This window comes from Sorangium sp. So ce448, assembly GCF_051520915.1.
Classification (GTDB): Bacteria; Myxococcota_A; Polyangia; order Polyangiales; family Polyangiaceae; genus Sorangium; species Sorangium cellulosum_B.
Window position 1 is genome coordinate 12117096 of record NZ_CP150343.1, and the last position, 57671, is coordinate 12174766.

Here is a 57671-nt window from a genome sequence, read left to right on the forward strand (position 1 = left end):
CATTGCAGGCGGTTGAGCAGGCCACGGTGGCTGTTGCCGGCGCCCTTGGGCCTGCCGGTCGAGCCCGAGGTGTAGATGGTGTAAGCGAGGTTGTCCGGCGAGACGGCCACGGCGGGATTGGTGGCCGGCTCCTTGTCGATCTTGGCGCGATCCGCGTCCAGGCACAGCACCTGAGCGCGGTGGGGCGGCAGGCGCGAGGCCACGGGCCACTGGCTCAGCAGGACCGGCGCGGCCGCGTCCTCGAGCATGTAGGCGATACGATCGGCCGGGTAATCGGGATCGATGGGCACATAAGCCCCGCCGGCCTTCAGGATGCCGAGCAGCCCGACGACCAGCTCGACGGAGCGCTCTGCCGCGATGGCGACGAGCACGTCCGGCCCCACGCCGCGCTTCCTGAGCGCGTGGGCGACCCGGTTGGCGCGCGCGTTGAGCTCTCGATAGCTGAGCCGCCGCTCACCGAAGATCACGGCGACCCCGTCGGGCGTCCGCGCCGCCTGCGCCTCGAAGAGCTCGTGGACGTGCCGCTCGCCCGGATACGCGCGCTCGGTCGCGTTCCATTCCGTCACGACGCGCCTCGACTCCAGCTCGCCGACGAGCGACAGCTCGCCGACCCGCGCCTCGGGGAGGCTGACGATCTGCCGGAGCGCCACCTCCACGAGGCCGAGGAGGCGCGAGGCGACCTCCTCGTCGAACCGCCGCCGATCGTAGGACAGGCGCAGCTGGAGCTGAGCCCCCGGCAGGGCGGCCAGGGTGAGCGGGTAGTTCGTCTGGTCCGCGAACGCGACGTCGCGGACCGCGAGCCCGGGCAACCCCTGCTGGGTCCGGGGATCGGTGGGATAGTTCTCGAAGACGACGAGGCTCTCGAAGAGCGGTTGTCCCGCCGGCACGGCGCTGAAGCTCCGCGCCTGGGCCAGCGGCGTGTGCTCGTGCGGGCCGAGATCGGTGGTCGTCCTCAGGAGATCGCGCAGCCAGTCGGCGACGGTCGCCGCCTGCGGCACCGCCACGCGCAGCGGCAGCGTGTTGATGAAGATCCCGACCATGGCGTCGATCCCGGCGAGCGGGGCCGACCGCCCTGCCACCGTGACGCCGAAGACAACGTCGTCGGTGCGGGCAGCTCGGCTGAGCAGGAGCGCCCAGGCGGCCTGGACCAGCGTGCTCAGCGTCACGCGGTGCTGCTGCGCGAAGCGCTGGAGGCGCGCCGTGACCGGCTCCGGCAGCGACACGATCGTCGCCCCGTGGCCGCTCGCCTCGTCGGCCTCCGGGACGCGCTCCAGGGGGAGCGGCGTCGCCGCGCTGAAGCCTGCGAGCGCGCCCCGCCAGAACCCCTCGTCGGCGCTCGCGTCCCGCTCGCGCAGCCAGCCGATGTACTCGCGGTAACGCGGGCGAGGCGACAGCGCGGCCGGCCGGCCGGCGCGCAGGGCCTCGTACGCGGCGAAGGCGTCCTGCAAGACGAGGGACGCCGCCCACCCGTCGAGGAGGAGGTGATGGTGGCTCCAGAGGAACTGGTAGGCCTCGTCGGCCACGCGCAGGAGCGCGACGCGCATCAGCGGGCCCCGGGCGAGATCGAAGCCCCTCGCGCGATCCGCTTCGATCCGGGCCTCCAGGCGCGCCCGCTGCGCCTCGGCTCCGACGTTACGCGCGTCGCGCCAGTCCTCGATCTCGACCGCCACCGCCGCCCCGCGCCGCACGACCTGGAGCGGCTCGTCGGCGCCTTCCCACGCGAAGGTCGTGCGCAGGACGCCGTGGTGCAGGGCCACGGCCTGCCAGGCCTCGCGGAACGCGCCGACGTCGAGCGCCCCCTCCAGCCTGCACGTCACCTGCTCGACGTAGACGCCGGAGCCGGGCTCCCACAGGCTATGGAACAGCAGCCCTTGCTGGAGCGGGCTCAGGGGATAGACGTCCTCGACGTCGTGGCCAGGCCCCAGCAGGCGGTCCAGCCTGGCCTGATCGAGCCGCGCGAGGGGGAAGTCCGAGGGGCTATAGGCGCCGGCGTCGGGGGCGGCGCCGCGCGCCACGAGGGCGCGCAGCCGCGCCGCGAAGTCCTCGAAGAGGCGCGCCACCGTCTCGGGCCGGTAGCGGGCGCCGCTGGTGCTCCACATCACCCGGAGGCGCCCGCCGACGATGGCCGCGTCGACCTCCAGCTCGTAGCCCCGCGGCGCCCGCGGATCCTGGCTGCGCCCCACGTCGCCTTCCGCGTGCGCGAACAGCGGGCTCGACGCGAAGAGATCGTCCCAGCGCCCGAGGTAGTTGAAGCGCACCTGCGCCGCGGCGCGCTCCCGGAGCGGCGCCGCCTGCGCGTCCTCGCTCAGGTACCGGAGCATCCCGTACGTGGCGCCGCCCTGCGGGGCCGCGCGGAGCTGCTCCTTCAGCGCCTTGAGCGCCTGCTCGGGCGCCGCGCCGGCCGGGATCTCCAGCCGGACGGGGAAGATGCTCGTGAACCACCCCACCGTGCGGGAGAGATCCAGGTCGTCGAGCGCGTCGCGCCCGTGCCCCTCCAGATCGAGGAGCACCGCCGGATCGCCCGTCCACTGCGCGAGCGCTCCCGCGAACGCCGCGAGCAGCACCTCGTCCACGCGGAGCCGGTACGCAGGCGCGGTCTGAAGCAGCGCGCGCGTCTCCTCGGCGTCGAGGAACCGGGTCAGCGAGACGGTGTCCGCTTCGAGGGACGCGCCGGCCGGATCGTCGGCGGGCAGCGCCCGCGCGGGGCGGCTCGCGGCGAGCCACGCCTCCGCCTGTCGGGTCACCTCCTCGGACTGGGCCTGCGTGAACAGGCGCCAGGCCCATTCACCGAACGAGACGATCTCCTCGGGGAGCCGGATCGCTTCGCCGCGCGCGTGCTGCTGGCAGGCGGTCTGGAGATCCTCGATCAGGATCCGCCAGGAGACCGCGTCGATCACGAGGTGATGGGCGACGAGGAGGAGCCGGCCGGGGCGCTCCGGGCCCAGATCGAACAGCACAGCGCAGAGGACCGGCCCGTCGGCCAGGTGGAGGCGCGCCTGGTGCTCCGCCGCGGCGCGGGCCAGCGCCGCGGGTTGCGCCTCGGCGGGCAGGTCCGAGAGATCGACGCGCGCGACCGCCGCGGGCGGCGAGTCCGCGAAGTACTGGCTCCACCCGCCCTCCTCGCGCGTGAACCGCAGCCGGAGCGCGCCGTGATGCTCGACCGCCGCCTCGATCGCGGCCGTGAGCGCCTCGACGGAGATCCGCTGCCGCAGCTCGAGCAGCACCGTCTGGTTCCAGTGGTGCGGGTTCGGCGCGCCGAGCTCTAAGAACCAGCGCTGGACGGGCGTGAGCGGCGCGTCGCCGGGGAGCGGCGTCGCGGGCCGCGCGTCCGCGGCCTGCCCCGAGCCCGACGCCGCGACGGCGGCCAGACCGGCGACTGTCTGGTGCTGGAAGACCTGCCGGGGCGTGAGCGAGAGGCCCGCGGCCCGCGCGCGCGAGACGACCTGGAGCGCGAGGATAGAGTCGCCGCCCAGCTCGAAGAAGTTCTCCTGGACCCCGACGGCCTGCTTTCCGAGGAGCTCCGCCCAGATCCCCGCGAGCGTCGCTTCGGCCTCCGTGCGCGGCGTCGTGGCCTGGCTGCTCGCCTCGATCGGCGCCGGCAGCGCGCGCCTGTCGATCTTGCCGCGCGGCGTGCGGGGCAGGTCCTTCAGCGCCACGAGCGCCGAGGGCGCCATGTAGTCCGGCAGCCGCTCCTTGAGCGCGCGCCGGAGCTCTTCCGGCGCCACGTCCGCGCCGGCCGTGACGTACGCCACGAGCCGCCGCTCCTCCGGCCGGTCCTGCCGCGCGATCACGACCGCCTCGCGCACCCCGGGCAGCTCGGCGAGGCGCGCCTCGACCTCCCCGGGGTCGATCCGGAAGCCGCGCAGGCTCACCTGGTGATCCATGCGGCCGGCGAGCTCGAGCTGCCCGTCGGCCCGCCACCGCGCCCGGTCCCCGGTCCGGTAGAGCCGCTCTCCCGGCTGATCCGCGAACGGATCGGGGGCGAAGCGCTCCGCTGTCAGCTCCGGGCGCTCCCAGTACCCGCGCGCGATCCCCTGGCCTCCGAGGTACAGCTCTCCGACGACGCCGGCCGGCACCGGCTGACCGGTGGGGTCGAGCACGTGGGCTCGCACGCCCGCGAGCGGCCGCCCGACGGCGACCGCCCACCCATCGCGCGGATCCGCGGCCGTCAGATCACACGCCGCCGCCGTCGCCGTGATCTCGGCCGCGCCGTACGCGTTCAGCAACCGGACCCGCGCGGCCCCCGGCGACGCGCGGAAAGCGCGCACGCGCGCGGGCAAGGCCGCCTCGCCGGTGATGACGACCTGCCGGAGGCCCGACGGGAGCGTCAGGCCCTCGTCGAGCCCCGCGACGACGCGGTGCCAGCACAGGGTCGGCAGCACCGCCACGGTCACGCCCGACGCGCCGCACGCCGCGAGGAGCCCGGCTGCGGACTCGAGCGCGGCCGCCGTGGGCAGCACGAGCGTCGCGCCCCGCGCGAGGCACGCGAAGATCTCCACAGCGCCGGCGTCGAGGCTCGGCGACGCGAGCTCCAGCACCCGGTCGTCCTGCGAGATCTCGTAGGCCGCCCCCGCGGCATCGGCGAAGCCCGCGATCGCCCGGTGCGGCACCACGACCGCCGCGCCGGAGGTCGCGCGCACGCACGCCGCCTGCTCGGGCGCCGGCTCGCCGGCCGGCGGCGTGGAGGGCTCGTGGAGCACGCACGTCCAGGCCGCGTCGAGGCGGACCACGTCGACGCCGGGGGGCGGCTCGACCGCCGCGTCGCCCTGCGCGATCACCACGCGGATCCCGGCGCCGCCGATCGCCTCGGCGATCCGCTCCCGGGGGAGCTCGGGGTCGAGCTGAACGAAGGCGCCGCCCGCCTTCAGCGCGCCGAGCACGGCGGCGATCCTCCCGATCGAGCGCGGCAGGCAGATGCCCACGCGGACCTCCGGCCCCACCCCGCGCCGCCGGAGGAGCTGCGCCAGCTGGTTGGCCCTCCGATCGAGCTCGCCGTACGTGATCTGCTGCGCCTCGTGGACGACGGCCGTCGCCCCGGGCGCCCGCGCGGCCTGCTCCTCGAATCTCCGATGCGCAGCGTGTGCAGCCTGCGCGCCGCGCGGCGCCCGCGAGGTCTCGCCGAGCGCCCCCGCCGTGCCCCACTCGAGCACCTGCCGTCGCTCTTCGGTCGCGAGCAGCGGCAGCTCCGACAGGCGCGTCGCGGAGCTCGCCGCCGCGCCTGCGAGCAGGCGCAGCAGCTCATCGGCCATCCGCGTGATCGTGTCCGCGTCGAACAGGTCCGTGTCGTATTCGAGGGCGCCTGCCAGCCCGTCCTCGTCGGGCGCGAGGTTGAGCGAGAGATCGAACTGGGCGCCGCCCACATCGAGATCGAGCAGGCGCACCTCGAGGCCCGGTATCGCGAGGGGCTGCCGCAGCGCTGGCTGCAGCGCGAACATCACCTGGCAGAGCGGCGCGTGGCTCAGGTCCCGGACCGGGCTCACGGCCTCCACCACCTGATCGAACGGCACCTCCTGGTGCGCCTGCGCCTCGCGCACGGCCCCCGTGACCCGGGCGAGCAGCGCCGCGAACGGCGGATCCCCGGAGAGGTCGGCGCGGACGACGGCGGTGTTGGCGAAGCAGCCGACAAGCCCTTCCAGCTCGGCCCGGCTCCGGTTCGTCACCGGCGTTCCCACGCTGATATCGAATGTCCCCGCGCGGCGGGCGAGGAGGGCCTGGAACCCCGCCATCAGCACCGCGAACAGGGTCGTCTCCTCGCGCCGCGCGAGGGCGCCGAGCGCCGCGGTGAGCGCGCCCGGCACGCGGAAGAAGCGCCGCGCCCCCCGGAAGCGCTGGATCGCGGGCCGCGGCCGATCCGCGGGCAGCTCCAGCAGCCCGGGCTGCCCTTCAAGCTGCTTTCTCCAATAGGCCACCTGGGCCTCGAGCAGCCCGCCTTCCACGCGCTCGCGCTGCCAGTGCGCGAAGTCCGCGTACTGCAGCGGCAGGTCGCCGAGCGGGGCGGGCCGGCCCGCGGAGAACGCCGTGTACAGCGCGGCGAACTCCGCGAGGACGAGGCTCGTGGACCACCCGTCGAAGACGAGGTGGTGCACGACCCAGAGGAGGATGTGTTCTTCCGATCCGAGCCGCAGGAGCGTGAGCCGGAGGAGCGGGCCGCTCGCCGTGTCGAACGGCCGCCGCGCCTCGCGCTCGATCAGGCGCCGGACCTCGGCGTCCCGCTGCGCCGCGGGCAGGGCGCCGAGGTCGATCCGCTCGATCCGCGGCGCCCCGTCGGCATGGACGATCTGCGAGGGCTGGCCGTCGACGACGTCGAACGTCGTGCGCAGGACCTCGTGCCGGCGCACGATCTCGGAGACGCACCGCTCCACCAGGGAGACGTCGAGCGACCCGGCGAGCCGCACGGCGGTGGCCAGGTTGTAAGAGGCGCTCTCCGGCTCGAGCTGGGCGAGAAACCACAGCCGCTCCTGGACGAAGCTCATCGGAAAAACGAAGACATCCTCACGCATGAAAGAACCTCAGGAGGCTTTGGCCCGGTACGGCTCGGCCATGGCTACAAGGACCTTGCGCGGGCCGCGGAAGGGCGCGCGCCCGTGGGCGACCAGCATGTTGTCCGCGAGGAGCACGTCCCCCTCTTGCCAGGCGAACTCCACGGCGAGCTGCCTGTACACCTCGCGGATCTCGTCGAGCGCGGCGCCCTCGATGGGCGATCCGTCTCCGTACATGGCGTTGCGGGGCAGGTCTTCCTCGGCGAAGATCGAGAGGAGCGCCTCCCGCGCGGCCGGGTCCAGGTTGGAGACGTGGAACAGGTGAGCCTGGTTGAACCACACCTGTTCTCCGGTGCGCGGGTGGGTGGCCACGGCCTGGCACACCTGGCGTGTGCGCAGCTCGCCGTCGGCCTTCCACTCGCACTCGATGCGCGCTGCCCGGCAGAAGCGCTCGACCTCGGCCCGGTCGTCCGTGCCGAAGACCTTCTGCCACGGCAGGTCCAGGCCATTGCCGTAGTTGCGGACGTACATCACCTTCTTCGCCGCGAACCGCTCCCGTATCCGGGGAGGGATGCGCCGGAAGACCTCGCGGCTGTCCGCGATCGGGGTGCTCCCCCCCTCGGGCGCGGCCTGCGCGCAGTGAAACCAGATCTTGAGCGGCCAATCGAGCGTGTACGACTGCTCGTTGTGAAGGGGGATGTGCTGGTGAGCGGGGTACTCCGTCGACGTGTAGATCCGGTCCTGCACGTGGGAGCGCGGCGTCGACCCGAACGTGTAATCGAGGAGCTCCGGCGTCACGAGCCGGACGAAGGCGTGGAAGTCGGCGATCGACTGGATCGGGAAGCCGCGGAACAGCACCGCTCCGTGCCGGGTCAGCTCCTCTTCCGCGCACGCCCGGATGGCCGCGCCGAGCGCGGGCGCGCCCGCCGCGTCGCCGCGGCCGAGCGGGCCCACGACGAGCGGCAGGGCGTTGCCCGGGAAGGACGATCGCGACAGGCCTGCCGCCTCGCTCCGCGCCGCGCCCTCGGGCGCCTCGCGCTGTGGCAGAGCGCTCGAGGCGGTCACGACGGCCGGCCCTCCTCCATCTGCTTGCGCAGGCTGAGCGGCCGCATGTCGGTCCAGACCTCCTTGATGTGCTCGAGGCACTCGGCCTTCGTGCCTGTCTTGCCCGCGTCGCGCCAGCCGAGGGGGTTATCGCGGTACTCGGGCCATATCGAGTACTGCTCCTCGTGGTTCACGACGACTTTGTAAATTGTGTTGTCTTCGCGTTCATCGTTGGCCATGGACTCCTCCGTTTCGAGATGCGGTGATGACGTCAGCGGCGCTCGGGAACGAGCGTGATCGTGTGTTCGGCCGGCCCCGCCAAGAGCGGCAGCGGGCGCCCGTCGACCCAGGCGCGCTGCTGATCGCGGTAGTGGGGCGACAGCGGGTCTCCTGACTGGCCTGCTGGCATGTGCAGGATGCCGTCCTGCTCGTGGCCCGGCGAGACGACGAGCCGCTCGCTCGCGGCGACCGTGTGGCTCGAGAGGCGCACGCAGACGCTGCACCCCGGGAGCGGCTCGTCGGGCATGTTGAGGAGCGCGGCGAGCTCCGGGCTCGCGCCGAGCGGGTGTGCGATCCGCACCCGGCTCACCGCGCCCCACTCGAGCTGGTCGAGGGGCCGCCCGCCGCTCTCCTGCTTCACCGCGGCCATGGCCTTCTCCAGCGCCGCGAGGACGAACACGTCCCAGCCGCCCGCCGGCGCCGGCACCAGATCCGCTGAACGCGCCTCGAGGGCGCGCTGGAGGGGCGTGTCGATGTCGGGCAGCGCGAGCGTGAGGTCCGGCTCCCCGTCGCGCTTCGCGCCGAACCACGCGGCGAACACGTCGTCGGTCAGGACGCGCCGGAGCTGCACAAGGAGCGGCAGCCCGACGCCGGACACGTCCGCCCGGCCGTCCCACGCGGCCGCCGCGCGCCGCGCCTCGGCGAGCGCCGGCCGCCTCGACACGGCCTCTTCGGTGAGCACGCGCAGCGCGAGGTCGCGGTAGAAGCCGAAGAACTCGGCCCGCGTATCGAGCTGCAGCTGGAACAGGTCCGCCTCGGTGGCGGGGCGCGCCTCGCGCAGGCGCTCGGTGATGCGGTAGGCGCGGTAGCCGTTCGCGTGGTCGTGAGCGAGCACCGGCGCGCCCTGGGCGAGCGGCATGCGGTGGTTGGCGTTGACGACGAACCCCGACGGCGGATCGACGATGCGCGGCAGCGCGGCGGGGGCCAGGTAGCCGTCCCAGCCGGCGCGCCCGTCCGCCCAGGAGACGCTGACCGAACCGTCGAACCCGCGGCGCCGGGGCATGCGCCCTGTCACCGTCCACGCCACGCGGCCGCCTCGATCGGCCAGGAGGACGTTGCACCCGGGCCCGCCGGCGGCGCTCATCACGGCGACGGCCTCGTCGACGCTCCGGACCCGATCCATCTCGAGGATCCCGAGGTCGACGCCCTCGGGATCGAGCGCCGTCCAGCGGATCGCGACCGGCGCTCCGAGGAGCGGCCGCGCCGCGACAGGCCCCCAGATCGTCCTGCGGACGGTGACGCTCGCGTCGGGCTCGCCGCGGACCTTGATCGTCTCCTGCGCGACCTCGAACCGCTTCCACCCGGAGGGCGTCCGGTACTCGCCCGGGCGCTCGGGCAGGGTCTCGAGCCGGACGAGGTCCATCACGTCGCCGAGGAGGCTGGTCAGCCCCCAGGCGACATGGCGGTTCGTCCCCACGATGACCACGGGCACGCCGGGCAGCACGACGCCCGCGACCTCGCGCTCGCCGTAACGCAGCTCGGCGCGGTACCAGATGTTGGGGACGCCGAGCTCGAGGTGCATGTCGTTGGCGAGGATGGCGCGGCCGTCCCGCGTCCTCTGGCCGGCCACCGCCCAGCCGTTCGAGCCGACAGGCGCCTCGCCGGCGTCCTCGCCGAGCACGCGCCGGCTCGGCGGGCGCGCCTTCCGGCTCTGCGCCACAAGCGCTCGCAGCTCCTCGGCCGGCAGCGGCGGAGGCGCGGTGTCCTGCGCGCCGAGCAGCGCCCTCGTGTACGGATCGACGCTCTCGAGCAGGAAGGACATCACCCCTCTGGGGAGGCTCTGTGTCAGGACCGTTTGTGTCCGCTCGCTGTCCTCGCTCTCGCTGAGGGCGTTGAACATCCCCAGCACGACGAGGATGCTGTCCTCGGGGCGCCACGGCTCGGGCCGATAGCCCAGCTTCTGGAACTCGATCGGCAGCGCCTCCGCGCTCCGGAGGTACGCGTTGACGCCCTCGGCGTACGCGTCGAGCGCGGCGCGCTGGCTCTCCGGAAGGCGCGCGAGGATCGCTGTCGCGGCCTGCGGGACGCCGAGCTCGCGCTGCCGGGTATCGGCCTCCAGCAGGCCGCGCCCGAGGATCTCCGCGAGCCGTCCTCCGTTGCTGCGGCGGAGCAGGTCCAGCTGGAACATCCTGTCACGCGCCGTGATCAGGCCGAGGGCGCGGAGGGCGTCCTGCCGCGAGGCGGCGCTGATCGTCGGGATCCCCAGCCGATCGGACGTGACCGTCACGGGGCCCTCCAGGCCGGGCAACGTCGTCGCGTTGCCGGCGCGCGGCGCCGGGGCTCGGGTCCCGCCCTGGGCTCCCTCTGCGCAGCCGGCGGCCGTCAGCGCGACGAGCGCCGAGAGGAGGAGTGACCGGATGTCCTGCTTCATACCTCTTGCTCCGTTGCTCTGAGGGCCTCGTGGCCGTGGGCGCCGGGCTCCAGCGCGGCCTGCCGCTCGACGGCGAGGCGATGGACCTCCGCCGATCGAGCCCGACTGCCCTCATCGACACGGGCGCTCGCGCCGTTCTCTTCCGGCGCAGATCGCGGCTCGGCGGCGGTGGCGGGCAGCTGCGACAGGCGGCCGAAGTCGAGCCGCAGGCAGCGATCCGCGAGCGCGAAGTACTGGTCGTCGTGCGTGATGACGAGGGCGGTCTTGCCTCTCGCCCGGAGCTCGGGGAGCAGCTCCGTGTAGAAGAACCTCCGGAACTGCGGGTCCTGATCGGACGCCCACTCGTCGAACACGTAGAACGGCCGGTCCTCGAGGTAGGCGGTGATGAGGGCGAGGCGCTTGCGCTGCCCCTGCGACAGACCGGTCACGTGGAGGGTGCCCTGCTCGACGCGCACCCGGTGATCGAGCTGCAGCCGCTCGAGGTAGCGCCGGGCGCGCTCGTCGAGGTCGGGGCCGTGCAGGCCGAGCAGGTGCTCGAAGAGGTGGAAGTCCGCGAAGACGACCGAGAAGAGCTGCCGGTACCGCTCGCGGCTCGCGTCGTCGACGGCCGCGCCGTCGAGCCGGATCTCGCCCGACTCCGGCGCGTAGAGCCCGAGCAGCAGGAGGGACAGCGTCGTCTTGCCGCTGCCGTTGCCGCCGACGAGGTACACGATCTCGCCGGGCCGGAACGTCAGATCGATGGGCCCGAGCTGGAAGCTGCCCTCTTCCTTCTCGCGGTAATAGCGGTGCGTGACGCCGGCCAGCTCGATGCGCTCCCACGTCGCGCGCGCGCCCTCCGCGCCGGCTCCGCGCTGCGGCGCCTCGGCCTCGGGCGCCAGCGAGAGGCCGAGCTGGTTTGCCTTGTCGAGCGCGATGCTGGCTCGCCCGACGGACGGCATCAGCTCGACGAGCTGCGCGAACGGCGTCATCAGGAACAGCATCGCCAGCACCACGCCGGACCGCGCCGGCGTCGTCAGGCCCGCCCAGACGGGGAGGGCGAACAGCGCGATCCCGAGGACGGCGTAGAAGAGCAGCGTCCCCCAGCCCATCGCGATGGCGTACTCGGTCGTGCCCGCCACGAACGCCCGCCGGTACGTCGCGACGCTGCCGCCGAGGACATCGGACACGAACGCCCGCCCGCGCCCGCTGTGCATCTTGAGCTCCTTGATCCCGCCCGTGAGCCCGCGGAAGTGCTTGAACAGGGCGTCGCTCGTCTCGCGGGCGCGCGTGAACGCGCGCATCGCGCGCCGCTGGTGCGCCCGGAAGAGCAGGGCGCCGAGCGCCATCGCGCCCAGCACGATCGCCAGGGCCGACCACGCGATCCGCCCGATATAGGCCAGGCAACCGAGGACGGTGGCCAGGTTCACGCACAGGAGGGGCAAGTGGATGTAGGCCTCGGAGATGACGGCCGGATCGTCGTTGAGCGTCGCGAGCAACCGGTGGGCGCCGAGCTGCTCGATGTGGCGCAGCGGCGCTTCGAGGATGCGCTGGCTGAGCTGCACGCGGAGCTCGGCGATCAACGCCTGTCCAAGCCGCGTCAGGAGCACCTGGGAGACGGCCCTGCTCAGCACGCCGACGACGGCGAGCCCCGCGAAGGCCCACGCGATCTGCGCCGCGGGGCGGCCCTCCTCGGAGAGCGCCTCATGGACGAGCGCGATGACGCCGGCGGCCGTGAGGCCGCTGATCACGCCGGCGGCGATGGCGAGCAGGAGGGACCGGCGCGACCGGCGCACGAGGAAGCCGAGCACGCTCATTTTCGTTCCTTCGCCTTCGAGCCGTCCGGCTCGCCGTCCGGGCGCGCAGGCGTCTTCGGGCCTCCGGCGCCGGGGAGCCGCCGCGCGGTCCGCGGCAGCGCGACCAGGGCCGGCTCGGGGCTCGGGCCCGCGGGCGCCTGGCCGCGCGCCTCGTGGATGCGCTCCGCGAGCGCGGCCACGGTCGGCCGCTCGAAGAACTCGCGGAGCGGCACCTCCACCTGGAACGCCTCGCGGACGCGGTTGAGGATCTGCAGGGCGAGGAGCGACTCGCCGCCGAGGGCGAAGAAGTCCTTCCTGGGATCGATGGGATCGATGCCGAACGCCCGCGCCCAGATCGCGGTCACCTGCGCTGTGATCGCCTCGGGCGACAGGCCCTCGGCTGCGCTGGCGGCCGCTGCCTCGGCGCGCCGGGGCGGCTCGTGGCTGCGGCCTGCCGCGGCGGCGCCGCCGGCGCCGAGCCGCCGCGCCAGGGCGGCGCCCTCGTCGTCGCTGGGCAGGCCGTGGAGCGGGCGTAACGAGACGATCACCTGTGGCAGCGCCGCCTGGCTCAGGACGCGGTGGAAGACCTGCAGGCCTTCTTCCGGGCTCATCCCGTCGCGGATCACGTCGTCGATCCCGAGGGCGAGGAGGCGCGCCTCGGCGCGGGCCGCCATGCCGACGTTGCGCCACCGATCGAGGTTGACGGAGACCGTGTACGGCCCGGCCCTGCGCGCGCAGGCCTGCGCGTACGCGTCGAGGAACGCGTTGGCGGCCGCGTAGCCTGCGTGGGCGAGGCCGCCGCTCAGCGCGGTGATCGAGGAGCAGAGCAGGACGAAATCCGGCTTCAGGTCGCGGGCGATCTCGTCGATCGCGAGCGCGCCGAGCGCCTTGGGGCTGAGCTCCGCGTCCAGCGTGTCCGCGGTGAGCCGGTCGATGAGCCCGCCGGCGGCGACCCCGGCCGCGTGGATCACGCCGTGCAGGGCGCCGAACCGGTCGATCGCCTCGCGCGCGGCGGCGCGCATCTGCGAGGCGTCGGCGGCGTCGGCGCGCAGCGCGACCACCTCGGCGCCGGCCTGCTTTAGCGCGAGGAGCCGCGCGTGTTGCTCGTCGGTCGGGGCCGAGCGACCCGTGAGGATGAGCCGCGCGCGCGCCGTGCGGGCGAGGTGGTCCGCGAGCCGGAGGCCGATGCCTCCCAGGCCGCCGGTGATGAGGTAGACGCCGCGCTCTCGCAGCAAGGGGGGCGCCGTCTGGGCTGGCCTCAGCGCGACCGGCTCGACGGCGGGTGCCCAGCGGTGGTGGCCGCGGTAGGCGACGACGGTGTCGGCGGCGTCGGAGCGCGCCTCCGCGAGGATCCGCTCGACGACGCGATCGGCCTCGGAGGCGTCCGGGACGGGGGCCTCGAGGTCGAGCACGCGGCAGCGCACGTGCGGGTACTCCAGCGGGACGCTCCTGCAGGCGCCGAGGAGCGGGGCGTGCTCGGGGCGCAGGGATTCCCGGCCGGTCAGGTCGTGCAGGCCGCTGGCGAGCGCGACGAGGTGGGCGCCGCCGGGCTGCTGGCCCAGCGCGCGTGCCAGCCAGAGCAGGCTGGCGCAGCCGCGGCGCTGCGCTTCGCGGAACGCGTCCGGGTTGAGCTGCGTCTCTCGTGGGGCGTCGTGGGGGTCGCGCGGATCGCCGAGGCTGAAGGCGTGCACGACGCGCGTGGGCGGCCCCGCGCTGGCGCCGAGGTCGCGGATGAGCGCGGCGTAGTCCTCGGGCTGGTCCAGGCGGAGCGTGAAGGAGCGCTCCGCGGCGCGCTCGAAGCGCTCGCCGCTCCGGACACGGGTGACCCGCCGGCCGGCGCGCTCGAGCCGCTCCACGAGCCGGTGGCCGATCGCCTCCTCGTCCGTGAAGACGAGCCAGCGCGCCTCGTCGGCGTCCGCCGCGGGTGCGAGCGGTTCCAGGGGGGAGCGCTTCCACGATGGGACGTAGAAAATTCCATCCAGATCGGATGGTGCCCGCACCGAGGTTGAGGTCCCGACCGAGGTTGAGGTCGGACCGACCGAGGTTGAGGTCGAACCGACCGAGGTTGAGGTCGAACCGACCGAGGTTGAGGTCGGACCGACCGAGGTTGAGGTCGAACCGACCGAGGTTGAGGTCGGACCGACCGAGGTTGAGGTCGAACCGACCGAGGTTGAGGTCGAACCGACCGAGGTTGAGGTCGAACCGACCGAGGTTGAGGTCGAACCGACCGAGGTTGAGGTCCCGACCGAGGTTGAGGTCGGACCGACCGAGGTTGAGGTTGAACCGACCCCCCTCGCGTCGGGCCGCTCCAGCCAGTACCGCTTTCGCTCGAACGGGGTCGCCGGCAGCGCGACGCGCCGCCGCTGTCGCCCCGCCTGCAGGCCTGCCCAGTCCACCGCCACGCCGGCCGCCCAGACCTGCCCGACCGCGTCGAGCAGCGCCGCCGCCCCCGCCGCGCCCTGGTTTCCAGGCTCGCGCCCCATGGGCATCGACGCGAGCGCCAGCGACTCCCCCGCGAGCTGCCGGCTCAGCGCCGTGAGCGTCTGCCCCGGCCCGACCTCCACAAAGATCCGCTCCGACTGCTCCCGCAGGGCCCGCACGCCCTCGGCGAAGCGGACCGTGCTTCGGAGGTGCCGGACCCAGTACGCGGGGTCCTGCGCCTCGGCCGCGGTGATCCAGTCCCCGGTGACGTTCGAGATCCACGGGATGCGCGGCGTCCGCAGCGTGACCTTCCCCACCGCCTCACGAAACGCCGCGAGGGCCCCGTCCATCAGGTGCGAGTGGAAGGCGCGCCCCGTGCGCAGCCGGCGCGCCTCGATCCCCCGGCCCGCGAGCTCCTGCTCGACCCGCTGGATCGCCGCCGCCCTTCCGGACAGCACGCACTGCCGCGGCCCGTTGACGGCGGCCAGCGCGACCTCGTCGCCGAGCCAGCCCGCGACCTCCCCCTCGGCCGCGGACACCGCGAGCATCGCCCCGTCCGGCGTCGCCTCCATCAGCCGCCCCCGCGCTGCCACCAGCGCCACGGCGTCCTCGAGCGACAGGCACCCCGCGAGGCAGGCGGCCACGTACTCGCCCACGCTGTGCCCGAGCATCGCGTCGGGCGTCACGCCCCACGCCATCCACAGCTTGGCGAGCGCGTACTCCACGACGAACAGCGCCGGCTGCGTCATCGACGTCCGGTCGAGCCGCCTCGCCGCGTCCTCGACGTCCGCGGGCGCCGGGAACAGCAGCGCCCGCAGGTCCGTGCCCAGGTGCCGCTGCAGCAGCGCAGCGCAGGCGTCGACCTCGGCCCGGAACACGGGCTCGGTCTCGTGGAGATCGCGTCCCATGTTGGGCCGCTGGGTGCCCTGCCCCGGGAACAGGAACGCGACCGGCCGCGGTCCCGTCACCGTTCCGCCGGTCCGCACCGCGTCGCTGCGATCGCGCAGCGCGCGCGCCGCCTCCTCCCGCGAGCGGCACACCACCGCGCGGCGGTACCCGAACGCCCGGCGCCCGAGCTGCTGCGTGAACGCCACGTCGCCGAGCTCGAGATCGCCGCGGGTCTCCAGGTGCTCCGCGAGCGCGTCGGTCAGGCGCTCGAGCGACGCGCTCGACCGTGCCGACAGCACGAGCAGCTCGCACGGCCTGGGCGGGTCCGCCTCCGGCGGGGGCGGCGCCTCTTCGAGGACGACGTGCGCGTTCGTGCCGCCGATGCCGAAGGAGCTCACGCCCGCGCGGCGCGGCGCGCCGGGGGTCGACCACGCCGTGAGCTCACCGGCCACGCGGAAGGGGCTGTTCTCGAGGTCGAGCGCCGGGTTCGGCGCGCGGAAGTGCAGGCTCGGCGGGATGTGCCCGTGGGCCACGGCGAGCGCCGCCTTGATCAGCCCGGTGACCCCTGCGGCCGCGTCCAGGTGCCCGACGTTGGTCTTCACCGAGCCGATCGCGCAGAAGCCCTTCCGGTCGGTCGTCGCGCGGAAGACCTGGGTGAGCGCGGCGATCTCGATCGGATCGCCGAGCGGCGTCCCGGTGCCGTGCGCCTCCACGTACGTGATGGAGTCCGCGTCCACGCCCGCGGCCGCGTGCGCCGCGCGGATCGCGCGCGCCTGGCCGTCGACGCGCGGCGCGGTGTACCCGACCTTGGCCCGGCCGTCGTTGTTGATGGCCGAGCCCTTGATGACCGCGATGATCGCGTCCCGATCCGCGATGGCGTCGTCGAGCCGCTTCAGGAGGACCACGCCGACGCCGCTGCCGCCGACGGTGCCGCGGGCGCCTGCGTCGAACGCGCGGCAGTGCCCGTCGGGCGACGCGATCGCGCCTTCCTGGTAGAGGTACCCGCTCTTCTGCGGGACGCTCACGGAGGCGCCGCCTGCAAGCGCCAGATCGCACTCGCCGGTGAGCAGCCCCTGGCAGGCCAGGTGCACGGCGACGAGCGACGTGGAGCACGCCGTCTGCACGGCGATGCTCGGCCCTTCCAGGTTCAGCTTGTACGACACGCGGGTCGTGAGGAAGTCCTTGTCGAGCGCGAGGAGCGCCGCGACGTCCGCCGCCGATTGCAGGCGCGGCCCCTCGGGGAAGAGGTGGGCCAGGTACCCGCTCAGGCTCGATCCGGCGTACACGCCGACCGGGCCGCCCGCGCGCTCGGGGTCGATCCCGGCGCTCTCGAACGCCTCCCACGCGCACTCCAGGAAGAGCCGGTGCTGCGGATCCAGCGCCGCGGCCTCGCGCGGCGTGAACCCGAAGAGCTCCGCGTCGAACATCTCGATGTCGGCGAGCACCGCGCGCGCCCGCACGTACTCGGGCCGCGCGATCAGCGCCGGGTCCACGCCCGCGCCGAGGAGCTCCTCCTCGGTGAGGATCGCGACGGACTCGACGCCCGCGCAGAGGTTTCGCCAGAACGCCGCCACGTCCGGCGCGCCAGGGAAGCGCCCGGCCATGCCGATGATCGCGATGTCCAGGCCCGGGCGCGGCTCGCCGTTTGCCGGCGTGGTCATTTCTTGGTCTCCAGTCCGCCGCGCCGCCGCGCGAAGATCTCTCCGCGCCGCTGCTGCGCGGCCCTCGCCCGCTCGCCCTCCGGCGCTCCGCCCTGCGGCGCCGTCTCGGCGCTTGGATCCCGGCTCAGCGCCGCCGCGAGCGAGGCGATGGTGGGGTGCTGGAACAGGACAAGCAGCCGCAGATCGCGGTCCACCGTGTCGCGCAGCCGGCTGTGGACCTTGGCCAGCGAGAGCGAGTGTCCGCCCAGATCGAAGAAGTTGTCGTGAATGCCGACCTGCGGGACCGACAGCACCTCTCGCCAGAGCGTCGCGATGGTGCGCTCGAGGTCGGTTCGCGGCGGCGTCACGGCCCTGGCGGGCGCGTCGAGCTGCTCGGGCGCGGGCAGGGCGCGGCGGTCGACCTTGCCGTTGGGCGACAGCGGCAGCCGCTCGAGCACGACGATGGGCGCTGGCACCATGTAGCCCGGCAGCGCCTCGACGAGCCAGGCGCGCAGCGCTCCAGGCTCCAGCGCCGCGCCGTCGCGGCCGGCGACGTAGGCGACGAGGCGCTTTCCGCCGTGGGCCTCGTCGCGGGCGAGGACGACGGCCTCGCCGACGCCGGGGTGCTGGAGCAGGCGCGCCTCGATCTCGCCGAGCTCGACGCGCAGGCCGCGGATCTTGACCTGGTGGTCGAGGCGGCCGAGGAACTCGATGGCTCCGTCGGGGCGATGGCGCGCCAGATCGCCAGTCCTGTACAGGCGCCCTCCCGGAGCGGCGCCGAACGGATCGGGCACGAAGCGCTCCGCGGTCAGGTCGGGCCGCCGGTGATAGCCGCGGGCGAGGCCGACGCCGCCGATGTGGAGCTCGCCGGCGACGCCGGCGGGCACGGGCTGGCCGTGGCGGTCGAGCAGGTAGATCTGCGTGTTGGCGATGGGGTATCCGATGGGCACCGAGGCGGAGGTGTCCCCTCGCTGGCAGGCCCAGTGAGTCACATCGATGGAGGCCTCGGTCGGACCATAGAGGTTGTGCAGCTCTGCCTGCTCGATCCGCTCGAAGCACCGCCGCGCGAGCTCCGCCGGCAGCGCCTCGCCGCTGCAGATGATCCTGCGCAGCGACCGGCACGAGGCCGCGCCCGGCGTCTCCAGGAAGGCCTGAAGCATGGGCGGGACGAAGTGCAACGTGGTGACGCCGCTGCGCGTGATCAGCTCGACGAGCCGCTCGCCGTCGCGGTGATCGCCGGGCTTCGCGACGACGAGGCCGGCGCCGGTGATCAAGGGCCAGAAGAACTCCCAGACCGAGACATCGAAGCTGAAGGGCGTCTTCTGCAACACCCGGTCATCCGGGGTGAGGCCGTAACGCTCCTGCATCCACTCTAGCCGGTTGAGCAGGCCCCGGTGGCTGTTGCCGGCGCCCTTGGGCCTGCCTGTCGAGCCCGAGGTGTAGATGGTGTAAGCGAGGTTGTCCGGCGACAGCGGGGTCGCGAGGTTGCCACTCGGCTCCCTGTCGATCTCGGCCCGATCCACGTCCAGGCACAGCACCTGGGCGCCGTGCGCCGGCAGGCGCGACGCCACGGGCCGCTGGCTCAGCAGGACCGGCGCTCCCGCGTCCTCGAGCATGTAGGCGATACGATCCGCGGGATACTCCGGGTCGATGGGCACGTAGGCGCCGCCGGCCTTCAGGATGCCGAGCAGCCCGACGACGAGCTCGACGGAGCGCTCTGCCGCGATGGCCACGAGCACGTCCGGCCCCACGCCGCGCTTCCTGAGCGCGTGCGCCACCTGGTTGGCGCGCCCGTTGAGCTCTCGATAGCTCAGCCGCTCCTCATCGAAGATCACCGCCACGGCGTCCGGCGCCCGCTCCGCCTGCGCCTCGAAGAGCTCGTGGACGCGCCGCTCGTCCGGGGTTGCGCGCTCGGTCGCGTTCCAGCCGACGAGGACCTGCCTTCGTTCGGCCGCATCCATCATCGGCAGATCGGCCAGCCGGATCTCCGGAGCGGCGACGAAGCCCTCGAGGAGGGCGAGGAGGTGCCGTGTCATCCGCGCGACCGTCGCGCCGTCGAAGAGATCGGTGTTGTATTCCCAGGCGCCGCGCGCCCCCTGGCCGTCGGGGACCAGGTTGAGCGCCAGATCGAACTGGGCCGTGCCCGTATCGACCCGCTGCGCGCCGATCGAGAGGCCTGGGATCTCCGGCGCCTGCTCGGGCGCGGGATCCATCGTGATCATCACGTTGAACAGGGGCGTGTGGCTGAGGTTCCGCTCGAGGGAGAGCGCCTCGAGGACGCGCTCGAACGGCACCTCCTGGTGCGCCTGCCCCTCGAGGATCGCCGCGCGGACGCGGGCGAGGAGCTCGGTGACGCCGGGATTCCCCGAGAGGTCGACGCGCAGCGCCAGCGTGTTGAGCAGGCACCCGACGACGCCCTCCAGCGCCGCCCGCGGCCGCGCTGTCACCGGCGTCCCGATGCACACATCGCTCTGGCCCGTGTACCTGTGCAGCAGCGAGAAGAGCCCCGCCGCCACGATCGTGAACAGCGTGGCGCCGGTCCGCCGCCCGAGCGCGCTCAGCCGCGCCACGAGCTCCGGCGGCAGCGCGAGCTCCTCGCGCGCGCCTGCATAGGTCTGGACCGCGGGCCGCGGCCGATCCGTCGGGAGCTCGAGGGGAGGCACGGGCCCCTTCAGCCGGTCGCGCCAGTACGAGAGCTCCCGTTCGCGCGCCGCCGCCTGTTCGTTCCGGCGCTGCCACAGCGCGTGATCCGCCTGCTGCAGCGCGAGCGGCGCGAGCGCCGGGGGCCGCCCCGCGGCGAAGGCGCCGTAGAGCAGCGAGAGCTCCCGCAGGAGCACGTTCATCGACCAGCCGTCCGCGATGAGGTGATGGCAAGTGATCGAGAGCACGTGCTCTCGCTCGCTCGTGCGGAGGAGCGTCCAGCGCACGGGCGGCGCCTCGGCGAGGTCGAACGCGCGCCGCGCCTCCTCGCGCAGGCGCGCTTGCAGGGCGGACTCCCGCGCTTCCTCTGCAAGAGCGCTCATGTCCTCCAGCGGCAGCGCGACCGGCGCGGGCGGCGTGATCCTCTGGACGGGCCTCCCTTCGACGGAGGGAAAGCTGGTGCGAAGGGCCTCGTGGCGGGCCGCGAGCTCTGTCACCGCCTTCTCGAGCGCCCCCGCGTCGAGGGCCCCGGCGAGCCGCACGGCCGCCGCGATGTGATAGACCGGCGCCCCCGCGACCAGCTGCTCCAGGAACCAGAGGCGCTCCTGCACGAGGGACAGCGGCAGCCGCTCCGGCCGCGCCACCGGTGTCAGCGGCGCGACCCCGCCCGCCGCGCCGCCCGCGGGTGCGCCGGCCTGCCTCGCCTCGATCCAGGCCGCGAGCGCCGCGACCGTCGTCGACTCGAAGAGCTGCGCCGGCCCCACGTCGATGCCGAGCGCCTCGCTCACCCGGCCGCTCACCTGCATGGCCCGCAGCGAATCGCCGCCGAGGCTCAGGAACTCCTCGCTGCGGCCGACCCGCGCGCGCCCCAGCACCTCGGCCCAGATGCCTGCGAGTGTGCTCTCCAGCGCCGTCTGCGGCGGCTCCGCGCTCTCGGCCTCGACGCGCGCCCCGACCGCCGACTGCCACACGGCGTCCAGCGACCCGTCCAGGAACCGGGCGCGGCATGCCCTCCGCTGCACCTTGCCGCTCGTGGTCCGCGGCAGGCTCCCTGGCTTGATGAGCACGACCGCGTGGACCGCGACCTCGTGCCGGTCGGCCACGGCGCGCTCGATCGCCGCCCCGAGCTCCGCCGGCTCCGACGCGGGCGCGCGCCGCCCGAGCTCCTGGACGATGACGATCCGCTCCTCGCCGTCGACGTCCACCGAGAACGCCGCGCCGCCGCCGGCGCGGAGGCCCGGGTGGCTCTCCTCCGCGGTGAGCTCGATGTCCTGCGGGTAGAGGTTGCGCCCGCGGACGATGATCAGGTCCTTGAGCCGCCCCGTCACATACAGCTCGCCGCGCGAGGAGAACCCGAGATCGCCGGTCCGCAGGAACGGCCCTTCTCCCGTGGAGAGCCGGGCCTCGAACGTCAGCGCCGTCTCCTCCGGCCGCTCCCAGTAGCCCTGGGCCACGCTCGCTCCGGCGACCCAGATCTCCCCGACGCGCTCGTCCTTGCAGGGCCTCATCGTCTCTGGATCGACGATCCTCACCTCGTCGCCTGCGGGTGATCCCCCGCAGCCCACGAGGGAGACGCCGTCCTCTGGCCTGCGCGGCTCGAACACCGCGTCTCCCTGGGCCAGACCCGCGCGCTCGACGGCGCGCACGACGGGCGGCGCGTCGGCCGCTCCGCCGGTCACGAGCAGCGTCGCCTCGGCCAGCCCGTAGCAGGGATAGAACGCGTCGCGCCGGAACCCCGCGGGCGCGAACGCCTCGGCGAAGCGATCGAGCGTCGCCGCCCGGATCGGCTCGGCGCCGTTGAACGCCACCTTCCATGAGCCGAGATCGAGCCCTTCCCGCTGCTCCGGCGGGATCTTCCGGAGGCACAGCTCGTAGGCGAAGTTCGGCCCGCCGCTCGTCGTGGCCCGGTAGCGCGATATCGCCTCCAGCCATCGCCGCGGCCTCATCAAAAAGTGCTCTGGCGCGAGCTGGATGCACGGCACGCCCACGTAGAGCGGCTGGAGGATGTTGCCGATGAGCCCCATGTCGTGGTGCGGCGGCAGCCACCCGACGATCACGCTCTCCTCGGTGTGCGCGAACGCGCGCTGGATCATGAGCTCGTTGCGCAGCAGGTTGCCGTGCGTGAGCACCACGCCCTTGGGCGTCCCGGTCGAGCCCGAGGTGTACTGGAGGAACGCCACGGTCTCGGCGGTCACGCGCGGCGCTCGCCATGCGTCTTCCTGGCCGTCCCGGATCGTGTCGACGGCCATGCAGCGCAGGTGGCTCAGCTCGGCGAAGCTCGGATCGTCGCGGAGCATCGTCACCGCGCCGAGGAACGCCTCGGTGGTGAGCACGACGCTCGGCCGGCAGTCGCGCACGATGGCCAGCACGCGCATCAGCCCGCTCTTGCGCTGCGGCAGAGGGACGGGCACCGCGACGAGCCCCGCGTAGAGGCAGCCGAAGAAGGCGGCGATGAAGTCGAGCCCCGGCGGCACCAGGAGCAGCGCGCGGTCACCCGCCTGCGCGCCGGCCTGGAGCTCCGCCGCGAGCGCGCGCGCCCGCCGATCGAGCTCGCCGTACGTCATCGCGCGGGCGTCCGCCTCCCCGTCGAGCAGGAAGGTGGTTGCGTGCCCTGACGGGCGCTGCTCCGCGCGACGCCGGAGCAGCTCGACCAGCGTCGCAGGCTCGTTCGTGCCGCCGCCGCGCTCGCTGATCGCACGCCCAGGGGATCGGTTCGACTCCATCACCACCTCAGCTCCGGACGAAGAAAGCCCGACAAAAAGAGGTCCCGCTCACCAGGTACTGGGCTCCGAGCCTGATGACGCAAAGCGTTGTGAAAGCGAATCGCCGGAAAGCTCCTCCGGCGAGCGCGTCACACGCCCGTCGATGCAATGTTGAAATTGAAAATGATGATCAACTTCTGGTCGGCGGTTCTATGGAATACAGATCCAAGTGCTGTCAAGGCAAAAACCGACACTGGTCCGCGAGGATGCGCGACGAGGGCGAGCGGGGCGGCGGGATGGGGGAGCGGTCCGGTCAGCGAGGTGCTGCTCCCGGTCCGCTCTCGGAGGGACCAGGCCATGGTTCAGGGGCGCGCGGACAATCCATCACAGCTGGAATCTTGGGTTCTGGACGATGCGACCCATCGACGAATGAAATTGAATTCTGTTTTCATCTTGGCTACCGGAAGTTCCGGACATGTTTGTCAGCTCGGTTCCCCAGCCGCCGCGTCCCGAGCCGCGGGCCGGGTTCAAGGTGGACGCGGAGGCGCGAGGTGCTCTCGCGCTTCGAGGCCCGCTTGCAGGCGTGGTGACCTTCCTGCTGCTTGGCCTGCCGGCGCCGGCGCACGCTCAGGACGGCGGTATGCCCGAGCGCGCCGCGGGGGACCGAGAGCCGACCGTGGGCGCGCCTGTCGCAGGCTCGCCCGGCCTCGATCGCTCCCCGCCCGGCGCAGGGGGCGCCCGCATCGAGCCGCCGCAGCTCCTCGAGCTCGCCGAGGCCGAGTACCCACCGGAGGCCCGAGCGGCACGACGGGAGGGCACGGTCGTGCTGAAGCTCCTGATCGACGCGGCGGGGCGCGTGACCGAGGCCGAGGTCACGGGTCCAATCGGTGGCGGCTTCGACGAGGCCGCCCGCGCCGCGGTGCTCCGGTCCCGCTTCACGCCGGCGCGCCGGGACGGCACGCCGATCGCTGCACGTATTCTCTACAGCTACGAGTTCGGGCTCCCCGAGGCGCCCCCGGCCGAGTCCACCTCCCCGGCGACGGGTGGAAGCGCGGCCACGGGCAAGGCGGCGACCACGCCCCCGCCGGCCAAGGGGTCTGACCCGGCCAACAACGCAGCTCGTCCGCCGGCCAAGGGGTCTGACCCGGCCAACAACGCAGCTCGTCTGCCGGCCAAGGGGTCTGACCCGGCCAACAACGCTGCTCCCGCCGAGGTGACCGTGCGCGGCGCCGCGATGTCCGAGCGCCTCCGGCAATCCGCGCAGGCGATCACGGTCATCGAGACCGAGGAGGCGCAGCGGAGGACGGCCGACATGGGCGAGGTCCTCGCCCGCACCCAGGGCGTCGGCGTGCGGCGGAGCGGGGGGCTCGGGTCGTGGGCGCGGTTCTCGCTGAACGGCCTGACGGACGATCAGATCCGCTTCTTCCTCGACGGCGTGCCGCTCGATCTCGCGGGGTACCCGTTCGGCGTCTCGAACGTGCCCGTGAACCTGGCCGAGCGCGTCGAGATCTACCGCGGCGTGGTCCCGGTGCGCTTCGGCGCCGACGCGCTGGGCGGCGCCGTCAACCTGGTCACCGATCGCGATGTCCGCGGCACCCACGGCGCGGTGTCCTACGAGGTCGGCTCCTACGACACCCACCGGCTCACGCTCGCGGGGCGGCACCTGCACGAGCCGAGCGGCTTCTTCACCCGCGTGAGCGGCTTCTTCGATTACGCGCGCAACGACTACCCGGTGGATGACGTCCTCGTGCCGAACGAGACCACCGGGCGCGAGCAGCTCGTCCACCGCGTCTATCGCTTCCACGACGCCTATCGAGCGGCGGGCGGGAGCGTCGAGCTCGGCTTCGTGAACCGGCCCTGGGCGCGGCGGCTGCTCCTGCGGGCCTTCCTTACCGACCACGACAAGGAGCATCAGCACAAGCTCAACGTCATGAAGGTTCCCTATGGAGAGGTCACGAGCGGCGAGACCTCGCCGGGCGCGACGCTCCAGTACGAACAAGGGCTCGGCCGCGGCGTCGCCCTCGACGCGCTCCTCGGGTACACCTACGGCCGCGCCGCCTTCCTCGACGTCAGCGAGTGCATCTACGACTGGTTCGGCCGCTGCGTCCGAAAGCGCACCAAGCCAGGCGAGGAGCTCTCGGCGTCAGGTAGGTCGGACCCCAACGATCAGGTGTTCTGGGAGCACAGCGGCTTTGGCCGTCTGAACCTCCGCTACCGGCCCCACCCGGAGCACGCGCTGCAGCTCTCCGTGTCTCCGACCTACATCACGCGCACGGGGGAAGAGCGCAGGCTGGACAACCTCGACGCCCGCGCGGCGCTCAGCGGCGAGCGGAGCCTGTTCACCTGGGTGCAGGGCGTCGAGCACCAGCTCAACCTGTTCGACGATCGCCTGGAGAACAGCCTCTTCGTGAAAGACTACGTGCAGCTCCTCCGCGTGAAGGAGCGGCTGCTGGGGCTCGACAGCCCCTTCGTCCGCCGGGAGCGCGCCACGCACCGCCTCGGTGTCGGCGACGGCCTCCGATATCGCCTCTCCGAGCGGCTCTACGCCAAGGCGTCGTACGAGTGGGCGACGCGGCTCCCGCGGCCCATCGAGGTGTTCGGCGACGGGACGATGATCCTCCCCAACCTCACGCTCCCGCCCGAGACGAGCCACAATGGAAACCTCGGTGTCACGGTCGACGCGCGCGACACCGCGTCAGGCGCGTGGCGGCTCGATCTGAACGGCTTTCTCCGCGCGATCGACCAGCTCATCGTGCTGGACAGCCGCGCGCTGGCGGCGAGGTACGTCAAGGTCACGGGGGCCCGGTCGCTGGGCATCGAGACCGCCGCCGGCTGGACGTCGCCGGGAGAGCACGTGGCCCTCGACGCCAACGTCACCTACGATGATTTTCGCAAGACGTCCGGCGACGGGAACTTCGCTGGCTCCGAGGGCCAGCGGATGCCGAACCGGCCGTGGCTCTTCGCCAACGGCTCGGCGCGATTTCAGCTCCCGGAGGTCGTCGCGCCGCGCGACGTGCTCTCGCTCACCTGGGACACGCGCTACGTGCACGAGTTTTACCGGGGCTTCGAGAACTGGGGCCATCCCGACACCAAGGCCAAGGTCCCCTCGCAGCTGGTGCACTCGCTCGCGCTCACCTACGTCGCGCGCAACGGGCCGCGAACGGTGAGCTTCACCGTCGAGGCCCACAACCTCACCGACGAGCCGGCCTTCGATTTTTACGGTGTCCAGCGGCCCGGGCGGACGCTCTTCTCCAAGGCGACGCTGGAGATGTGACGACGAGACCCACCAGGCGAGCTCTCTGGCTCGCGCGACAGGAGGAAAGACGGATGCGTGCGATTCAGCGACAGCAGCGGCCATCGAGAGGCGCGGGCGCGACGACCGGCGTGCTCCTGCTGCTGGCCGGCGCGCTCGGCAGCGGCGGCTGCGCCGACGCCGGCGAGGAGCAGCCGGCCCCCGCCGGGCAGGTCGGCGAGGAGGCCTTCGTGGTCGCCACGCGCGTCTGGGACGACATGGCGACCAACTCTTACTTTCATGTGGTGCCGTCGCTCGATGCAGGCACGACGGTCGACCCTTCGCAGGCGCTGGAGGTCCCGGAGTCGGCCAGGCTGTTCGCGTTCGAGGACGAGGGCTGGTTCGGCATCGGTGACGGCCAATCGCCGACGATCTCGCGTTACACGCTCGACGCGCGCGACGCCCTCGTCAAGGGCGACGCGATCAGCCTCCAGCCGTTCGGCGTGGAGAGCCTCTGGCCCACGAACTACCTCATCTCTCCGACGAAGGCGTATCACCCGGATCGCGCCGGCGAGCAGATCATCATCTGGAATCCCACGACGATGGAAGTGCAGGGGACGATCCCGTTGCCGGACACCGCCCGCGAGGGCTACCTGGCGCTGTACGGATATGGGTCGATCCAGCGCGGCAAGACGCTCCTCTTCTCGGTGGGATGGTTCGACTGGGCGACGAGCGACGCCGTCCTCCCGGAGACCGGGCTCGTGGCGATCGACACCGAGACGGACACCGTCGTGCGGTTCGACGTCGACGACCGGTGCGGCGGTATCACGCAGCCCGTCGAGACGGCCTCGGGCGACGCCTACTTCGTGAGCTCGGCCCTCGCGGCGGCGGCTTATCACGTCGATCGGCTGGAGACCGCGCCCTGCGCGCTGCGTATCCTGAAGGACGCGGACGCCTTCGACCCGGACTTCGCCTTGCGCCTGAGCGAGCTGACGGACGGCGCGATCGCGGGCGATCCCATCCCCGCGGGCGGCGACAGCCTCTTTCTCCGGGTGTTCGAGCAGGGCCTCGCCACCATCGGCGAGGAGACCAAGACCTTTGAGATCACGAGCCAGCCGGCGTGGCACTGGTGGCGGTGGGACACCGCGGCGAACGAGGCGGCGCCGGTCGGGGAGCTGGCCCCCTCGCCCGCGAACGTCTCCTTCTTCGAGGTCGACGGCCGGGTCTTCACGATCGATGAGAAGGACGACTCCACCGCGAGCACGCTGATCGAGCTCACGGCCGAGGGGGGCCCGAAGCTCGGCCTGACGACGCCGGGGTACCTGCACGGCGTGGCGAAGGTGAGATAGATTCGCGCGGCGCGCGGCGCTCCGCGCGAGGGAACAGGGTGACTCGCGATGGCCAAGAAGCTCTCCCGCCATGCCTTCACGACCTTCTGGAGCGTGCACGCATGGGCAGGCGTGATAGGCGGGCTCTTGCTCTATGTGATGTTCCTGTCGGGGGGGATCACGCTCTTCCGCAGGCAGCTCGCGGTGTGGGAGGAGCCTTTGACCCAGCAGCGCTCCTCCGTCGAGCAGGCAGGGCTCCAGGCCACGCTCGATGAGGGGCTCGCCGCCGCGGGGACGACGCCGGAGGAGCTCTGGTTCGACGTGCCGGAAGGCGGGCTGGGCGCCGCGCGGCTGCTCTACTACGCGCAGGGCGAGGCGGTCACGTCGTGGGTCCACGAGGGGCTCGTGCCCGAGCGAGAGCGGCTGTCCGACTTCCTCTACGACCTGCACTACCTCTGGCACCGAGCGACCGGAGTGTGGCTGTTTTATGTGGCCGGTCTCCTGTGCGTCGCGCTCCTGCTCGCGCTGGCGACCGGCGTGCTCATCCACCTGAAGGACATCGTCCGGCAGTTTCATCAGTTCCGGCCGGACAAGACGCGCCGTGTCCTGTGGTCGGATATGCACAAGGTGCTTGGCGTGATAGGCCTTCCGTTTCAGCTCCTGTACGCGTACTCCGGCGCGTTCATCGTGTTCCTGGGGGTGCTCGTCGGGGTGTTCGCTGGCCCCGTGTTCGGCGGCGACGCCGCCCGGGCGGACCTCTCGGCCTGGGGGGCGTCCTTCGCGGACGAGCCGGCGCGGGGGACGCCCGCTCGCGGCCTGACGCTGGACGAGCTCATGGCCCGCGCGCGCGCCGCGGAGCCCCGGCTCGTGCCCGAGAGATTGCGTATCTCGCACCTCGGCCTCGACAGCGGGACCGTCGATATCCGCGGCTCGCTCGAGGGCGTCCCGTTCACCCGTGGCAGCGTGCGGATGCGGCTGCGCGCGATCGACGGAGCGGTCCTCTCGCTCGACGCGCCGGGCGCCGACGGCGCGCGCAGCGACGTGTTTCGCTGGATCTACGGCCTCCATTACGCCGATTTCGGCGGCATTGCGCTTCGCATCCTGTTCTTCGTGCTCGCCCTGGCGACGTGCGCGACGATCCTCACCGGCAACTGGATCTGGCTCGCTCGGCGGGAGGCGCGGCAAGAGCGCCTCGGCAACCGCCTCCTCGCGCGGCTCACCGTGGGCTTCGGCGCGGGGACCGTCGTCGCGATCGCGGCGCTGTTCCTTGTGAGCCGGGCGTTCCCGCTCGACTGGGGCGCGCGCGCGGCGGCCGAGGAAGTGACGTTCCTGGGGGTGCTCGTGCTCTGCATCGCCTGGGCGCTCGCCGCGCGTGACGGCGGGCGCCTCTGGTCGCGGCAGCTCGGGCTCGCGGGGCTCTTGCTGCTGCCGGTCCCCGCGCTCGCGGCGCGCTGGTCGGGGGCGGGGCTCTTCGGCGCGGGGCCGAAGCTCGGAGCCGTCGTCGCCGTCGATGTCGCGCTCCTGCTGGCGGCCGCGGCGCTCTGCGCGTCTGCGTGGGCGCTTCGCCGGGCGACGTCGCGACCCGAGGCGCGGCTCCTGGTGACGCGCCACGCGCCGCAGCCTTCGCTGGCTCACGGCGGGGCAGGGCTCGTGGCCAGGCGGCAGACGGCGTCCCATGGTTGAGACCGCATCGGTCCTCTCGGCCTATCTCGCCTTCGCGTTGCTCCACGGGGCGCGGCCCGAGCGCCTGCCGTTCGGCGTCGCGGCGCGGCTGCGCGCGAGGCGCGAATGGCGCGCCTCGGCCCGGGTCCTGGCCGCCGCCTTCTTCTCGCTCTCGGTGTGGCTGTGGAGCCGAGCCGAGGCCGGCGTGGCGGCGCTCCTCGTCCCCTTCGCGGCGCTCCTCTGCGCCGCGAGCGCGTTCGTCCTGCTCGCGCCGGTCTGGCCGCGCGCCGTCTGGGGCCTCGCCCTCCTGTGTCCGCCGGCCATCGCCGCGCTCTCGCTCCTCGGAGCGCGCCATGGCTAGCACTACTGCGGGAAGTCGGAGGGGGAAGCGAACCGCCATGGCGCCAAGGGCGCCAAGAAACCAGGGACATGAGAGGGAAAAATGCCGGGACGGCACTCCTTCTTCGCCCTTGGCGACCTTGGCGCCATGGCGGTTTTTCTGCCGATCCGGGGCAACTTTCCGCAGTAGTGCTAGCCGCCTCGCCCGCCTCGACGCCGCGCTGCGCGTGCTCGCGGCGCTGATCGGGACTCTCCCGCTCGCCGTCCTGGCGAGCGTGTGTCTCGCGCGATTCGCGCCGCTCGCCGAGGAGACGCGGTCCGCGCTCGGCTTTTCGCTCGTGGTTCCCCTCTGGCTCGCGGCGATGTGCTTCGCCTTCCTGGCCCGCAGCGCGGCCCGCGCGTGGGGGGTCTGCGCGGCGCTCGGCGCCGTGTTGCTCGCCCTGGCCTATGGGGTGCCGCAATGACGGGCGCGCACCCCTGACGACCGGCGCTGGCTCGGCGCTTCCAGCGCCCCTCGTCCGTTCGACGGTGATCGGCCGATCCGAGCGCCAGAGGACGAGCCTGGCGGCCCGCTTCCCGGGCCGTCCGTCCCGCCCCCTCGGAATCCGTCGCTACCGGCATCCCCCTGCACGATCTTTTGTGCACGGCGACAACCTCTTTGGTATGTTGCCGCTCCCTCGCCGCCGCGCCGCGCGTCGGACGAGCCAGCGTTCTTTCTATCTTCATGTATCGAGGTCCGCGCTGCTCCTGCGCTGAGCACGGGGCGGGTGGACCATCCTGGGTACCAGGAGAGGTGGCCGAGTGGCTGAAGGCACACGCTTGCTAAGCGTGCGATCGGGAAACTGATCCGCGGGTTCGAATCCCGCCCTCTCCGCCGCGAGAACGCTCAGCGCTACGCCCGTCGTGCGGCGGCCTGAGCACCGCGAACACAACGCGAACGCGCGTACACAAACAGACGACCCGCGGGCGACGCGGGCCGCGCTCGGGCGCGCCGCTGCGGCGAGCTGCGCGCGGGGGATCATCGCGTCGTCGCGGCCTCACGCGGGGCCGCGTGGCCCTCGCGGCCGCGCCGCTCAGGCCGCCCTGGTCCTCAGCACCCGCGACTGGAGGAACTGGTAGATCGTCTTGATCGCGTCGAACGAGCCAACCGCGCTCTCCTTGATCACCTCGTTCACCGTGCGCGAGCCGTTGACCGCGCCGAGCACGAGCTGCTCGATGCGCGTCAGCTTGCCGGAGCCCACGCTGTCGAGCGCGACCTGGTCGACGACCACCACCTGGTCGAAGTTGATCGTCCCCTCCATGAGCCGCCACTCGTCGACGCGCCGGAACCCCTCGAGGACCAGCGCGGACACCGGGAGGCCGAGGTGCGCCTGCTCGACCTCGGGGCGGAACGGCTCGCGCGTGAACGAGAAGCGCCCGTAGGGCCAGCGCAGCACCTCGTAGATGAGCTCGCTCGACTGCCGTTCCAGCACGGCGATGAGGTCGTCGTTCGTCGCGACGCCGGCCTCCACGAGCACCTGGCCGAGCAGGGCGTGCGGCCGCTTCGCGCGGAGCAGCGCCTCGAGCCGCTCCCGCGTCAGGAGCCCGCGCTCGATGAAGTAGCGCCCCAGCTTGAACTCGTCCGACGAGTTGCGCGCCTGGACCAGATCGATGAGCCCCTGGCGGAGCGAGATCGTGACCGACGCGCGGTTCGTGGTCACCCGCATCACGCCCGTCTGCCGCTGCATCTGGAGCAGCTGGAGGATCTCGGCGAGCGGGATCGCGGAGACGTCGCCGCTCATCACCTCCTTCGCGTCCGCGGGCGTATCGTCGAGGTCGCGGAGCGTCAGGGTCAGCCTGGAGACGATCTCGCTCGTCATCACGCGGGCGACCGCCTGCATCACCGCGGCCTCGTTGGTCCGCGCCTCGGGCGAGAGGCTCATGATCGCCGGCGTCATCACCGTCGACAGCTGCTGCGCGAACTCGGCGCCGGCGCGCTGGCGCATGTTCCTGGCGAGGAGGCTCGGCCGCACGCTCTCGGCGATCGTGTCCTCGTCGGGCATCTTCGCGCCCTCGGGCACGGGCCGCGCGCGCCCCTCCGCCGCCTTCGAGAGCGCGCCCTCGATCACCGCGACCAGCGCGCGCGCGTCGAACGGCTTGGTGATCGCGTCGACGGCGCCGGTCTGCTGGACGAACTGCCCCCTGAGCTTGTCGCCCTTGGCGCTCATCAGGACCACGGGCACGTTGCGGTGCGACGGGTTCGAGCGGAGCTCCCGGCAGAAGGCGTAGCCGTTCATCCTCGGCATCACGAAATCGAGGAGGACGAGGTCGTATTTCGGCCCCTTCTTGACCAGCTCGATCCCCGCGAGCCCGTCGCGCGCCACGGTCGGGTCGAACCCATTGCGAGCGAGGATGGCGCTGACGACCTTCAGGATGGTCGGGCTGTCATCGACAACGAGGACTCGCGCCGGGGAGGCCATGGCGAAGGATACAGGCCCTACCCTACCAGAAGTGCGCGGCCTGCAAACATAAAGGCCAACACCGACGGCCACGCGCGGCGAGGCAGAGCACAGCGAGCGCGCCGCCCTCCCGCGCGGCGCGCGCGACCGGCGAGAGGCCCGCCGCGCCGCCGCCGCCGCCGGAGGTGCATCATCCCATCCCGCGCGCGCCGCCGGCCTGGCATCAGGCGCCGGCGCTGCCGGTGCCCGTCGCGCCTTGCCGGGTGTCCGCCCGGGTGTCCGCCCGGGTGTCCGCCGCCGCGACCGCCGTCTTCACGTGAAGCTCGGCGAGCTGCGCGGCGTCGACGAGCACGGGCGCGCCCGTCATCTGATCCGTGCCCTGGTTGGTCTTCGGGAACGGGATGACATCCCTGAGCGTCGGCGCGCCGCTGAGCAGCATCGCGAGCCGGTCCATGCCGAGCGCGATGCCGCCGTGCGGGGGCGCCCCGCTGCGGAGCGCGTCCAGCAGGAACCCGAACTTGTCGCGCGCGTCGTTCTCGTCGATGCCCAGCGTCTTGAAGACGCGCGCCTGCACCTCGGGATCGTGCAGCCGGATCGAGCCGCCGCCGATCTCGAACCCGTTCAGCACGAGATCGTAGCGGTAACACTCGACGCGCGCCGGATCGCTCTCGAGCAGCGGGACGTGCTCGTCGATCGGTCGCGTGAACGCGTGGTGCGCGGCGGCCCAGCGCCCCGTGTCCTCGTCGAACTCGAACAGAGGTGGGTTGGTCACCCAGAGGAACCTCCACTGGTCACCATGCCCGTACTCCGGGATGAGCCCCATCTTCTTGGCGACGTCGATGCGGAGCTTCGCCATCACGGTGTGCACGACGGCTTCCTTGCCGAACTGGAAGCAGAGGACGTCGCCCGGCTTGGCGCCGAGCGCCTCGTTCAGCTTCTGCCGGAGCTCCGGCGTGATCGACTTCGTGAGCGGCGACTGCGTCCAGGAGCCGTCCTCGGCGAGCTTGGCGCGCGCGAGGCCGCGGAAGCCCTTCACGTCGCGGAGCCCGCGCTCGAGATCCTCGGTCTGCTGGCGGGACAGGTTGGCGCTCGCCGGGATCACGAGCCCCTTCACGATCTCGGCGGGCAGGTCGCGCCGCAGCTTGCCGGACTTGAACTTCTCGGCGAGCTCGACCCAGAACGGCACCCCGCCGCCGTTGTGCTCGATGATGAGGTCCGTGAGGTCGGTGTGCTCGATCCCGAAGCGGAGGTCGGGCTTGTCGTTGCCGAAGCGGCGCATCGACTCGGCGTACGGCATGCGCGGGAAGCGGCCGGTCGGGTAGAGCTCGGTGAGGTCCTTGCCGAGGGCGGCCTTGAACACCGCGAAGACGAGCCCCTCCATCAGCCCGAAGACGTCGTCCTGGTTCACGAACGACAGCTCGACGTCGATCTGGGTGAACTCCGGCTGCCGATCGATGCGCAGGTCCTCGTCCCGGAAGCACTTCACGATCTGGAAGTAGCGGTCGAAGCCCGCGACCATGAAGAGCTGCTTGTAGAGCTGCGGGCTCTCGGCGAGCGCGTAGAACTTGCCGGCCGAGATCCTCGAGGGGACGAGGAAGTTGCGCGCCCCGCCCGGCGTGTACTTCACGAGGAAGGGCGTCTCGAGCTCGAGGCAGCCCTTGTCCGACAGGTAATTGCGCGTCGCCCGGTTGATCTCGTGGCGCATGCGCAGCGCCCGCTGGAGCGGGGCGCGGCGCAGGTCGAGGTACCGGTGCTGCAGGCGGATCTCCTCGCGCGTCTCGATCTCGTCCGCGATCTCGAACGGCGGCGTCTCCGCCCTGTTGAAGATCGTCGCCTCGGCGACCCAGACCTCGATGGCCCCCGTGTCGATCTTGTCGTTCACGTTGCCTTCTCGGCTGACCACGACGCCCCGGACGCCGATGACCCACTCGGACCGGGCCTTCTCGGCGGATGCGTGCGCGTCGACGAGGTCTTTCTCCTCCGCCTTCAGGCCGTGCTTCCTGATCGCCTCGAGGTAGCTGCGATCGAAGACGATCTGCGTCACGCCGGTGCGGTCGCGGAGGTCGATGAAGATGCAGCCGCCGTGATCGCGGCGCCGCGCGATCCAGCCGAACAGCACGACCTCCTTGCCAATGTCTGCCTGGCGCAGATCGCCGCAGCGGTGCGTCCTCTTGAGCTCATCGATGAAACGGGACACGAGCCGACCTCCGATTTTCCGTGGGAGGGGCGACTCTAGCCCAGGTCGCCGCTCACCGCCTCTCCGTATCCTCCGCGCCCTGCGCGGTTCGGCGGCGGATCGGCGCCGCGCGCGCCGCGCCGCCGCCGAACCGCGCGCGGCGCCGGGGTGCGCCGGAACTTGGCCCGGCCGCGGCCGATCTGGCATGGCCGCTCGGTGGGCTCCGGAGAGAAACGCTGCTGGCTCGATCGGTCGCTCGCCTTGCTGTCGGCCGCGCTGCCCTTCGGGCTGTCGCTGGCCCGCGCCGCCTCTTCCGGGCAATGGCGGGAAGACCTCACGGCCGTCCGGGATCTCGGCCTCGTCGCGGTCGGCGTGGGCGGCGGCCTGTCGACGGCGCTCTCGCAGGCGCTGAGCCTGCTCCCGCTGGGCTCCCGCACCTTCCGCACCGCCCTCGGATCGGCGCTCGCGCTCGCGCTCGCGTCGCGCCTGCTCTACGGGATGGTCCGCCGCCTCCTCCTGGAGTCCGCGCGGCCTGCGCCCCTCCCGGGGCTCTCGCTCTGGCGCAAGCTCCGCGGCGGCGCGGCCGAGCCGACCCCCGCCGGCGCGCCATCCACGCCATCCACGCCCGCCGCGCCGGACGCGCTCGGCGGCGCCGTGAGCCCGCGGCTCGCCTCCGTGCTCTCCGCGATCGCCGTCCTCACGGCGGCCCTGTCGCCGACCTGGCAGCGCGAGGCGACGGTCGGCGGCGGCGCCATGATCGCCACCTGCTGCGCGCTCGTGACGCTCGCGCTCGCGTCGACCTGCGCCGAGCAGGCGCGGCACGCCGGGCGCGCGTGGATCGCGCTCGGCGCGCTCCTCGGGGCCACGTTCGCCGAGAGCCCCCCCGCCGGCCTCGCCGCTCTTGCGGCGTCGTACGCGATGTTCCTCGCGCGCGGCGGCGCCCAGCGCGCGGGCGCGGCCGAGGCCTCGGCCGGCGGCCCGCCCCGGCGCATGCTGGGCGCCGCCGCGGGCGCGGGGGCGCTCACGGCCGCGCTCCTGCTCGCGCCGCTCGTGCTCAGGCCGCTCGCGCCGCGCGCCTGGGCCGACATCGGCCGCGCGCTCACGGCCGGCAGCCTCGCCGCCCTCGACGTCGCGAGCGCCCGCACCACGGCGCTCGCCGCGTGGAGCCGCGAGATCGGCGTCGTCTCCCTGCTCGTCGCCGCGGCCGGGCTCTCGCTCTCGCTCCTGCGCCCGCGCGCGCGGTGGCTCGTCGCGCCCTTCCTCGTCCTGCTCGCGCTCGACACCCTCCTGCCCGCGCGGGCCGCCGGCGTGCTCTCCGCGGATCCGCTCACCCCCCTGCGCTCGCTCGCGGTCGCCGCGATCGCCGTCGGCTCGGCCCTCGGGGCGCACGCCGCGGTGCGGGCGCTGCTCCACACGCGCGTGCCGTTCTCGCGGAGCGGCGCCGCGCTGCTCGTCGTCTTCCAGCTGACGCTCGTCGCGCTGACGAGCGAGGAGGCAGGCTTCGCCGCCGATCGGAGCGAGCAGACGGCCGCCGAGGTCTGGACGGACGAGGCGTACGGCAGCCTCGATCCCGGGTCCGCGATCCTCGTGCGATCCCCGGCGATCACGTGGCGGGTGTGGGCGGCGCGGATCACGCGCGGCGAGCGGCCGGATGTCCTCGTGGTCCCGATCCCGCTGCTCGATCGCGGCCACGTCGCCGCGAGCCTGCTCGCCGACGAGCGCAAGCTCGCGCCGCTCCTGCGCGACTTCGCGCTCGCGGGCGAGCCCGGCGAGTTCGCCCTCTCCACGCTGGCCGACGTCCGGCCGCTCCAGGTGGAGCTCGATCCGCGCTGGTCGAAGAAGCTGCTCGGCCACCTGAACGTCGCCGGCATCTGGCTCGAGTACGCCCCGCAGCCGCTCGGCGCCTCGGATCGCAAGCTGGCGACGGCGCAGTCGATCGTGCCGCTCCGGCGCGTGCTGGAGTCGCTCTCGATCGCCGCGGTGCCGGACACGTCGACCGCGGCCGTCCTCGCGTCCACGATGCGAAGCCAGTCGGACGTCGTGAGCCTGCTCGGCGAGCGCGTCGTGGCGCAGTCGTTCGTCGACCGGCTGGGCGAGCTCGCGCCCCAGGATCCGTTCATCTCCGGCGGCCCGAGCCGCCGCGCCGTCGCCGGCATCCGGCAGGCGTTCATCGCGAAGCGACCTTTGCGCCGCCGTTGATGCCGCGATCAGGTCGACGCGGCGAGCCCGCTCTCGCCCGCGGCGCGCGCTCGCCGTTCTGTGGAGCGCAGCGCCTTGACCCGCCGCTCGAAGTCGCGGCTGTCGTCCTCCGAGAGCGTCGCCCCGCCGAAGCGGGCGCGCAGGTAGACCTGCGTGAGCGTCAGGATCTCGCGCGCCAGCGGGTGCTCCGCGAGCTCCAGCGCCTCGGCGTGGCGCAGCGGCGGCAGGCTGGGCGGGCGCGGCACGCCCTGGACGAGCATGGCGGCCTCCAGGCTCTCGTAGAGCGCCGTCGCCAGGATCGCGCTCGGGGTGCGCCCGGCGTCCGCGCGGCGCTCCTCGCGCCCGCGGCGCGTGCGGCGGAGGCGCCAGTAGAGCACGCCGCCGCCCAGCGCGAGCGCGACGGCGGCGACGGCGAGGATCCGCGGGCGCGACAGCGAAAGATCGCTGCTCGATCCGGACCTCCGGTAGCGCGACGTCAGCGTCTGGAGCAGGCCCACCTGCTGGTTCAGGTCGTAGCCGACGACGTGCCTGTCCCAGCGCTGGCTCGTCGCCTCGATGAAATCGCGGAGGTACGCCCAGGCCCCGACCAGCTCGCTCTTCGGCGCCGCGTCGGCCGGCGGCGTCGGGTCGAACGTCATCCACCCCTCGCCGTCGAGGTACACCTCGACCCACGAGTGGGCGTCGCCCTGGCGCACCGCATAGAACCGGCCGAAGCGGTTGTAGGTGCCGCCGACGAAGCCGGTCACGTTGCGCGTCGGGACGTCCACCGCGCGCAGCAGGATGGCCATCGCGGTCGAGTAGAACTCGCAGTGCCCGCGCTTCGACTCGAACAGGAAGTGATCGAGCGGCTGCGGGTCCGCGCCCGACGGCGACGCAAGGTCGTACCGGTACTCCGTGCGCAGGTGCTCCTGGATCGCCCGCGCCCGATCGGCCGGACGATCCACGCCCAGCGTCCACTGTTGCGCGAGATCGACGACGCGCGACGGCAGATCCCTCGGGAGCTCCAGGTAGCGCCTCCGCTCGGCGCCCGGGAGGCGCTGGAAGGTCGGCGCCCGCTTCCGCGACAGGAAGACGTCGTAGACCAGCCCGCGATCGTCCGTGGGCTGGTACCTGAGCTCCCCCTCCGGCCCGCGGTAGGCCATCGTGCTCGGGTCGAGCCCGAGCTGCCCGCGGTGCTTGAGCCGGAGCCCCGTCGCGTTCGGCGGGAGGAAGATCACGGGCGGATCGATCGGCTCGAGATCGACGCGCATCACCGGGTCGAGCGCCGGGTCCGGGTACCGCTCGATCGGCACGAGCCCCCCGTCGCTCTCCGTGGGGCGCTTGAACGTGTCGCTCTGGGTCCAGGTGCGGCCGTCGTACGCGTCGAGCGCGGTGCCGCGCAGGTGCATGGTCAGGCGCGGGGGCGGCGGCTCCGGCAGCTCGGGGATCTCGACCCGCATCGCCAGCTTCGGGTCGCTGCGCAGCACGCCGACCGCGCCGAGGTCGACCTTGCCCGAGAAGCCGATCATCCGCCCTGTGTGGCCGCGGTTGAGCAGGAGCAGCGAGAGGCCGACGCGCGGGAAGATCACGAACAGGAGCGCGGTGAAGGCGAAGATCGGGACCGAGAGCAGGCAGGTGACGGCCAGGAACGAGCGCCCGACGACCCGCCTCGAGCGCAGGATGCGCGGCACGTCCACGGGCAGCCCCGTCCGGTCGCGCGCCCCCTGCCGGTAGTTGCCCTCGACCTCGCGCCGCAGGTGGCTGAGCACGAGCGCGCCCGGGGCGACGACGAGCACCCCCAGGAAGCACAGCCCGTAGCCGATGCCGCCGCCGAGGACGGTCCCGGCGATGAGGTGCAGCAGCGCGAGCACGATGACCTGCTGGTCGTGCGCCGCCCCTTTGCGCGTCGCGAGCCGGATGATCTGCAGCGCGGCGGCGAACTCCACGAGCACGTCGAGCACGCTCGCGTCGGTGGCGACGATGCGGACCACCTGGACGGCGATGACGGTCAGCAGGATGCCCGTGTCGAGGTGGCGGAGCGCCGGGTGCCGCTGCCACGACTCGCGCACGACGAGCGCGAGCCCGAGGCAGATGAGGATCGCCCAGCTCACGTAGCGGTTGAACTGCCCGCTCGCGACGAGGGCGATGACGCCGAGCGCCGCGAGCGCGTCGGTCATCACCCGGTGCACCATCCCGAACCTCACGACGCGCCCCTCGGCGCGCCGGCGCGGCGCTCACCGCTGCTCGGGCTCGGGCTCGATCCCTGGCGCAGCGGCGCGCGGGCGCCGCGCTCGGGCGCCCGGCCGTCGTCGACCGCGTCGAGCAGCGCCAGGAAGCGGAGGATCGCGTCGGAGCCGATGTTGCGATCGCCGCGCACCCGCTCGCCCAGCGTCGTCGCGACGACCACGGCGTCGCCGCGCTTGACGTGGGCGACGGCGCGCGACGCCGCCTCGCGGATCCTGCGCTCGAAGGTCGGCGCGAACGCGTCGCCCTCCCCGGCGGGGCGCACCGTGTCGACGACGATCTGCACGTCCGGCCGCGTCTCGCGGGTGCGCTCGCGCAGCACCAGCTGATCGCGCATCGTGCTCTTCTTCCAGTAGATGTCGCGCGGATCGTCCCCCTCGCGCATCGGCCGGAGGCCGAACGTCTCGTCGCCGCCCCCGCGCCCGCTGAGGCTCGCGCCGCCCTCGCGCCGGCCCGCGTCCTCGACGGGGAGCCGGACCGGATCGACCGCGGGGTAGATGATGAGGTCGCCCTCGGCCTCGACCTCCCTCGATTTCTCGAACAGCCCGAAGGGAAAGCGGGTCGCGATGCGGAACCCGGTGTGCCGGTCGCGGCCGCGCCTCGCCGGCGTCCGCCGGTAGGCGGCCACCTGCGCGCTGGAGGGGCTGATCTTCAGGAAGAAGCAGCGCTTGTCGGCCGGCTGGCCGGCGCGCAGATCCTCGACCTCGATCGCGTACGACGGCACGCGCTTCTTGTGGTTGTAGACCTCGATCTCGACGAGGTGGGCCCGGCCCACCTGGGCGCGGGCCGGGAGCCGCCGGGTCACCGTGAGGTGCTGCAGCGACAGGTCGCTCATCACGCCGGAGACGACGATCAGCGACAGCAGCATCCCGAGCAGCAGGTAGAGGAGGTTGTTGCCCGTGTTGATCGCCGCGAAGCCGACGCCCAGCGTGATCCCGAGGTAGTACTTTCCTTCCCGGGTGAACTTGAGCTTCCGGGGCGGCCTCAGGAAGAGCAGGACCCTCGTCCAGAACGACGCCTTGTCCCCGCGCGGGGGCAGCAGCGGGCGCTGCTCGACGAGCGGCCTGTCGCGCCTCGGCTTGCTCGGCCGGACGGCGCTCCGCGCCGCTGCGCCGGCGCGCTCGGCGCCGCGGGAGCTGCCGCTGAGAGATCCCCGCTCCCTGTCCTCTGCGCCCATCGCCCACCCCTCAGAGGGGGACCGGCACCCGCGCCACGAGGTCGCGCACCGCCGCCTCGCACTCGTCGCGGGTCGGCATGTAGCCCTCCGCGTGGGCCGAGAGCCGGACCCGGTGCGCCAGCACGGCCACCGCAAGGTTGTGGATGTCGTCCGCGATACAGTACGAGCGTCCGTAGAGGACCGCGCGCCCCCGGGCCGCGCGCGCCAGGTTCATTCCGGCGCGCGGCGATGCGCCCAGCGAGAGGGTCGGGCTCGACCGCGTGGCCGTGAGCACCGCCTGCAGGTAGGTCGCGAGCGACGAGTCGAGCTCGACGCGATCGACCTCGCGCTGCAGGGCGACGAGCTGGGCCGGATCGATGATCTGCGGCACGTTCCGCGCCCGGTCGGGCTCGCCGCCCTGGAGGAGCAGCCGCATCTCGACCTGCGGCGGCGGGTACCCGATCCGGATCCGCACCATGAACCGGTCGAGCTGCGACTCCGGCAGCGGGAACGTGCCCGCGAAATCCTGCGGGTTCTGGGTCGCGAGCACGAAGAAGGGGTACGGCAGCGGCGTCGCCGTCCCCTCGATGGACACCTGCCCCTCGTTCATCGCCTCGAGCAGCGCCGACTGGGTCCGGGGGCTCGCCCGGTTGATCTCGTCGGCGAGCAGCACGTTCGCGAAGATCGGCCCCTGCCGGAAGACGAACTGCCCGAGCCGCTGGTCGAAGACGCTGACCCCGAGCACGTCGCTCGGCAGCAGATCGCTGGTGAACTGAACGCGACGGAGCTCGCCCCCCACGGCCTTGGCCAGCGCTCGGGCCAGCGTCGTCTTGCCGACGCCGGGGACGTCCTCGATGAGGACATGGCCCCGGGCGAGCAGCGCGATGAGCGCCAGCTCGACCGCCTCTGGCTTCCCTTCGAGGGCCTGCTCCACGGCAGAGCGAAGCTTCAGGAGAAGAGGCGAAGCTTCACGCGCGACCGAGAGCGCTGATGTCATCGGGGGCGATGGTAGCACGAGGTCACGGCTCGCCTGCGGGGATGCGCATTTTGCGTTCCACGAGCCGGGCTGGCGGGTGCGAACCCAGATTCGCGACCTCGCGGCGTGGCCGCCGCCCCGGGTGCGCTGCGCCACGTTCTTCCTGGTTCGTGGCCTGGAGGGCTTCGGCGCTGCCGCTGGCGCGCGGTGTCGTCGGTTTCGTCGGTTTCATCGGTTTCGGGCGCCAGCGCCTCCTGTGCTTTTAGCTTGCCGCGGAATGGCCGGGACCTGGGCGCCCGAGTATGCTCCGCGCGCCGTGACCGCCTCGGGGCCCCTTTTTCGCAACAGTGCCGCAGGCTTCCCTGATCAGGAGGCGCCCGGCGCCGAGGCTCGCCCGGATGCGGGCGCGCCGGACGCGCCGGCGCCTGCCGAGCAGGGCGGCTCGCCCGCTCCGGTGAGCTCCGTCCCCGCCGGCAAGCCTCCGTCGTCGCCTCCGCGGAGCGCCGGCGTGCCGAGCTCCCGTTCGCCGGAGAGCGGTCCCCCCTCGGGCGGCTTGATAGCGCAGCCGCCCCTGTTGCCCGACTCGCCGAGGGGGACGCTGCTCTGGCGTGTGCGCGGGATGATCCGCGCGATGCGGCCCCACCAGTGGGTGAAGAACCTCTTCGTCCTCGCCCCCGTGGTGTTCGCGAAGCACCTGACCCACCCCTCGATCATCATGAGCGCGATCGGGGCCTTCGCGATCTTCTGCCTGCTCGCCGGCGCCGTCTACATCCTGAACGACATCGTCGACGTCGAGGCCGATCGGGTCCACCCGGTCAAGCGCTTCCGGCCGATCGCCTCGGGCCGCGTGCCCATCCCGGTCGCCAAGGCGATGGCGGTCGGCCTCGCGGTCATCGCGCTCGGCGCGAGCCTGCTCGGCCCGCCGCTCTTCGCGGTCGTCGCCGCCAGCTACTACGTCCTCAACGTCGCCTACTCGTTCCGGCTCAAGAAGATCGCCTACCTCGACGTCGGCTGCATCGCGATCTTCTTCGTGCTGCGCGTGCTCGCCGGCGGCTTCGCGACGAGGACGCCGCTCTCCGGCTTCATGATCGCCTGCACGGCGCTGCTCGCGCTCTTCCTCGGCTTCGGCAAGCGCCGGCACGAGCTCGCCTCGGTCAACGCCTCGAAGCAGCGCGCGGCGCTCGACGGCTACTCGCCTGCCGCCCTGACGGCGGCGCTCGCCGTGACGGGCCTCGCCACCTTCGCCACCTACCTGGCGTACACGCTCGACCACGACACGCAGCGGTTCTTCCAGAACCCGTACCTCTGGCTCACGGCGATCCACCCGCTCTTCGGTGGGATCCGGTTTCTCCAGCTCGTGGCCGGCAGCGCGAGGTCGGAGAGCCCCACCCAGGAGATCCTCCGGGACACGCCCTTCGTGCTGAACGTCGTCATGTGGTCGGCCGAGGTGCTGGTGATCGTGTACCGCCTGAGGCCGTCCTGATGCTCGGGGCCGGACCGGAGCTCGCCCGGCCGGGGGCGGCCCCTGCCGGCGACAAGCCCACCGCGAAGAGCGATGCGCTGACCGATCTCGCGCTGACGATGCCGATCTTCGTCCTGTATCACCTCGGCGTCGCCTTCCTCCCCATCCGCAACGCGGCGGATCCGGTCACCGCCGAGCTCCGCGCGCTGGCCAAGCACAGCCTCCCGCTCTACGCGGGCCTCACCGTCGCCGTCGGCGCCGCGTTCGTCCTCGTCCTTTCCATCCTCGGCCGCGGCCACGCCCTCCAGACGAGGCGCTTCGCGCTGCTCGCCGTCGAGGGCGCGCTCTACGCCATCCTGATGCGCTTCGCCGGCGCCTATGTGGTCGGCTCCCTCCGGCTCGGCCCGCCCGCCGCGTCGAACGACATCTTCACCGGGGTCGTGATGTCGCTCGGCGCGGGCTTCTACGAGGAGATCGCCTTCCGCGTCGGCCTCTACGGGCTGGGCGCGCTCGGGATCAAGTTCTTCTTCGGCAAGGGGGTCCAGGGGGTGGTCCTGATGGTCGGCTGGGCGGTCGTGGCCGCCGCCGTCTTCTCCGGCTGGCACTATGTCGGGTCGCTGGGCGATCCCTGGAACCTCCCCTCCTTCGTGTTCCGCATGGTGTGCGGGCTCGTTCTGACGGCGATCTACGTCTTCCGCGGCTTCGCGCCGGCCGTCTGGACCCACGCGCTCTACGACGTCTGGGTCCTCGTGCTCCGCTGAGCCCGAGGCCACCCCGAGCGCGGGGGCGAGGCGCGCGCCGGGCGCGGGAACGAGGCACATCGCGATCCGCTGCCGTTTGGCGCTATGCTTCGCGCCTCGACGCATGCGGCTACCTCCCTTCCCGAAGCTCGCGCTCAAGCTGGTCCGGACGATCCCCTCGCTCGACGGCCCTGGTTTCCTCAACGTGCGACGCCAGGTGTTCCGCGTCGAGTTCCCGGACGGCTCGCTGAGCGACCCGTTCACCTACGACAGCGTCGATCGCGGGCGCCTCGACGCGGTGGTGATCGCCCCGCACTACCGCGGCGCGGACGGGCGCCGTCGCGTCTTCCTCCGCTCGGCGTTCCGGCCTCCGGCCGCGACCCGCCCGCCCGAGGCGTGGCCCATCCCGGAGGCGCCGACGCTCGGCGCGATCTGGGAGCTGCCCGCCGGTCTCGTCGAGCTCGACGAGCGGAGCCCGGAGGGCCTGAAGCGCTCCGCCGCGCGCGAGCTGCTCGAGGAGGTCGGCTTCGACGTGCCTCCGTCGGACCTCCACCCGCTCGGCCCGTCGACGTTCCCGGCGCCGGGCATGGTGGGCGAGCGGCACTTCTTCTTTCATGTCGAGGTCGACCCGGCTCGCCAGGGGACGCCGCTCGAGGACGGCTCTCCCCTCGAGCGGTTCGCGGCCATCGCGGCGGTCCCGCTCGACGAGGCGATCGAGCTCACCCGGCGCGGCGTGATCGAGGACGCGAAGACCGAGGTGGCGCTCCGGCGCCTCGCGGAGCTCTGATGGCGGAACGATCCCCCGCGCCCGCGCCGCGGCGTCCGCCCCGCGTCGCGCTCGTCGTGAAGCGCTCCGCCTGGAAGATTTACCGCGAGGAGCGGAAGGACCCGCGCATCACGCGGCTCATCGAGGCCGGCGACTCCGCGGTCGCGCGCCTCAAGGCGTCGCACGACGCGCACGAGCAGACCGTGCGCGAGGTCAAGGCGGCGCTCGACGACCTCGGGGTCCAGATCGATGTCGTCGCCAGCGCGGCGCAGTCCTTCGACGCGGGCGAGCTCGACCTCGTGATCACGGTCGGCGGCGACGGGACGCTCCTCAGCGCGTCCCACAACGTCGGCGACGTGCCGATCCTCGGCATCAACAGCGCGCCGGGCCACTCCGTCGGCTTCTTCTGCGGCGCGACGAGCCGCGACGCGGCGGACGCGATCGCGGGGGCGCTGAGCGGCTCGCTCCGCAGCACCGTGCTCACCCGCATGCAGGTCACGGTGAACGACAAGCTCGCCACGGGGCGCGTCCTGAACGACGCGCTCTTCTGCCACATCTCCCCCGCGGCCACGTCGCGTTACGTGCTCCGGCTCGGCCGGGCCGAGGAGGAGCAGAAGTCGAGCGGCTTCTGGATCGGTCCTGCGGCCGGGTCCACGGCCGCGCAGCGCTCCGCGGGCGGGCGCGTCCTGCCGCTCACGTCGAAGCGGCTCCAGCTCGTCGTCCGCGAGCCCTACACCCCCCACGGCGAGGAGTACCGCCTCCGTCACGCCCTGATCCAGCCGGGCGCCTCGCTCGTCGTGCGCAGCAAGACGCACGACGCGAAGCTCTTCTTCGACGGGCCGATCCACTCGGTCAGCGTCGGCTTCGGCGACGTCATCGAGTTCACGCAGGCGCCCCAGTCGCTGACGATCCTGGGCCTCTCCGCCAAGAGGAAGTGGGGCGCGGGCTCGGCGGCGAGCCGCCGCTAGGCCGCCCGGGCGACCGGGATCGCCTTCAACGGAAGGGATTCGGGTGATCTCCTACGTCGAGCGCCCGGCATGCGACCTCCCTCGCGGCGGGCGCGTGAGGCCTGAAGAAGGGTCGATTTAAGCTGCTTTCCCGCGGTTTTGACGGCCCGCGCCAGGGCCCCCCGGCCCTCCCTCCGGCGGAGCGGCGCGCCCCCCGGGGCATGAAACCCCTTCTTTTGTAGCTCCGATCGACGATTCGACACTGGATCTGCGGCGGCCGTTGTGGTTCCTTTGGCCCGCAAGAGGGCACAAACCTCAGGAGGAATGAACATGGCGGCCAAGAAGGCGGATGGGAAGAAGAGCACGTCGCTCAGCAAGAGCGCGCTGATCAACGCGGTGGTCGAGGCCAACGAGAACGAGATCTCGCGCAAGCAGGTCAAGGCGATCCTCGAGTCGCTGACCGACATCGCGTACAAGGAGCTCAAGAAGAACGGCATCTTCACGATGCCCGGCTTCGCGAAGTTCCGCGTCGTCAAGAAGCCCGCGACCAAGGCGCGCGAGGGGATCAACCCCTTCACGAAGCAGCCGATGACGTTCGCGGCCAAGCCGGCCAGCAAGTCGGTCCGCGCCCGCCCCATCAAGGCGATCAAGGACTCGCTCTCCTGAGCCTGCCCGGCTCGCGGGAGGGCTCCGCTGCGCGGCCGAGGCCCGCGGCGGCCCCCTCGCCGGGATTCGCCCATCGTCGGATGGCGCGGGCGAGGGCGAGCACGGCTGGCCCCGCGCGGCCCCTGCGGTAGCATGGTGCGGCTGCTTTGCCGCACATGACGCTCGCCGTCCGACTCTTCCGCGCGCTGCTCGCGTTCTCGGTCATCCTGACGAGCTACCTCATTCAACTGGGGCTCGTGCGGGTGTTCGCGAGGCGCCTCGGGCGCGGCTCGCCCGCGGGTGAGCCGCCTCGGTGGCTCGTCGCGCGCCGCGCCCGCGTCGATCAGAAGAACGCCCGGCGCCTGCTGCGCGCCATGCTCAAGCTGCGGGGCGTCTTCATCAAGCTCGGCCAGGTGCTGTCCATCATGGGCGGCTTCTTGCCGCGTGCTTACGGCAAGGAGCTCGAGCAGCTCCAGGACCAGGTGCCGCCGCACCCGTTCAGCGATCTCGAGGCCGCGCTGCGCGCGAGCTTCGGCCGCTCTGCGGGCGAGCTGTTCGCGTCGATCGAGCGCGCGCCGCTCGCGGCCGCGTCGCTCGGGCAGGTCCACGTCGCGCGCCTCCGCGACGGCCGCAAGGTCGCGGTCAAGTTCCTCTACCCCGGCATCCGCGGGATCATCGCCGTCGACCTGCGCGTCCTGCGCCTCGCGATCCTCGTCTACAAGCGGTTCGTCCCGGTGGGGCACATCGAGCGGGTGCACGAGTCGCTTGTCGACTTGCTCCGCCGGGAGACCGACTACCTGCACGAGGCCGCGTGCATGGAGCGGATGGCGCAGAACTTCGAGGGGGACGCGGGCATCGCGTTCCCGGAGGTCATCCACGAGCTCACGACGCGCGACGTGCTCACGATGACCTTCATGGAAGGAATCAAGATCACCCGCCTCGACGCGCTCCGGAGCGCGGGCGTCGAGCCCTCGGACGTGGCGCTCCGGCTCGTGCAGGCCTTCTACAAGATGCTCTTCGCGGATCGCTTCTTCCACGCCGATCCGCACCCGGGGAACTTCCTTGTCGCCCCGCAGCGCGCGGAGGAGGGCGGCGGCTTTCGCCTCGTCGTCCTCGACTTCGGCGCGAGCTGCGAGGCCCGGGACGAGCTCATCGACGGGCTGCTCGACATCCTGAAGGGCATCTTCGCGCAGGACGACGCGGCGGTCGTGCGGGGCTTCCGGAGGATGGGCTTCGTCGCGCCCGGGGGCAACGACGCGCTCCTCGAGAGGACCGTGAAGACCTACTTCGCGAAGCTGCTCAAGATCCGGGATCGCACGCCGGCGGCGCTGATGCGCGCCCGCCCCGAGCAGCTGGAGCGGCTCGCGGACCCCGAGCTGGAGCGCGGTGAGCTCCAGGAGCTGATGCGGTCGTTCGAGTACCCGGAGGACTGGTTCTATGTCGAGCGCGCTTGCGTGCTCCTCTTCTGGCTGGCCGCCCAGATCGATCCCCACCTCGATACGATGGCGGCCGGCTTCCCGTACCTGATGCCGTTGATGGCGCAGCGCGAGGCCAAGGCCGGTTCCGGCTCCGACGGGTCGGACCCGGCGCCGCGCAGCTCGCCTGCGGAGTGAGCCGAGGGCCATCACCACGCGCAACACGCGTTTCGCGCGCGTTTCGCAGGTGTTTCGTTTGCGCTCTTCGCCCGTGCGCTACCGTGTTGGGAGCGGGCTGAAGCGCGGGCCGGGGCGCGTGAGCCCGAGCTGCGCGAGGAAGGGCGCATAGCTCGAGTCCCGATCTGCCATGATCTCCGCGAGCCTCATCTTGACTGCGGCGATCCCTGCCCCTTCAAGGCGTCGGTAATTGTCCTCGGCGGGGTCGACCGCAGGCTCGACGCCTGCCCCCGCGAGGACGGTCCCAGTATGGTTCAGCCCCTCTGGAATCGTTTGTACAAATGGATCTGGCGCGTGCCGGAGGAGACCGACGAGCCGGTGCGAGTTCGTCTCGTCCCCCGCCATCTCGGGGTGGAACGCGGCCAGCACCGGCGCGGGGCTGAGGCGCCGCCGCAGCTGTTCACCCAGGCGCGACGCGAAGCGCTCGAACTGGGGCGACGGAGCATGGATGCACGGGAAAACCAGGTGCACCACCGCGGAGTCGGCCTCCTCCATGACCGCCAGCGCCGTCTCCAGGACGGGCTCGCGATCGAGCAGGACGTAAAAGCGTCCGAATCCGGTTGCGGCGTCGCGCATGAACGGGCAGAGCCGGTAGCGAGCGACAACCTCGTCGGCGTAACGCCCGTGGACTCGCCGCACCTCGGCCGCAAACCGAGGCGCCTCCGGGTGGTGGGCCAGCTCCCCCCGCACGACCGGCTCGCTCAAATGCATCACCTCATTTTCTCGGGGAAGCATTCTTCCCTCGGCCCGTGATAGCTTACGCCGCGCTGCGGCGGAAGGAGGAGGCGTGCAGGAGACCGCGAAGTTAACGCTGAAGAAGAACGGTGGGGAGCAGACGATCGAGTTGCCTGTCATCACGGGCACCGAGGGGGAGAAGGCGATCGACGTCGCGTCCCTTCGTTCGAAGACCGGGTACGTTTGCATCGACCCGGCCTTCGTCAACACGGCCTCGACCACGAGCTCCATCACGTTCCTCGATGGGGAGAAGGGCATCCTCCGCTACCGCGGCATCCCGATCGAGCAGCTCGGCGAGAAGTCGACCTTCGTGGAGACCTCGTACCTCCTGATTTACGGCAAGCTGCCGAGCAAGAGCGAGCTGTCCCGGTTCTCCACGCTGCTCACCCGGCACTCGCTGATCCACGAGGACATGAAGCGCTTCTTCGACGGCTACCCGTCGACGGCGCACCCGATGGCGATCCTCTCCGCGATGGTGCTCTCCCTGTCGAGCTACTACCCGGAAGCGATCGACGTGAAGAACACCGAGCACCTCGACATCACCATCGCGAGGCTGCTCTCCAAGGTGCGCACGATCGCGGCGTTCTCGTACAAGAAGTCGATCGGCCAGCCGTTCGTCTACCCGCACAACTCGCTCTCGTACTGTGCGAACTTCCTCAACATGATGTTCTCGGTCCCGGCGGAGCCGTACGAGATCGACGAGGACATCGTGAAGGTGCTGAACCTGCTCCTGATCCTGCACGCCGATCACGAGCAGAACTGCTCGACGTCGACGGTGCGCCTCGTCGGGAGCTCGAAGGCGAACCTCTTCGCCTCGGTCGCCGCCGGCATCTGCGCGCTCTGGGGCCCGCTCCACGGCGGCGCGAACCAGGAGGTCGTGACGATGCTCGAGGCGATCCGCGCGGACGGCGGCGACGTCTCGAAGTTCGTCAAGCTCGCTAAGGACAAGACCTCGAACTTCCGCCTGATGGGCTTCGGCCACCGCGTCTACAAGAACTACGATCCGCGCGCCGTCCTCATCAAGGCGGCCGCCGACAAGATCCTGGCGAAGCTCGGCATCAAGGATCCGCTGCTCGACATCGCGCAGCGCCTCGAGGAGACCGCGCTGAAGGATCCGTACTTCGTCGAGCGGAAGCTCTACCCGAACGTCGACTTCTACAGCGGCATCATCTACCGCGCGCTCGGCTTCCCCACGAACATGTTCACCGTCATGTTCGCGCTCGGGCGCCTCCCCGGCTGGATCGCCCACTGGAAGGAGATGAACGACGACCCGACCGGCAAGATCGGCCGCCCGCGGCAGATCTACACCGGCGAGAACGCCGTCGACTACACGCCGCTCGACGAGCGCGCGTGACCGCGGCGGGGCCCAGCGGCCCCGCCGGCACCTTCCACCGACGATCCCCTCCACCTGACGAGCGCGCCCCTGGCGGCGTGCTCGCGGCCCGTCAGTGGCTGAACACCAGCAGGACGACGATCACCGCCACGATGACGCCCGTGATGAGCGAGGCGCCGCCGACGAGCAGGAGCAGCTTGCCCGTCGAGAGCTGCGAGAGCGACGCGCCGGCGCGGGAGGGCGCTGACGGGTTGTCGTCGAGCGTTCGCTCCGGCCGGCTCATCGAGTGCGAATGGCGAGGGGCCGCGGCCGGCTCCACCACCGTCGGCTGCGGGCGCGCGCTCGGCGACCCGCCGGCATGCAGCGGCGGCGCCGGTTGCGATATCGGCTGGCCCGCGCGGATCCGCCCCTCGATGACGGCCTGCGCATAGGGAGGCAGCGCCCCTGCGCGTACAGCGCGGACGTCCGCGCGCATGGTCTCGGCGTTCGGGTAGCGATGGAACTTGATGAACGCCAGCGAGCGATCGACAACGGCCGCGACGGAGGGCGAGATCCCGGGCGCGACCGACGCGAGCGGCGGCGCGGCCTCGGTCGCGGCGGCGATGACCTCCATGGCCTCCGTCACCTCGCCGTGCACCTGTCGGCCCGCGAGCAGCCGGAACATCGTCGCTCCGAGCCCGAAGAGATCGGTGCGCCCGTCGATGTCGTGGATGAGCCCCGTCGCTTGCTCCGGCGCCATGTACGTCGCCGTGCCCATGATCATGCCCGTCTTGGTCGCGGTCTTCTCGGGCAGGCCGGTGAGCCCGTCGACGACGCGCGCGATGCCGAAGTCGAGCATGCGCACGCGCCCGTCGTTGCCGAGGTGGATGTTCTCGGGCTTGAGATCGCGGTGCACGACGCCGCGCGCGTGCGCGATCGCCAGCGTCTCGAGCACCTGGTCCGCGAGCGCGAGCACCTCGCCGGCCGGCATCGTCCCGGTGCGCGCCATGCGATCGAAGAGCGTCTCTCCCTGGAGCGCCTCCATCGTCAGGTAGGCGAGGCCCTCCTGCGTCTCGCCGGAGCCGAGCACGCGCACCACGCCGGGCACCGCGTCCGCCCCGCCGAGCGTGTTGCCGATGAACCCCTCGCGCAGGAAGCGCTTCCGCACCTCCGTGATCGCGTTGAGCTCCGGGTGCAGCACCTTGAGCGCGACCTGAGAGCCGTCCGCCGCGCGCCCGAGCAGCACGCTCCCCATCCCGCCGGTGCCGAGCACGCGCTCGATCCACCACGTCCCGGCGAACGTCTTGCCGACCCAGTGCTCCGCGTCGTCGTCGTACACGAGAGGCGCCCTCTTTCGACCATCGGCCATCCGAGGAGAGAGATCTCAGCGGCGAAGCCACTGGTAGGCCGCTCCGCTGCGGGCGCGCAAGCTAATTGATGGAGGTCGTGCCGAAACGGGGGTCGTCGTCAAGCCGCTCGGCCGCTGCCTTGAGCCCGGAGGCGACGCCCCGGAACGCATCCGCTGGCATGCGAAACGTCACGCCAGGGCCGATGAGTGTCACGTGCACGGTGCCACACCCGCACCGGGTGATGCGTGTCGCCTCGTTCGAGGCGAGCTCGGTGTGTGGACCGCATTTCTTGGGCGCCGCCATGGTTGAACCTCTCCCACATCCTAGCAGCGCCGGCCAGCGCTCGGCCACGACGCCCCGGAGCCCGACGGAACCCTGCCCGCCGCGTGACACGAACGCCCTGGAATTGTGCAGCCGTGTATATCTCTCTTCATCGCTGCGCGATTGCCTGGAGGGACTCATGGCGGTTCGATGCTTGACGCTTGGTTTGCTTCCCGTCGTGCTGGGGGCCGTGGCCTGCGGGGGCGGGGGCGGGGGTGGGGGTGGGGGCGAGGCGCCCGCGCCGGTCGACGAGTCGCTGCTCGACGTGCCGCCGGTCGGCCAGGGCTTCCAGATGCAGACCGAGGAGACCGAGGTGCCGGCGGGGGTCGAGCAGCAGGACTGCTACTTCTTCAAGGTCAGCGAGCTCGCCGCGTCGAACGGGCTGGACCCGGCCGCGCCGGTGAACCTCCACCGCGTGCAGATCGCGCAGCGCGACGGCTCGCACCACATGAACATCTTCCGCGTGAAGACCGTGAAGGGGCTGGGGCCGGAGGGCGGGCTCATCCAGAAGAACCAGAACGGGGTCGGGGAGTGCTTCAAGAGCCCCAACTGGGCGGACTGGCCGCTCATCGCGAACTCGCAGCAGAACGGCCGGGTCGACTGGGAGTTCCCCGAGGGCGTCGCGAACGTCCTCGCGCCCGACGAGTGGTTGATGCTGCAGACGCATTACGTGAATGCGACGTCGCAGAAGACCCCCGAGGCGGTCGGCCGCGTCCGGGTGAACTTCTGGGCGCTGCCCGCCGCCGAGGTCAAGGCCGAGATGGGCACCGTCTTCGCGACCAAGCAGTCGATCCGTGTCTGTCAGTCGAACCCGACGCCCACGTTCGAGGGCTCGTGCCAGATCAACAGCCCCTCTCCCGTGAGGATCATCGGCGCCAACGGCCACTTCCACAGCCGGGGCACGCGGTTCGATATGTATGCATGGGACGGCAAGACCATCGGCACGCCTGCGGCCTCGGAGCGCTTCTACACATCGAACGCGTGGGACGACCCGCCGATGCTCATCTCGCCGGAGCTCGACAGGGAGCTCCCGACGAACGGCGGCGTCTGGTACGGATGCACCTATGAGTGGCAGCAGCCGGACCCGTCCGTGGGGTGCAAGGGCCTCGACGAGTACGACGTGTCCAAGAACGGGACCGCCGACGAGTCCCTCGATTGCTGCTACACGTTCGGGCCGATCGTCGAGAAGAACGAGCACTGCAACATCTTCGTCTATTACTATCCGAAGCAGGACGATGTGTTCTGCAACTGAGCCCTCCATGGCGGCGCGCCGGCAGGACCTCTCCAGGCGGGTCTTCACTCCCATGCGCACCTGCTTTCACTCCATGGCTGTGGCGGCGCTCGGCGCGGTCGCCCTCACCGGCTGCCCCGGCGATCCTGCGAGGCCGCCCGAGCAGGAGCCGCCGGCGTGGCGCGTGCTGCTCGACGAGGGCGATCTCGACCGCGCGGTCCTCTCGATCTGGGGGACGGCGCCCGACGACGTGTTCGCCGTCGGGGGGCCGCTCGGCAACACGGGCCTCCAGGCGCTCGCGCTGCACTACGACGGGGCGAAATGGCGCGAGCTCCCGGCGGGCGGGGATACGACCTTCTGGTGGGTGGCCGGCTCCGGTCCGCAGGACGTCTGGATGGTCGGCGAGCGCGGTCGCGCCGCGCGGTGGGACGGCGCGACGTTCACCGAGCACGCGACGGGGACGGAGGCGACGCTGTGGGGCGTGATCGCGTTTTCACCCGACGATGCCTGGGCGGTCGGCGGCATGCCCGGCAGCGGCGCGGACGCGGAGAAGGACATCGTCCTCCGCTGGGACGGCAGCGCATGGTCGCGAGAGCCGCTGCCGGCGGCGACCGGCCGGGCGCTCTACAAGGTGTGGGGCGAATCGTCCGAGGATCTCTACGCCGTGGGCGAGTTCGGCGTGATCTGGCACCGCTCGGGCTCGACCTGGGAAGTGCAATCCGATCCGCCGATCGCGCAGGGCACCCTGTTCACGGCCGCCGGCTGCAGCCGTGAAGAGGTATACGCGGTCGGCGGGAGAGACGTGCTCCGCTCGGACGGCGCGTCGTGGCGCAGGCTCGAGATAGAGCTCACGAACGACGTGAACGGCGTCGCCTGCGGCCGCCCGGGGGAGGTCGCGATCGTCGGGTATGGAGGGCTCAAGCAGCGCCTCGTCGACGGGGCCTGGATCGATGAGTTCACCGAGGAGCCCTACGCCGATCTCCACGCTGTCTGGGCCGACGGGCAAGGGGCCTTCTGGGCCGTCGGCGGGGACTTCCTTAGCCAGCCGACTCCCGGCAGAGCCCGCAAGGGCGTGGTGGCGCGCTACGGAACAGGGCAAATCGCCGACACTGTGAGCCGCTGATCACCACGTCGCAGGTGTCCTCACCTGCCCGGACATTCCCTTGGTGTGGCAGGGCGCATCATGGGACCGTGAACGCGGAGATACGCTGTGGCCGAGCGGTCACGAGCAGCGAGACTTTTTTCTTGGGAAATGCTTCAAAGGGTGGCGCTGGTCGTCCGATTGCAACACCTGCGGAGACCACACGCGGAACCCGCGCTCTGAACCCAGGAGAATTGGCATGCGACGGACCATTGCTCAGCTTTTTGTGAGTGCGTTTACTTTTGCGATCCCTCTGGCCATCGCCTCGTCGGCGGCGGCGGCACCCGGCCCGGAGGCATGTGGAAATATCCAGCTCGCGGCGAGCGCAAACTGCGAGTTCCGCACCTCGGGCGGCTGCACTGCGTACTGCGAGCCGGTCCGCCTTACGGCGGCGTGCGCCGGGAAGTGCGAGGGCCAGTGCAACGCCAGCGCGACCGCCGACTGCAACGTCGACTGCTCCGCGGATTGCTCTGCCAAGTGCAATGTCAATCCCGGGAGCTTCGACTGCAGGGCGAGCTGCTCGGCGAGCTGCTCGGCGGATTGCAGCGGCAAGTGTTCGGCGAGCGCCAGCCCCGGCCAGTCGCAGGCGGAGTGCGAGGGGGCCTGCAAGGCGAGCTGCGACGGCGAGTGCAGCGCGAGCTGCGAGGTGACGCCGCCGAGCGCGGATTGCCAGGCAAAATGCGACGCGAGCTGCGAGGGCGAGTGCAAGGCCGAGGCGAACTTCGACTGCGATATCGACTGCAATGCGGACTGCACGGTCGATCTCCAGGGCGGGTGTGAGGCGAAGTGCGAGGAGCCGGAAGGCGCCCTGTTCTGCAACGGTCAGTATGTCGACGTCGTCGGGAGCCTCCAGGACTGCCTGGATTACCTGAGCACGCTCGAGATCGAGGTGAACGCCCACGCCGAGGCCGAGGCCAGCGTCTCCTGCGCCGCCGCGCCGGGGTCCTCCTCCGCGCCGTTCGCGGGCACCGGGCTCGCGGCGCTCGTCGCCGGCGTGGGCGTGGCCGCCGCGCGCCGCCGCAAGCGGTCCTGAGCGAGGTCCGGCGTTCCTGACGGCGCGTGCCGGAGGTGGATCCGGCGCGCGCCGTCTGCGCATCCTCGCGTCCTGAACGAATCCCCCAGGCCGGGTCGCCCCGCGCGGCGCGGCCCGGCTCTCTCCGGCACCGGTGTAGATTCGCGCGCACCCTGATGACCCTGCTCCGTCGTTCGAAGCCGCGCTGGGCGCTTGCCCTGGCGCTGCTCGCGGGCTGCGAGGCCCGCACGCCGCCCGCGCCGCACCCGGCGGCGCCCGCGGCCTCGGGCGCGCCGGCCGTCGCCAGCGCGAGCGCCGCGCCGCAGGCCGCGAGCGCCGCGGCGGCGCCCACGGCCGACGCCGCGGCGCCGGAGCCGATGCCCCCGGTGCCGCCGATCGCGCTGGCCTCGGGCGGCCCGCGGGCGGTGCGCGGCGACGCCGGGCTCGTGACCTCGGTCGAGGAGCACGCGACGCGCGCGGGAGCGGACGTGCTGCGGCGCGGCGGCAACGCGGTCGACGCCGCGGTCGCCGTGGCGTTCGCGCTGGCGGTGACCCACCCGAGCGCGGGCAACATCGGCGGCGGCGGCTTCATGCTGGTCCGCCTCGCGAACGGCGAGACGCAGGCGATCGACTTCCGAGAGGCCGCGCCCGCGTCGGTGACCACCGAGTCGAACATGGCGATGCTGCGCGCAGGCGGACACGGTTATGCGTCCGCCGGCGTCCCGGGCTCGGTCGCCGGCCTCGCCCTGGCCCACGAGCGGTTCGGCTCCCGCCCGTTCGCCGAGCTCCTGGCCCCGGCGATCTCCCTCGCGCGCAAGGGGCACCGCCTCGGCGCGCGGCAGGCGCTGACGCTGCGCTGGGCGTGGCCGCGGCTGAAGGCCGATCGGACCGCGAGCGCCATCTGGGGGCGGGGCAAGGCGCCGGTCGCCCAGGGCGAGCTGGTGCGGCAGCTCGATCTCGCCCGCACCCTCGAGACGCTCGCCGCGGAGGGGCCGCGCGCGTTCTACGAGGGCGCCATCGCCCGGCAGATCGCCGGCGCGATGCGCGAGCGCGGCGGCCACATCAGCGAGAGCGATCTGCGCGCGTACCAGGCGAAGTGGCGCGCGCCCCTCCGGTTCTCGTACCGCGGCTTCACCGTCGACACGATGCCGCCCCCCTCGATGGGCGGCGTCGCGCTCGCGGAGATGATGCTCACGCTCGAGCGGCTCAAGGCGCACGAGGCGCCCGTCGACTCGGGGCTGTCGCTGCACCTGTTCGTCGAGGCGGCGAAGCGGGCGTACGCCGATCGGCGCAAGGTGAGCGCCGACCCCGATTTCGTGGCGCCCGAGACGGCGCAGCTGCTCGCGCAGCTCCTCGACGGGCCCTACCTGATGCGCCGCAGGCCGCCCGTCGACCCGGAGCGGGCCACGCCGGCGGGCGACATCGCGGCGCCTCCGGGCGCCGTCGCGCTGGAGTCCCCGCAGACGACGCACTTCTCGGTGATCGACGCGCAGGGCAACGCGGTCTCGTGCACGACCACCCTGTCGGCGAGCTTCGGCGCGAGGATCGTGATCCCGGGTACGGGCATCCTGCTCGCCAACGCGATGGGCGCGTTCTCCGAGACGGGGATCAACGCGGTGGCGCCGGGCAAACGCATGGCGAGCTCGATGACGCCCACCCTCGTGAGCCGCGACGGCAAGGTCGCGCTCGTCCTCGGATCTCCGGGGGGCGACACGATCCCGAACACCGTCGCGCAGGTCCTCCGCAACCTGGTCGATCACGGGATGACCATCGACGAGGCGGTCCGCCACGCGCGCATCCACCACCAGTGGATGCCGGATCGCGTGCGCGTCGAGCGGTTGACGCCTCCGCCGCAGGCCGCCCTCGACGACCTCGCGCGGCGGGGGCACGCCCTCGTGATGGACCCGATGCCGATCGGCGACGCGAACAACCTGCTCGTCGACGCGGCCGGCGTCGCGTGGGGCTACGCGGACACGCGGGAAGGGGGCAAGGCCGAGGGCGTCAGCGCGCCGGACAAGCTCGACCCGGCGGCGCAGGCCGACGCGCAGCCATCGAGCGCGCGGTAGCCCACGCGCGGGCAGCCAGCGCGTGGGCTACCGCGCGGCATCGGGCGATTCGTAGCCCGAGCGCGAGCGGCACCGAGCGCGCAGATCGCGCGCTCGGTGGTCCCCCGCGCGCCTCCGCGTCAGCGCAGCCTGGGGTCGTAGTTGGCCGCGTCGGCGTCGTCGTCCTCCTTCGGTCGCACGACGACGACCGGGCACGGCGCGTTCCGCGCGATCCGATCGGCCGTCGAGCCGCCGAAGAGCCGTTGCAGGGGCGACTGCGGGTGCGTGGCCACGACGATGAGATCGGCGCTGAGCTCCCGGGCGAGCGCGACGATGGCCCGGTCCGGCCGGCCCGTGCGGAAGTGCATCGCCATCAGCCGGGCCTGGCCGTCCGCGAACCGGTGCTGGAGCACGCGGAGCGACGGCGGCGACGACGCGCCCGGCGTCGTCACGTCGCGCACCGCAGGGGCGACCTGCCGCGGGCCGATGACCACGGCGTGGATCTCCGTCTCGCCGCGGAGCGCCGCCAGATCGAAGGCGAAGCGCCACGCCCGCCCGCCCGGCTCGGACAGGTCCATCGCGACCACCACGATGTACGACTTCACCCGGCGACCCCCGCGCACGGTCGCGCGGGACTCGCTCGCGGGCGCCGGCTCGTTCACGACAGCCGGCGCGCTCGCAGCGGCGGCCGCGCCGCCAGCGCGCCCCGCCGGCTCGCGGCGCCCAGGCTCGGCCCGCGGGGGGAGCGGCGCCTGGCTGACGGCGCTCGGCTCGCTCGCCCCTGCGGGCAGCGTCTCTGGCGGCGCGTCGCCCGCCGCGTGCGGCGTGCGGGCGAACGACCTGCCCTGATCGGCGCGCGCAGGCGCCGGTGCTTCGGTTGGCATCGCGCCAACGTTTGCCGCGCGCCGCGCGTCCGCAAGCGCCCCGCCCGACGGCGCGGGTCGCGCGCGGGGTGACGACGTGGCGCGCGCAGGCGAGCAGCGCGAGCCGGCCTCCGTGCGGCCGGACCTCCCTGGGCCACTCCATCCTTGACGCACCCTCCAGACCTTCGCAGCGTCCCGCCCATGATCCCCCGCTACACTCCCGCTGAATTCGAAGCGCTCTGGTCGCCCGCCACCCGATTCTCGACCTGGCTCGAGGTGGAGCTCGCCGCCTGCGAGGCGATGGAGGCCGAAGGGCTCGTGCCCGCCGGCATCGCGAAGGGGATCCGCGCGAAGCAGCTGACGCTCGATCCCGCGCGGATCGAGGCGATCGAGCGCACGGTCAAGCACGACGTCATCGCCTTCCTGACGCACGTCGAGGAGCTCGCGGGCGAGGGCGCGCGGTGGCTGCACCGGGGGATGACCTCGAGCGACGTGCTCGACACGAGCCTGGCGGTGCTGCTCGTCCGCGCGACGGACCTGCTCTCGGAGCGGCTCGACAAGCTCTGCAGCGCGCTCGCGCGGCGCGCGGACGAGCACCGGCGCACCCCGATGATCGGCAGGAGCCACGGCATCGCCGCCGAGCCGATCACGTTCGGCCTGGCGATCGCCGGCCACCTCGCGGAGATGAAGCGCGGCAGGGCGCGCCTGCTCGCGGCGCGCCAGGCGATCGCCGTCGGGAAGATCGCCGGCGCGGTCGGCACGTACGCGCACCTGTCGCCGCGCATCGAGGAGCGCGCGCTCGCCGCCCTGGGCCTGCGCCCCGAGACGGTCTCGACGCAGGTCGTCGCGCGCGACCGCCACGCCGAGCTCTTCACCGCGCTCTCGCTCATCGCGGCGGGCATCGAGCGGCTCGCGACCAACGTGCGGCACTGGCAGCGCACCGAGGTCCGCGAGGCGGAGGAGCGCTTCACCGTGGGCCAGAAGGGCTCGAGCGCGATGCCCCACAAGCGCAACCCCATCCTCAGCGAGAACCTGTGCGGCCTCGCGCGCATCGTACGCGCGGCCGTGATCCCGGCTCTCGAGAACGTGCCGCTGTGGCACGAGCGCGACATCTCGCATTCGTCGGTCGAGCGGATGATCGCGCCCGACGCGACCTCGACGCTCGGGTTCATGCTCGACCGCGCCGCCGGGCTCGTCGAAGGGCTGGTCGTCTACCCCGAGAAGCTGCGCCAGAACCTCGACAGCACGGGCGAGCTCTTCTTCAGCGAGGCGGTGCTCCTGGCGCTCGTCCAGAAGGGCAGGCCGCGGCAGGCGGCCTACGAGCTGGTGCAGCGCTGCGCGATGCGCGCGATCGCGGGCGAGGGGCGCTTCCGCGACAACCTCGCCGCCGACGCGGACGTCGCGGCGCTGCTCGCCCCGGACGAAATCGCGCGCTGCTTCGACCTCGACCACGCGCTCTCGCACGTGGACACGATCATCGATCGC

At 72.4% G+C, this 57671-nt stretch carries 34 protein-coding genes and 1 tRNA gene (2 of these 35 cut by a window edge); 19 read left to right on the forward strand and 16 right to left on the reverse strand.

All coding sequences use genetic code 11. From position 1 onward, the window contains the following. The 7 genes in view from WMF45_RS45565 to WMF45_RS45595 are tightly spaced (at most 32 nt apart) and all read right to left on the reverse strand, a layout consistent with a single transcriptional unit that may run on beyond the window. On the reverse strand, positions 1 to 6500 hold the 5' portion of the coding sequence (locus WMF45_RS45565) for a non-ribosomal peptide synthase/polyketide synthase (protein WP_437713071.1). Its footprint begins 7636 nt before the window's first position; only the first 6500 of its 14136 coding nucleotides appear in the window; its start codon is at positions 6498 to 6500; the stop codon falls past the left edge of the window. 9 nt (positions 6501 to 6509) lie between these two features. After that, on the reverse strand, positions 6510 to 7544 hold the full coding sequence (locus tag WMF45_RS45570; protein ID WP_437713072.1) for a TauD/TfdA family dioxygenase: 1035 nt from the start codon (positions 7542 to 7544) through the stop codon (positions 6510 to 6512). Then, positions 7541 to 7762, reverse strand: a complete 222-nt coding sequence (locus WMF45_RS45575; RefSeq protein WP_437713073.1) for an MbtH family protein — start codon at positions 7760 to 7762, stop codon at positions 7541 to 7543. Before WMF45_RS45575 ends, WMF45_RS45570 begins: the two co-directional genes overlap by 4 nt. Positions 7763 to 7794: 32 nt before the next feature. Continuing rightward, positions 7795 to 10173, reverse strand: coding sequence for a penicillin acylase family protein (locus tag WMF45_RS45580; protein ID WP_437713074.1), 2379 nt, complete (start codon positions 10171 to 10173; stop codon positions 7795 to 7797). Then, complete coding sequence (locus tag WMF45_RS45585) at positions 10170 to 11966, reverse strand: cyclic peptide export ABC transporter (RefSeq protein ID WP_437713075.1); 1797 nt, start codon at positions 11964 to 11966, stop codon at positions 10170 to 10172. The genes WMF45_RS45580 and WMF45_RS45585 overlap by 4 nt, the downstream gene beginning before the upstream one ends. Continuing rightward, the gene (locus tag WMF45_RS45590) at positions 11963 to 16915 is read right to left on the reverse strand and encodes a type I polyketide synthase (RefSeq protein ID WP_437713076.1); all 4953 of its coding nucleotides are present in this window, start codon (positions 16913 to 16915) and stop codon (positions 11963 to 11965) included. Before WMF45_RS45590 ends, WMF45_RS45585 begins: the two co-directional genes overlap by 4 nt. Next, positions 16912 to 22257, reverse strand: a complete 5346-nt coding sequence (locus WMF45_RS45595; protein WP_437713077.1) for an amino acid adenylation domain-containing protein — start codon at positions 22255 to 22257, stop codon at positions 16912 to 16914. The genes WMF45_RS45590 and WMF45_RS45595 overlap by 4 nt, the downstream gene beginning before the upstream one ends. Before the next feature lie 454 nt (positions 22258 to 22711). On the opposite strand from WMF45_RS45595, the gene mxcH reads away from it, so the two are divergent. From mxcH to WMF45_RS45625, 6 genes are all read left to right on the forward strand, one after another. Beyond that, positions 22712 to 25510: a TonB-dependent siderophore myxochelin receptor MxcH gene (mxcH, locus tag WMF45_RS45600; protein ID WP_437713078.1), complete on the forward strand. Its 2799-nt coding sequence runs from the start codon at positions 22712 to 22714 to the stop codon at positions 25508 to 25510. 53 nt (positions 25511 to 25563) lie between these two features. Then, positions 25564 to 26817, forward strand: a complete 1254-nt coding sequence (locus tag WMF45_RS45605) for a hypothetical protein (RefSeq protein ID WP_437713079.1) — start codon at positions 25564 to 25566, stop codon at positions 26815 to 26817. A gap of 48 nt (positions 26818 to 26865) precedes the next feature. Beyond that, positions 26866 to 28479 carry a PepSY-associated TM helix domain-containing protein gene (locus tag WMF45_RS45610; protein ID WP_437713080.1) on the forward strand — a complete coding sequence of 538 codons (1614 nt, stop codon included), beginning with the start codon at positions 26866 to 26868 and terminating at the stop codon, positions 28477 to 28479. Next, entirely contained in the window at positions 28472 to 28819 is a 348-nt protein-coding gene (locus tag WMF45_RS45615) for a hypothetical protein (RefSeq protein WP_437713081.1), read from the forward strand. Before WMF45_RS45610 ends, WMF45_RS45615 begins: the two co-directional genes overlap by 8 nt. 109 nt (positions 28820 to 28928) lie before the next feature. Next, complete coding sequence (locus WMF45_RS45620; RefSeq protein ID WP_437713082.1) at positions 28929 to 29261, forward strand: hypothetical protein; 333 nt, start codon at positions 28929 to 28931, stop codon at positions 29259 to 29261. Positions 29262 to 29584: 323 nt separating this feature from the next. Further along, positions 29585 to 29671, forward strand: a tRNA-Ser gene (locus tag WMF45_RS45625). 199 nt (positions 29672 to 29870) lie between these two features. On the opposite strand, the gene WMF45_RS45630 is transcribed toward WMF45_RS45625, so the two are convergent. Continuing rightward, complete coding sequence (locus WMF45_RS45630; protein WP_437713083.1) at positions 29871 to 31256, reverse strand: DUF4388 domain-containing protein; 1386 nt, start codon at positions 31254 to 31256, stop codon at positions 29871 to 29873. A gap of 202 nt (positions 31257 to 31458) precedes the next feature. Then, positions 31459 to 33432 carry an aspartate--tRNA ligase gene (gene aspS, locus WMF45_RS45635; protein ID WP_437713084.1) on the reverse strand — a complete coding sequence of 658 codons (1974 nt, stop codon included), beginning with the start codon at positions 33430 to 33432 and terminating at the stop codon, positions 31459 to 31461. Positions 33433 to 33627: 195 nt separating this feature from the next. Between aspS and WMF45_RS45640 the strand changes: the two genes are divergently transcribed. Then, on the forward strand, positions 33628 to 35610 hold the full coding sequence (locus WMF45_RS45640; RefSeq protein WP_437713085.1) for a hypothetical protein: 1983 nt from the start codon (positions 33628 to 33630) through the stop codon (positions 35608 to 35610). Between the two features lie 8 nt (positions 35611 to 35618). On the opposite strand, the gene WMF45_RS45645 is transcribed toward WMF45_RS45640, so the two are convergent. From WMF45_RS45645 to WMF45_RS45655, 3 genes are read right to left on the reverse strand one after another with little or no spacing between them, the layout of a single operon-like run. Next, the gene (locus WMF45_RS45645) at positions 35619 to 37793 is read right to left on the reverse strand and encodes a transglutaminaseTgpA domain-containing protein (RefSeq protein WP_437713086.1); all 2175 of its coding nucleotides are present in this window, start codon (positions 37791 to 37793) and stop codon (positions 35619 to 35621) included. Next, entirely contained in the window at positions 37790 to 39010 is a 1221-nt protein-coding gene (locus tag WMF45_RS45650) for a DUF58 domain-containing protein (RefSeq protein ID WP_437713087.1), read from the reverse strand. The genes WMF45_RS45645 and WMF45_RS45650 overlap by 4 nt, the downstream gene beginning before the upstream one ends. A gap of 10 nt (positions 39011 to 39020) precedes the next feature. Beyond that, positions 39021 to 39986: an AAA family ATPase gene (locus WMF45_RS45655; protein WP_044967114.1), complete on the reverse strand. Its 966-nt coding sequence runs from the start codon at positions 39984 to 39986 to the stop codon at positions 39021 to 39023. 487 nt (positions 39987 to 40473) lie between these two features. Between WMF45_RS45655 and WMF45_RS45660 the strand changes: the two genes are divergently transcribed. The 6 genes from WMF45_RS45660 (at position 40474) to WMF45_RS45685 (ending at position 46138) form a co-directional block, all read left to right on the forward strand. Further along, positions 40474 to 41448 (forward strand): decaprenyl-phosphate phosphoribosyltransferase, encoded by a 975-nt coding sequence (locus tag WMF45_RS45660; protein ID WP_437713088.1) that lies wholly within the window; start codon positions 40474 to 40476, stop codon positions 41446 to 41448. After that, positions 41448 to 42188 (forward strand): CPBP family glutamic-type intramembrane protease, encoded by a 741-nt coding sequence (locus WMF45_RS45665; RefSeq protein ID WP_437713089.1) that lies wholly within the window; start codon positions 41448 to 41450, stop codon positions 42186 to 42188. Before WMF45_RS45660 ends, WMF45_RS45665 begins: the two co-directional genes overlap by 1 nt. Positions 42189 to 42291: 103 nt before the next feature. Beyond that, positions 42292 to 42954 carry an NUDIX hydrolase gene (locus WMF45_RS45670; RefSeq protein ID WP_437547037.1) on the forward strand — a complete coding sequence of 221 codons (663 nt, stop codon included), beginning with the start codon at positions 42292 to 42294 and terminating at the stop codon, positions 42952 to 42954. Then, positions 42954 to 43901 (forward strand): NAD(+)/NADH kinase, encoded by a 948-nt coding sequence (locus tag WMF45_RS45675; protein WP_437713090.1) that lies wholly within the window; start codon positions 42954 to 42956, stop codon positions 43899 to 43901. Before WMF45_RS45670 ends, WMF45_RS45675 begins: the two co-directional genes overlap by 1 nt. A gap of 309 nt (positions 43902 to 44210) precedes the next feature. Continuing rightward, positions 44211 to 44546: an HU family DNA-binding protein gene (locus tag WMF45_RS45680; RefSeq protein WP_012240887.1), complete on the forward strand. Its 336-nt coding sequence runs from the start codon at positions 44211 to 44213 to the stop codon at positions 44544 to 44546. A gap of 155 nt (positions 44547 to 44701) precedes the next feature. Continuing rightward, complete coding sequence (locus WMF45_RS45685) at positions 44702 to 46138, forward strand: ABC1 kinase family protein (RefSeq protein WP_437713091.1); 1437 nt, start codon at positions 44702 to 44704, stop codon at positions 46136 to 46138. A 78-nt stretch (positions 46139 to 46216) separates the two neighbouring features. Here the strand turns inward: WMF45_RS45685 and WMF45_RS45690 are convergent, their stop codons facing one another. After that, positions 46217 to 46888, reverse strand: coding sequence for a hypothetical protein (locus WMF45_RS45690; protein ID WP_437713092.1), 672 nt, complete (start codon positions 46886 to 46888; stop codon positions 46217 to 46219). 76 nt (positions 46889 to 46964) lie between these two features. On the opposite strand from WMF45_RS45690, the gene WMF45_RS45695 reads away from it, so the two are divergent. Further along, a complete protein-coding gene (locus WMF45_RS45695; protein WP_437547045.1) occupies positions 46965 to 48266 on the forward strand; it encodes a citrate synthase in 1302 nt (433 codons plus the stop codon). A 91-nt stretch (positions 48267 to 48357) separates the two neighbouring features. On the opposite strand, the gene WMF45_RS45700 is transcribed toward WMF45_RS45695, so the two are convergent. Beyond that, positions 48358 to 49563, reverse strand: coding sequence for a serine/threonine-protein kinase (locus WMF45_RS45700; RefSeq protein WP_437713093.1), 1206 nt, complete (start codon positions 49561 to 49563; stop codon positions 48358 to 48360). Positions 49564 to 49654: 91 nt separating this feature from the next. Beyond that, positions 49655 to 49876: a hypothetical protein gene (locus WMF45_RS45705; RefSeq protein WP_437296083.1), complete on the reverse strand. Its 222-nt coding sequence runs from the start codon at positions 49874 to 49876 to the stop codon at positions 49655 to 49657. Positions 49877 to 50033: 157 nt separating this feature from the next. On the opposite strand from WMF45_RS45705, the gene WMF45_RS45710 reads away from it, so the two are divergent. The 4 genes from WMF45_RS45710 (at position 50034) to ggt (ending at position 55344) form a co-directional block, all read left to right on the forward strand. Continuing rightward, positions 50034 to 51146: a hypothetical protein gene (locus WMF45_RS45710; protein WP_437713094.1), complete on the forward strand. Its 1113-nt coding sequence runs from the start codon at positions 50034 to 50036 to the stop codon at positions 51144 to 51146. Positions 51147 to 51153: 7 nt separating this feature from the next. After that, positions 51154 to 52248 (forward strand): WD40/YVTN/BNR-like repeat-containing protein, encoded by a 1095-nt coding sequence (locus WMF45_RS45715; protein ID WP_437713095.1) that lies wholly within the window; start codon positions 51154 to 51156, stop codon positions 52246 to 52248. Positions 52249 to 52465: 217 nt separating this feature from the next. After that, positions 52466 to 53299, forward strand: coding sequence for a hypothetical protein (locus WMF45_RS45720; protein WP_437713096.1), 834 nt, complete (start codon positions 52466 to 52468; stop codon positions 53297 to 53299). A gap of 155 nt (positions 53300 to 53454) precedes the next feature. Then, the gene (gene ggt / locus WMF45_RS45725; protein WP_437713097.1) at positions 53455 to 55344 is read left to right on the forward strand and encodes a gamma-glutamyltransferase; all 1890 of its coding nucleotides are present in this window, start codon (positions 53455 to 53457) and stop codon (positions 55342 to 55344) included. Positions 55345 to 55463: 119 nt separating this feature from the next. Here ggt and WMF45_RS45730 read toward each other — a convergent pair whose 3' ends face one another. Further along, positions 55464 to 56207, reverse strand: a complete 744-nt coding sequence (locus WMF45_RS45730) for a universal stress protein (RefSeq protein WP_437713098.1) — start codon at positions 56205 to 56207, stop codon at positions 55464 to 55466. Positions 56208 to 56387: 180 nt separating this feature from the next. Here WMF45_RS45730 and purB point away from each other — a divergent pair, with 180 nt between their 5' ends. Next, positions 56388 to 57671 carry the 5' portion of an adenylosuccinate lyase gene (gene purB / locus WMF45_RS45735; RefSeq protein WP_437713099.1) on the forward strand. Its footprint extends 15 nt past the window's final position, so 1284 of the gene's 1299 nt are visible here — the first part of the coding sequence; its start codon is at positions 56388 to 56390; its stop codon lies off the right edge, out of view.

Coding starts and splice junctions, on each gene's coding strand:
- WMF45_RS45720 (WP_437713096.1), top strand. CDS start 52,466: ATGCGACGGACCATTGCTCAGCTTTTTGTGAGTGCGTTTACTTTTGCG.
- WMF45_RS45705 (WP_437296083.1), bottom strand. CDS start 49,876: ATGGCGGCGCCCAAGAAATGCGGTCCACACACCGAGCTCGCCTCGAAC.
- WMF45_RS45590 (WP_437713076.1), bottom strand. CDS start 16,915: ATGACCACGCCGGCAAACGGCGAGCCGCGCCCGGGCCTGGACATCGCG.
- WMF45_RS45630 (WP_437713083.1), bottom strand. CDS start 31,256: ATGGCCTCCCCGGCGCGAGTCCTCGTTGTCGATGACAGCCCGACCATC.
- WMF45_RS45715 (WP_437713095.1), top strand. CDS start 51,154: ATGGCGGCGCGCCGGCAGGACCTCTCCAGGCGGGTCTTCACTCCCATG.
- mxcH (WP_437713078.1), top strand. CDS start 22,712: ATGTTTGTCAGCTCGGTTCCCCAGCCGCCGCGTCCCGAGCCGCGGGCC.
- WMF45_RS45610 (WP_437713080.1), top strand. CDS start 26,866: ATGGCCAAGAAGCTCTCCCGCCATGCCTTCACGACCTTCTGGAGCGTG.
- WMF45_RS45615 (WP_437713081.1), top strand. CDS start 28,472: ATGGTTGAGACCGCATCGGTCCTCTCGGCCTATCTCGCCTTCGCGTTG.
- WMF45_RS45675 (WP_437713090.1), top strand. CDS start 42,954: ATGGCGGAACGATCCCCCGCGCCCGCGCCGCGGCGTCCGCCCCGCGTC.
- WMF45_RS45680 (WP_012240887.1), top strand. CDS start 44,211: ATGGCGGCCAAGAAGGCGGATGGGAAGAAGAGCACGTCGCTCAGCAAG.
- WMF45_RS45580 (WP_437713074.1), bottom strand. CDS start 10,173: ATGAAGCAGGACATCCGGTCACTCCTCCTCTCGGCGCTCGTCGCGCTG.
- WMF45_RS45685 (WP_437713091.1), top strand. CDS start 44,702: ATGACGCTCGCCGTCCGACTCTTCCGCGCGCTGCTCGCGTTCTCGGTC.
- WMF45_RS45690 (WP_437713092.1), bottom strand. CDS start 46,888: ATGCATTTGAGCGAGCCGGTCGTGCGGGGGGAGCTGGCCCACCACCCG.
- WMF45_RS45575 (WP_437713073.1), bottom strand. CDS start 7,762: ATGGCCAACGATGAACGCGAAGACAACACAATTTACAAAGTCGTCGTG.
- WMF45_RS45730 (WP_437713098.1), bottom strand. CDS start 56,207: ATGCCAACCGAAGCACCGGCGCCTGCGCGCGCCGATCAGGGCAGGTCG.
- WMF45_RS45670 (WP_437547037.1), top strand. CDS start 42,292: ATGCGGCTACCTCCCTTCCCGAAGCTCGCGCTCAAGCTGGTCCGGACG.
- WMF45_RS45650 (WP_437713087.1), bottom strand. CDS start 39,010: ATGGGCGCAGAGGACAGGGAGCGGGGATCTCTCAGCGGCAGCTCCCGC.
- WMF45_RS45595 (WP_437713077.1), bottom strand. CDS start 22,257: ATGGAGTCGAACCGATCCCCTGGGCGTGCGATCAGCGAGCGCGGCGGC.
- WMF45_RS45665 (WP_437713089.1), top strand. CDS start 41,448: ATGCTCGGGGCCGGACCGGAGCTCGCCCGGCCGGGGGCGGCCCCTGCC.
- WMF45_RS45605 (WP_437713079.1), top strand. CDS start 25,564: ATGCGTGCGATTCAGCGACAGCAGCGGCCATCGAGAGGCGCGGGCGCG.
- ggt (WP_437713097.1), top strand. CDS start 53,455: ATGACCCTGCTCCGTCGTTCGAAGCCGCGCTGGGCGCTTGCCCTGGCG.
- WMF45_RS45585 (WP_437713075.1), bottom strand. CDS start 11,966: ATGAGCGTGCTCGGCTTCCTCGTGCGCCGGTCGCGCCGGTCCCTCCTG.
- WMF45_RS45655 (WP_044967114.1), bottom strand. CDS start 39,986: ATGACATCAGCGCTCTCGGTCGCGCGTGAAGCTTCGCCTCTTCTCCTG.
- WMF45_RS45710 (WP_437713094.1), top strand. CDS start 50,034: ATGGCGGTTCGATGCTTGACGCTTGGTTTGCTTCCCGTCGTGCTGGGG.